Source organism: Paraglaciecola sp. (genome assembly GCF_039942875.1).
Lineage (GTDB): Bacteria > Pseudomonadota > Gammaproteobacteria > Enterobacterales > Alteromonadaceae > Paraglaciecola.
On sequence record NZ_JBDVBQ010000040.1, the window covers coordinates 1 to 57,671 of the forward strand.

Genomic DNA, 57,671 nt, shown 5'->3' on the forward strand with positions numbered 1-57,671 from the left:
TTTAAATAATTGTGTAATAAATATTCATTACCCAAGACTATGGGAGTAATTGCAATAAAAAGGGAAAGAAACATGTACCTGTTAGTACTTCATACACATATAAAATGGATACAGAAAACTATCAATCGAAGATTGTCTAAATCAAACAATTAGGAGCAACTTATGGACCCGTTAAAAATTACTATTTTACTTTCAAGCTTAGCCTTAGCGTCACTCGCTATCTGTTGGTTAGACTACCAAAAAGGTTGGCACCTAGCCGATTGGTTAAATGGCCGTTGTAGTAACCCGTTTATACAAACTACTCAGACACAAAAAACAAATACTAAGCAAAGCCTAGATGAAAAAGATGCTTTAATTTTAGAACTAACAGAACGGATTCAAGTGTTAGAAAAAATAGTCACCGAGCCCGCTTATGAGTTAAATAAAAAGCTAAATCAGCTTTGATAGATGCACTGGTAAAAATTACTTACATATCTTTAATTTCAGAAGTATAAATAATTGCTAGCATTAACTCTCAATCATAAGGAGTTTTAAACTTGAAAACATTTTTTAAATGGCTTGGTATCACTATTTTAGCGGTAGTCATCATAGCAGGCGCTTGGGCCACTCATGAATGGAAGGCAGACAAACCTTTTTCGTTTAATAACTTCTTAAATCGAACTTTAATTAAAGAAGCATTACAAAGCCCAGAAACGCTTACCTCTATTGGCGTACTTGACAGCATTGGTATTACTGGGCACAACGCCCACTTAAATGATGTGAGTGAGGCCAACTCCTTGGCCAGTTATGAGAGGCTACGTAAAGTTCAAAGTACTTTGATGCAATATAAAGACGAGGACTTATCAGAAGGTGAGCAACTTTCAAAAGAAGTCGCCCTGTTTTTATTTGATATGTTAGAAGACTCTATTACCTACCAATATCATAACTACCCCTTTAACCAGATGTCTGGGGCGCAAAGTAATTTTCCTAGTTTTATGGACGGACAACACCCCATTTCTGATGTGCAAAGTGTCGAGTATTATAATTCTCGTTTAAGTGAATCAAAGCGCTACTACACACAAATGTTAGAGGGGATGCGAATTCGGGAAGAAATGAATATTTTCCCTCCAACTTTTGTAGTTGATAGGGTACTAGAAGAAATGCAAGGCTTTATAGGAACGCCAGCTCAAGAGAACATTTTATATACCTCACTAGAACTGAAAATAGATAAAAGTGACGAGATAACCGAAGAACAGAAACAAGATCTGCTCGCTGCGACAAAATCCGAAATCGAGAATACGGTTTACCCCACATATGAAATGCTAATTGAGTATTTTCAGACAATAAAAACTAAAACAAATAACGACGATGGACTCTGGCATTTACCTCAAGGTGACCAAGTCTACAAGTTGGCCTTACGTTTTTACACCACCACCAATTTTAGCGCCGACGAAATTCACAATATTGGGCTATCAGAAGTTGAGCGCATTCAAAATGAGATATTAAACATACTCGCAACAGAAGGATTTGATACATCATCGGGCTTTACTAGTGCGATTAATGATTTAGCTGCAGATACACGCTTTTACTACTCAGATGATGATCATGGCCGAGCTAAGATTTTAGAAGACTATCAAACTATTTTAGATGAAATAAACGCTGATTTAGGAGATAGCTTTTCACTACGACCAGAAGCCGGTTTAGAAGTAAAACGCATCCCATTATTTAAAGAAAAAACCGCTCCCGGTGCTTATTACAATCCACCTGCTATGGACGGTTCTCGACCCGGAGTGTTTTATGCGAACTTGTATGATATTAAAGCCACACCAACCTATGCAATGCGCACATTGGCATACCATGAAGGGATCCCAGGCCACCACTTTCAAATTGCCATAGGTATGGAGCTTGAGAGCCTTCCCATATTTCGCACCTTACCCATTTTTACTGCTTATGTAGAGGGCTGGGCGTTATACAGCGAGTACTTAGCATGGGAGCTGGGCTTTCAAGATGATCCCTTCGATAACATAGGACGCCTACAAGCCGAGCTTTTTAGAGCCGTTAGATTAGTCGTAGATACAGGGATCCATGCAAAACGATGGACTAGAGAACAGGCCATAACTTATATGTTAGCCAACACAGGCATGGCTGAATCTGATGTAGTTTCTGAAATTGAGCGCTACATAGTCAACCCAGGGCAAGCCACCGCTTATAAAATGGGCATGATGAAAATACTAGAAGTGCGAGAAAAGGCTAAGAGTGCTTTGGGTGAGCAATTCACACTATCAGAATTTCATGACGTAGTGCTTAAAAATGGCGCGGTACCTTTAGATATACTTGAACGTTTAGTTGATACTTGGGTAGCAGATAAACTAGCGAGTAGTGAATAGTTAACCTTAACACAGAGTGGTTACTAAGGAGTAATCGTACATTGTATGGTTACTCCTTATATGACTCTGAAAGCAAATAGGCATTTTATAAGAAGTTAAAACAGCTACTCATTATTTGCCTTTTTCAAGAAAGGCACGGCTATTTTCCCCATTGCAATGGCATTGCCTAACAACACTATTGCCACCCCTATAAACGCCTCTGTGTGCCAAGTATACCCTTCAAAAATGGTCGATAAAATTAAGGCGACTATTGGATACACTAACACCACATAAGCAGCTTTGTCTGAGCCCATTTGTTTCACTAACTGCATATAGGCACCAAAGGCTAAGACTGAACCAAAAACGGTTAAATAAGCGAGTGAATAGTAATAATTTGGATTGCTAGGGATCACAATTTCTGCGCCACCAGCCAAAGCACTAACCGTTAAAAACAACACACCATAACTCATTGCCCAAAAGTTCATTTGGATAACAGGAGTGCCGTGATCCAAAATTCGCTCTGAAATCACATTACCTAAAGAGGCAAAAAAGAACGAAGCCAAGGCAAAGCTAATACCTAACACTATATATTCGTTGGCGCTTACCTTAGAAAACTCAGGTAAAAATATCAAACCAATGCCAATCAAGCCAAAAGTCGCGCCCACAATTACCTCTGAGCGGATTGGCTTTTTAAGTAACACTCGACGTAACACCACATTGATATACACCATGCCCGAGCTCATCAGGGCAACAATGGCACTAATAATATATTGCTGACTTTGATAAAGCAGACTGTAGTCTAAGGTATATAAACACAGGCCAACTCCCGCCATTTTGATATGGATATGCCTAGGTAAAGCCAAAGACAACTTTTTGAATTTACAATAAGCGAGTAAAATAAGGGCGGCAAAAAAGAATCGAATAGCGACTGATAAACTGGAGTCAACTTCTCCAAATTGAAATGTAATTGCTAGCCAAGTCGAGCCCCAAATCAAGACAACAACAGAAAATAGCACGGGATTAGACAAAAATTTATTTCTCAAAATGAAAGAGTATACTGCCTGCTAGTGTAACCAGATAATTTGATTTAAGGACCCTTCAAATGAAAAAAATATTATTGTTTTTAACCGTTACCATCATAGCTGTTGTTGCTGTGGTGTTTTACCGTGCCAATACTGTGTTTGAAAACAATCAATATCAGGTAACTGAGGCGTTACACCCCATTCAAATAGATGAATCAGCAGCATTACATAGATTTGCAGATGCCATAAAAATTAAGACCATATCCTACGACGACGCTACAAAATTAGACCCTAAAGCTTTCCTAGCATTTCACCAACACTTAGCGGACTCGTTTCCTTTGGTACACCAACAAACAACACTACAAAAGTTTAACGACTACAGCTTGGTTTATCACTTAAAAGGCCAAAACAATAAGCTAAAACCGGTATTATTCATGGGCCACATGGATGTAGTACCAGTTGATCCAAATACTGCATTTGAATGGTTACAGCCACCTTTTAGCGGCAATATTGTTGATGGCACTGTATGGGGCCGAGGAGCCATTGATGACAAGATTACAGTGCTTGCCTTAATGGAGTCATTAGAGATATTTTTGGCTAAAGGTATTACGCCTCAACGAGATATCTACTTTTCTTTTGGACATGATGAAGAAGCAGGAGGAGATGGTGCTCAAGCTATTGCTAAATACTTTGCAGCACAAAGTATTGAATTCGAGTACATATTAGATGAAGGCGGATTAGTCACCGAAGGGATAGTCGCAGGAACCAGCGATCCAATAGCCGTCATTGGTGTTGCTGAAAAAGGCTTTGTAAATTTTGATCTAACAGTTAGAAGCAAAGGGGGCCACTCTTCTCAGCCACCAGCTCATACTGCCGCAGGTATACTTGCAGCCGCTATTGTAAAAGTAGAAAACAATCCCTTTGAAGAAAACTTAGAGTTTTTAGGCTTGATGTTTGAAAACATTGGATATTCTATGCCCTTATCGCAACGTTTACCTTTAAGCAACTTGTGGTTACTAGAACCATTGGTAAAAAACGCTATTTTAAGTAACCCTACCTCAGCTGCAAGTGCCCGCACCACCACCGCAGTCACTATGTTGCAAGGCAGCACTAAATCAAACGTTTTACCAACTGTAGCCAAAGCAACAGTCAATTTTAGAATATTACCTGGTGATACTATTGAGAGTATTCGAGCTCATCTAGAAGAGGTTATTGATGATCCAAGAGTGGAACTTAGTGCTTCATTAGCGAACGAAGCATCATCAGTGTCACCCACAGAACACCTAGGGTTTAAACTGATTGAATCCACCATAAGGCGTATAGACGACAGTATTTTAGTTACCCCTTATCTAGTAGTTGGGGCAACTGACTCTAGACACTTTCAAGGTTTATCAGACAATATTTATCGTTTTATGATGGTATCGCTAAATCAAGATACCTTAAGCCAGTTTCATGGGTTGAACGAACAGATCAGTGTGCAAAACTACCTAAATGCCATACAGTTTTATTATGCATTATTAGAGCAATCAGCTATTGCTAATTAAATAGTAGACACTAGCGACTAAAAAGCTGATTCCCGCGGGCATAAAATATAGTTAAAAGTAGCATGACTAAAGTCAAAGCTATAAACACTGGCTCAAAAGCGCTACCGAGAATTTCTCGTGGCGTTTTTGCCCAAAATACCGCAAAAAATAAATGACTAGTCGCTATAAATCCAATCCAAAAATTTACATGCTGAGCCCATTTAACTTGTTTTAAACCATACCAAGCCAAGTTACCCAGCAACACAGTAGGAAGTAATAAGATAGTTGGGATTATGTAATGCTTGCCTAGAATAAACGTTTGTAATACCGCTAAAAATCCAGCAAAAGCACATAGCGCTAGCAAGTAATCTAGGCCGTGGGCAACAGAGAGTTTTTTCATTATTATTGTCCTCGGGTTGTGATGTAATATATGCGCTAACTTGGAAATCCAGCACATGGGTTTGCGTTTGTACCTTCATCATACCAAGATGCACGCTCAGCCCAAAAAATATTGTCATTAGGGTGTATGTTGGGATCTTCGTTTAACGAGCCTGCCGGTACAATTAAGGTTTTACTGGTCTTGGTGACAAAAGGCAAACCACTACCACATTCTGAACAAAACACTACAGTGAAGTCCCGGTCTGGGTCATCGTACTGTTTAGTTAATCTTTGGCCTGATATCCACTTGATAGCATCGGGCGTAGTAAATGAATTTGCAGCATGGGCTGAACCTGTAATCTTTTGGCACTGCTGACAATGACAAAAATAAAACCGAGTAAAACTATTATTAACTTCAAACGTCACCTTGCCACATAGGCAGCCGCCAGTAATTTTTTCGCTCATAAGTTTATCTCTTAATATAGATACCGACTAAACGTATATTAAACCCTCCGCTTGCATCAGACTCAAAGTTACCCGCAAGGCCCATTAGACCTTTAGCTATTGCACTTTGAATTATCGACCCTTTACACCAAACCACTTAAACGTACTGAACCCCATACCAGAAATGATATAGGTTCTTAGCGTCAATTTTGTATGAATAAAATTAGCTCTCAGGTAAGGATGCTATTTGATATTAAGCTAGAAATTCTTCACTTAATAGTTGTTGGCGCTTTTACTAGTGCGCGGCGTACCATTAATAACTAAACTAAACTAAACTTAAACAAGCACTCGAAACGCTAACTCTTTTATAACCTTGTCCACCAAACAATATGTCGTCAGAAAAGTCGACTAATATTTCATAAAAATACTCTTTACACTCTGGGTCGCTAGATCGCTTAGGCTGACTAGATACTATCCCAGAGATATACTCATTTGGTGATGATACATCTTTTACCACGACTCTCGTTCCAACTGAAAAGATTTGGCCTGGTTTTTCGCCACCAACATCACTCTCCATGATTCCTCCAGCACTCGATTTTAACTTGCGTAGGTGCACAACAAAGAAGGTGGGCAGAAAATACAGTACAAAAAACAATGTGACGTCCCAATTCAGGATTTAGGACCTAAAAGAGAAGATAATTTTACCGTTGGAATGCTAAGAAGACCTTTTATGCACAAAGTTACTCTTATTCTATTGATTAAAAAGCTTACGGTAGAGGCTCGGAGTAGTATCAAAATATTCTTTAAATAATCGATTGAAATTACTTTTGGAATTAAACCCACACTCTAACGCTACATTTAGTATCTGCTTATCAGGCTTCTCTTTAAGTAAAGAGGCTGCCGCTTCGAGGCGCTTGATATTAATGAGTGTTGGGAAAGACGTATTGAGTTCGCTACTGATTAAAGCAGACAGTTGATCAGGGCGAACATGTATCATGGATGCCACATTTTCAACATTAAGACAGGGCTCTAAAAATGCCTGTTCTTTATCAAGGTACGCTAATAATTTCATTATGGTGTTGTGTGGGTTTATATTGCTCAGACGATTTTTAGACTCTTGGCGAGTCGCCTCTTCTGATGAGGAATCTATGACTGATATTTCATTATCAATATCGCGTTGGCGAAGTGCAATTTTTTCCAGTTTTATTAATAATTCATCACGCTCATGGCGTAACGCATAATGTCTGAACATCAGACTCAATGATATCAAGATGACATCGAACAAGAATGACCATAGAAGCATAGTGGAGGTTGCACTTGTATAAGGTAACACCCCAAGAAAAGTACAAACATAAACGAGTGTCGCTAACATAGTAAATATTAGTGGCGAGCCAAGCCACAAAGCCCAATAACTATCTCGTTGAATAGCCCTGAACGTAGCAAATGTCGCTAATAGCGCTACTCCACCGGCTGCGGTTAACACTAGTACTGCACGGATTTGGTTACTGACAGGAAAAAGAGTGATTATTATACTCATAAAAACAAACATCAAATATGCATTTATAAGATGGTGAAAACGGGGCATGACAATAGCGCTGCGCACATACTTTTGTAAGAACAGCGAAAAAAATGTGCAGCATAGTAAGGCAAAGATGTAGTGACTACGATTTTTTATAGCACTATTATCAGGCCAAAATATTAGGTTACCTTCGCCAAAGTAAAATAGGTTGTAAGCAAACCCAAAACAAAGAGCGGCTGCATAGTATAAGGTAATTTTATCCGTAATTCGGTAATTCATCGCAATTTGAAAAGCGATAAAAACCAATAGAATTATGGCATAAAAAACATGCATTATTTTTATCTCTGATGAGTATTGTCCATATGTAAAACTCCCTCGTATCGCAGGTAAAAAAGAGACGATTGTTTCTGACTGCACACGAATATAAAGCTGACCAGTTTGCTGTGCTCTTAGTGTAAATTGAAACGTAGGATAGGACGAAAGCTGCCCCGAAATAGGTCGATAATCTCCTGATGATAAGTGTTGCAGACCTTTAGAACTGACAAAATAAAAATCTACATAATCAAGTCGAGTATTGTTTAAGGTTAAATACCATTCGCTGTTTTCAGTATGGTTAATTAACGTTTGTTTGAACCAATAAACTTCAGATGAAAACCCTTCATCGAATAAGGTTGAACGGCTGCTCTTCCACCCCTGTGATTGCTGAGTTATCCCATTAAAATCCAAATCAATAATTTGATATTGAATGTTAGAAAAATTATTAACTGTGTCTTTTTTCAAGACCATTGTATTTGATTGAGTTTCACTCGCATTGGTTTTTACAACCAGCAAAATTACCAGTAAAAAAAACGTCCATTGCCTTACCTTCCAACTACTCATATTGCTACCTTGGGCCAACTACGCGGGGCATATAAACACCCCTAACCACACCATAAAATGGTAAATAAACATACCAGATTTAAAGCTACCTCTTGAGGGAATAGCAAACTTTCTGGGGTGGTACATTTATTACAATAAATCGCTAGAACTAACATAATCATTCACGTTTCTAGCTCTTATCTCAAAAAATAAACATCTCGTTAGGCACAAATAACGCATCGAATATTATCTACATCAACGGATGCAAATTAGATATGAAGTGCGCTTTTAAAAAGCCGATAATTTTTAATTTATGCTACCACACTAACAAAAATTAAATAAATAATGAGCATCTCGATAAATTGATTTCTCTATTAGTAATCGAACGAGAATACAGTAAAGAGGTAAGTAATTTCGTCCTAAATCATGATATTAGACATGTTAGTTGCTTAACAACCTCAACTTCTTGACTGTATGCATGGCCGCTAGGGTTAAACCATACAGCTTGCAATCCCGCGCTGTTGGGCGCTAACACATCTCTTTCTAAAGAATCTCCCACCATAGTCACTTGATGGGTTTTAACACCTAGCTTTTTAATGATTTTAGGATAGTAGGCTTTGTCAGTTTTACCTGTGCCTAAGTTTTCACGGCAAAATATTTGGGTGATGTGGTCACTCAAGCCCGCTCTCACTAGCGCTTTGCGAATTTGAGCTTCAGAAGAGTCTTCTGCATTGGTTGCAAGGTGGCATTGAGCATGTTGACTCAGGTGTTTTAAGCAATCTAACGCGCCACTTACCACTTGTACTTGAGGCCAGTCGCACATTGGGCCGACTTGATTAGGGAGGTCCACCATAAGCGTGTCCCCCCAATCAAATAAATAGTGCTGGGTCATTTTTGCATAATGTTGATTGCGGCATTGGTTAGCGCTTGGCTGGCAGTATTAATCACAGTTTTCGCTTCTGGTGCCCAAAATGGACTATGCAAAGAAGGCAGTGATATTTCACCTTTTTGAGACTTTTCCCATGAGTCATGGGGTACGCCACCAACCCAAAAGATCACACTTTGAATAGATTTGTCAGCACGGTAGAAACGCCCAAAATCTTCGCCTCCCATTACTGGTGGCGATTTGATAACTCTGTCTTGTCCAAACTGTTTTGCAAATAAAGCCAATAAGTCCTCACTTAATTCAGCCGTATTGTAAGTGGCGGGAGTATATTCATCCTTTAATTTAACCACAGGCATGAGGTCTTCTGGGATACCTGCCGCTATGGCTTCACCCTTAGCAATACGCGCAATTCCGTCTAGTAAGGCTTGGCGAGTTTCGTCAGAATAGCTACGAATGGTGAGTAGTAACTTAGCTTCGTCAGAAATAATATTGTGTTTAGCTCCAGCATGAAAACTCCCCACAGTGACGACTGCAGCATCTTGTGGGTCTAATTCACGGCTGACTAAAGTCTGCAGTGAGCCGACAATACGACTGGCTAATACTATTGGGTCTTTGGTGGTATGTGGGTAAGCGCCGTGGCCACCTTGGCCTTTTACTATGATATCAACACTATCTACATTGGCGAGTGCAAACCCTGGTGTTAACCCTATGGTGCCTGCGGGTAAACCTGCAGAATCATGGAATGCTAGGGCATAATCAGGTTTAGGGAAACGCTCATACAAGCCATCATTTAGCATGTCTCTTGCGCCTTTTCCTCGCTCTTCAGCGGGTTGTAAAATCATTACTAAAGTACCTGACCACGCATCTTTTAATGACACTAAAGCGCTGGCTGTGCCTACCCAGCTCGTCATATGGGTATCGTGACCACATGCGTGCATTACACCGGACTCAATACCATCTTCCGTTGTAGCACGCTCTTTAGAGGCAAAAGGCAAGCCGGTTTGTTCTATTACCGGCAGTCCGTCCATATCCGCACGTATCATCACCACAGGACCTGGGCCATTTTTGTATACGGCAACCACACCTGTGCCACCCACGTTTTCTGTCACTTCAAAACCTAAAGCTTGTGCTCTTTTTGCAAGTTTTGCCGCTGTTTTTACTTCAAAGCCGCTAAGTTCAGGGTGGGCATGTAAGTCTGCATATAAATCCATAAGTTGTGGTAATTGAGACTCAATGTGTTTGCTTATTTCATCTGCATAAACCGGAGCATTGCTACTTATTAACATTAACCCAGCGGTGATTACGTGTTTTATCTTCATGTTTTGCCTTTTTAATTATTTGAAACGAGCGATGATGTTTTATTGTTTATGAAACAGCATGACAGCAGAAAACTAAGAGGGTTATTTATACAACAAAGTACAAGATGGGTGTAGTGAATCTATCAAAGAAAGGTAATACAGTAGATATCTATTCAAAAAATACAAGGTAAGCTCGTTAGCGCTGTTCCTTTGCTACTAACGAGTTACCGTAAATGACAGTTAAGCTCTTACTTCGCCATCACCCATAACAATGAACTTCTCTGTGGTGAGTGATTCAGCGCCCATAGGTCCGTAAGCGTGTAATTTACTTGTAGAAATCCCAATTTCAGCACCTAGACCTAATTGGCCGCCATCAGAGAAGCGAGATGATGCATTTGCCATAACTACAGCAGAGTTTATACGACGTATAAATTCTTGGGTTTTAGAGTAATCTTGACTGGCAATAACTTCTGTATGACCTGAGCTATATTCTTCGATGTGCTCAATACCTTGCTCAAAGTCAGATACCACTTTAACGGCAATTTCCATGGCTAAGTATTCGGCATGCCAATCATCTTCGGTGGCTAATTGTGCCCCTTCAAAGTATCCAATACTGTTTTCACATGCATGGATCACCGTATTATGCTCAGCCAATAATGCGGCAGCTTTAGGTAGAAATGTGGCAGCAATGTCTTTGTGTACAAGCAGCGTTTCTAAAGAATTACACACACCAGTACGTTGGGTTTTACCATTTTTCAGCAGATTAATTGCTTTGGCTTCGTCAGCTGCGCTATCTACATAAAGGTGACAGACTCCTTTGTAATGTTGAATCACAGGTATACGGCTATTTTCAGACACAAAGCGTATGAGTCCTTCACCGCCTCGGGGAATAATTAAATCAATAGACTCATTAAGGGTCATTAACTCGTTCATTACAGCACGGTCGGTATCAGGCACCACTACCACCGCTGCTGGATCAAGTTGTTGCTTAGCTAAAGCAAACTTAATACATTCAGCTAGCGCTAGGTTTGAGTGAACGGCTTCTTTCCCCCCCCGTAACACCACAGCGTTACCTGCTTTCAAACATAATGCAGCGGCATCAATTGTTACATTTGGGCGCGATTCATAAATCATCGCGATAACACCTAAAGGGATACGCATTTTACCCACTTGGATACCACTTGGCATACGCTCAACTTTAGAGATTGAGCCAACTGGATCAGACTGCCCAGCGATTTCAATGACCGCATCAGCAATACCTTGAATACGCACAGGATCAAGTGCAAGGCGGTCTAGCATGGCGGCATCTAAACCATTTTCTTTGCCTGCCGCTAAATCTTTAGCATTGGCGATTAAAATACTTTCGGTATTTGATATTAAAGACTCAGCGATATCAGTTAATAGCTGATCTTTTTGCTGAGCATTTAAGTTTGCTACTTGACGGGCCGCCTTTTTAGCTGCTTTAGCGGCTTCCGTTATAGAAAAACTCATGGTGTATTTCCTTTAAAATAATGTATTAATTACAGCAGTACTAAGTCATCTCTATGCACGACAACTTCACCTAGGGTGTAACCCAAAGTATCTTCAATATCACTACTGTTTAGACCTTTAATTTGCGATAGTTCGGCGGCGCTATAGAGAACTAACCCTTTAGCGATAACTTTCTTCTTATAGCTAATATTAACCGCATCACCAGATTCAAACTTTTTAGTCGTACTGACTATACCTGGTGGTAACAAAGATGCGCCATTTTCAAGCAGGGCTTCTGCTGCGCCTTGATCCACTCTTATAGTACCTTTTGGCTTCAAGGTATATTTCAGCCAGTTTCCTCTGGCACTATGGTTGCTCTCAAGTGGCGTAAATGATGTACCTGCCAACTCTCCTTTAGCTAAGGTGGTAAATACTTCTTCATCACGGCCATTAACGATTAAGGTTTGAATGCCTGAGCTTACACATTTTTTAGCGGCTTGAATCTTAGTGTACATACCACCTGTACCAGATGAGGTTCCGGCACCGCCTGCTAAATCAAAAATGCTTTGGTCGATACTGGTAACTAAAGGCATTAAACTGGCATCCGCGTTTTTCCGAGGATCAGCATTATACAAGCCATCGATGTCAGTACAGATTATTAAAGTATCTGCTTCAGAGACTAGGGCAGTATATGCTGCCAGATTATCATTATCGCCCACTTTTAATTCATTGATAGCCACCGTATCGTTTTCATTTACGATCGGTATTATGTGATTTTTTAATAATTCACGAAGAGTATTTTTGATATTAACGTAACGTGTACGATCGTGAAGATCATCGGACGTTAGTAGAATTTGCGCGCAATCACTTGCGAATAGTTTTGCCCAGTTGGACATCATTTCCATCTGCCCAATGGCAGCCATTGCTTGTTTCTCTGCAATGGACGGTCGGTGGTTATGGGCTATCTTCCCCCTACCAGCAGCAACACTGCCCGACGATACTAAAATCACTTCTTTACCTAGCTTACGGCTATCAGTTATAAACTGAGCAATATGAGCCAAATATTTTGCACTACACTGATTATCAGATGGAGCAATCAAACTGCTCCCCACTTTTACAACGGCTCTTTGCCATTCGAGTTTTTTCATCATCCCCCCTATAATTAAGTTGCATTAAGGGTACGGCAACCAGCTTAATAAACAAGCTGATGTAGTTATAAGCTATGGTCTAAAAAAAATATCAGTGCTATTTAGACGTTATTTATTTATGCAAAAACGAGCATTTTAAATATAACAACAAAACAAAAGGATCTTAAAAACGCCAGGTATATAAGCGTACTTTTTCTTATAAATGAGATATTATAACAACGTTTATTTGGCTAAAGATTATCATAAAAATTCTGGTCTCTAAGCGCTTCACAAAATATAACTATCAGGGAATCCAATGTTTAAAAAATTTATTACGGTAGCCGTGCTATCGTTTTCAGCTATTGCCTCAGCCAATGCTGCAATTAATCAAACTAAAGGTGATTTTGAAGATAAATTTCGCCAATTAGACGAATCTTTACCGACACCAAACGTTTACCGTAACGCCGCAGGTGAACCGGGCCATAAATATTGGCAGCAACAGGTTGATTATAAGATAAAGGCTAAATTAAACGAAGAAAAACGTCGTATAGAAGCAAGCCAAACTATCACTTATCACAACAACTCTCCGGATACCTTGAAGTATTTATGGATGCAGTTAGACCAAAACAAATTCCGAAATGATTCATTGTCTGCGAAAACAACAACCTTTGGTGGCATTGGCAATCGTGGTCCTGCAACCGCATCTGCTTCATCTGGTAAAGCCGCTCAGCTTAGCTTAGACGCCTTGCGTCGCCAGCAATTTACCGAAGACAATGTTTTAGGATACGACATTCAGTCAGTGACTGATAAAAGTGGTAATAAGCTTAAGTATACGATTGTAGGTACCAATATGCGTATCGACTTACCTAGCTACTTAAAGCCTGGTAAGAAAATTACCTTCAATCTAGATTATGCTTTTAACATAGTTGAAGAAGATGCGGTTTCTGCCCGTTCTGGTTATGAACATTTTCCAGATGACGAGCGCGAAGGCGGTAATGATATCTTCTTGCTCGCCCAGTGGTATCCACGTTTACACGCTTATACAGACTATGAAGCTTGGACCAATAAAGAATTTATTGGCCGTGGTGAGTTTACCTTAGAATTTGGTAACTATGATGTAGAGCTTACTGTTCCTGCGGATCATATCGTCAGTTCAACCGGTGCATTACAAAACCCTAAGAGTGTTCTGACGTCGACTCAACGTAAACGTTTAGAACAAGCTGAAGATGCAGACCGTATCGTATTTGTTGTCACTGCAGAAGAAGCGCTAGAAAACGAAAAAGAAGGCACAGATAAGTTAAAAACTTGGAAATTCAGTGCTAAAAATGTTCGTGACTTTGCATGGGCTTCATCACGTAAGTTTATGTGGGATGCGCGCGGTCACCAACAAGGTGGCGACGACCAGCCTCTAGTTATGGCTATGTCTTTTTACCCTAAAGAGGGGGGAGACTTATGGAAAAAGTATTCGACTGAAGCCATTATTCAAACCTTAGAAGTATACTCACGTTTTTCTTTTGATTATCCATACCCGGTAGCTCAGTCTGTTAATGGGCCTGTTGGTGGTATGGAGTATCCAATGATTACCTTTAATGGTCCTCGTACAGAATTACAAAAAGATGGAAGTCGTACGTATTCTCAAGCTGAGAAGCGCTTCTTGATTGGCGTTGTTATTCATGAAATTGGTCATATTTATTTTCCAATGGTGGTTAACTCTGATGAGCGTCAATGGACCTGGATGGATGAAGGGCTGAATAGCTTTTTAGACGGTGTGGCTGGTCGCGAGTGGGATCCTACTATTCCTTGGGGTGTAGAGCCACGTGACATAGTTGATTACATGAAGTCTTCCACTCAAGTGCCTATTATGACTCAATCAGATAGCGTATTACGTTTAGGCCCGAATGCTTACACTAAGCCCGCTGCGGCATTAAATATTTTGCGTGAGACTATTTTAGGTCGTGAGTTATTCGACTTTGCTTTTAAAGAATATGCACAACGTTGGAAATATAAACGTCCTACACCTTCTGATTTTTTCCGTACTATGGAAGAAGCCTCAGGCGTTGATTTAGATTGGTTCTGGCGTGGTTGGTTTTACAGCACAGACCATGTGGATATTTCATTAGATAGTATCTATAAACTACGTTTAGATACTCTTGATCCTGATATTGATTTTGATCGTCTACGTCAAGAAGAGCTTGATAAGCCAATGTCTTTAACTGACGAGCGCAACAAGGCTGAAGGCAGAGAGCTTTGGGTTGACCGTTTTTCTGACATTACTGATTTTTATGACGAAAACGACCGTTTTACGGTTACCAATAAAGAGCGTAATAAGTATCAGAAGTTTTTAAGCAAACTTAAGCCTTGGGAAAAAGCAACCTTAGAGCGTGCAGTAGCAGAAGACAAAAATTACTACGTGTTAGAGTTTTCTAACCATGGTGGCTTAGTGATGCCTATTATACTAGAGCTTACCTTTGCCGATGGAACGACAGAAGATCAATATATACCTGCTGAAATTTGGCGTCGTACTCCTAAAGCGGTAAGCAAAATGATTATTACCGATAAAGACAAAGAGCTAGTTAGTGTGACTGTTGACCCTCGCTGGGAAACTGCCGATGTGGACGTAAGCAACAATCACTACCCTCGCAAAATTATACCTTCACGTATTGAGGCCTACAAAACCAAGAAACGTACTGGCAAGGTATACCGAGATATCATGCAAGATATCAAAACTGAGGCAAAATCTTATGATAAAGATGCAGCAGAAGACGAAGACTCAAACTAAGTATGAGTAACCTTGTAAAACTATTAGTGGGAACGCTGTTATTCACAGCGTTTTCACTATGTGCTCATCAGCAGAAAACATCGATAAGCACGGTATTGTTCAACCCTCGTACTAATAATATTGAGATTATGCATCGTTTTAGAGTGCATGATGCAGAACATGCAGCTAAAGAAATTTTCGGTAAAGATGCTGATATGATTGACTCAGAAAGTACTCAACAGCAATTTAGTGATTATGTAAATGAGCGCTTTACTTTATTTGATAGCCAACAGCAACCAATAGAATTAAAGGTAGTGGGTTATGAATTAGAGGGGAATTTCTTTTGGGTGTATCAAGAAACGACACAACCAACTAAGTTAGAAAACCTCACAATACGCCATGACGCATTACGTGACTTATGGCCAGAACAAGTCAATACCATTAATGTTGAGGGCAAAGGTAAGTTGCAAACCTTAACCTTTGCAGATTCAGTTGAATTGCTGCAAGTGTCCCTTAAACAACACTAATTAAATTAGTTTCTGAAAAGGCCTTTGTAATCTTTACAAGGGCCTTTTTTATTATCTGCCATATATTTTTCTAATTATTCTGAAAGCTTGATCTAGATCATAAATTAGCATTATCCAAACCTTAAACTTTATCCAGAACTTAAGATTTCAGTTTGAGGAGAAAAATAATGTGGGACTTAATTTTAAATGATCCAGTGGCGTGGGGCTCTATTTTAGGAATAGGCGTGGTCGTATCATTATGCAGTTACTATGCGTATTTGTTTATTCATAACACTAACCAAAATCTTTGAAAGGCTAGTAGGGTTGCCCCATAGAAAACGGCAATACGCTAGCTTTTTGTGCGGACTGTGGGTTGCCTATCATTTCATCGTAAGGTGACTCATGTGACATCTGTGCCTTTAATACTTTGCAATTGGCAAATGCGTTTCGAACATCTTGACTGCTGAAAAAACGCATAGGTTTGTCACCTTTGTACACTAAGCCGGAGACGCCATTTACTTCTAATTCAACCAGATAAATACTCATTTCGTATGAATGTACGGTAAGTTTATCTACGACCGTCTGGTCAGACTCAATTGTTTTTATGCTGAATGTAGAAAGGGCCATTATGTTTGACTTTGCTGGTTTCAATTATTAAATAGTACGGACTGTTTACTCATTTGGTTCAACACTAAACTCGCTACCCATAAAGTTGGGCGTTAGCCTAGTCAGTGTATCCCCATGGCGCTTTAGGGGCCGTAATGGGCTGGGTTAAATCAAAGTCGACCCTAAACTCACGCCCTTCACGGACTAACCGATATGAAAAAGTATCAGGGTAAATATACATTTGCCACACATTGGTAATCGACTGAGGTAAACTTAGCTTGGCAAATAACTCTTTTGAATACTGGTCTGCCGGGAAAGATTGGATCTGCTCGAAGCCGGCATCTAAGGTGTGGCCACCATACATAGTGACAGGATCATAACTGCCGTCTTTATGTCTGTGATCATGCTTAAGACTCAAGCCACTGCCTGTTTTCTTGATGATCCAAGTACGAGACGCATTGTCGCCAACATAAAAAGGTATTTGTAACTCAACGTCATCACAATAACGGACAAACATAACCAACTTAGCATCAAAGGCTGCGCTGGGTTGGTTATCAACTGTGACTTTACCTTCAAATGCTTTACCGCAATGCTCGGCGATATTAGAGAAAAACGTATCCTGAGTAGGGATTGAAACGAGTGGTGCCGAGGCTGAAAAGGCTAGGGTTGAGATAAAGCTAGTGACAATAATAACAGCAAATTTGAATAACATTATGGGCTAGTACTCTGATTAAGGCATGTAATTTAGATTTAACTTTACATATTTTTCAATGCCTTACAATAAAGTTTAATTGCACTTAACTATCCGTTAGCCATATATTTTTTGTTGATAAAAGAATTTATATGAAACTATGGGGAGTAAAATGTTCTAAAACCGAGTCTATAAATTAAGAGCTTACGTTTTTTAAAGCTTATCCCATTGGTACTTGTTAATTTACTAACTACACATATCAATTGAGGTGAATTTTAAGTAGGCTAATATCTAAAGGGTTTTGGTAGGAAGATAACATTATGAACGATAAAACTAGCAAGTCATTAGTACCCCATTTTACTATTGCAGCAATTGTAGTCTTAGCCATTTTAATTATATTTTTGTGGCCGTCTGAGCCTGCTCCATATACTCCTGAAATAGAAACTGAACCTAGCGCAGCACCTGTTGAAGTTTCACCTATGGAGGTTCCAAATGTAGATACTCCTCCAGAATTCGAAGCTCCTCCAGCCATGAATGAGTTTGTCGAGCCAGAGCCAAAGCCAAAGCCAGAAATAATCCCCGAGCCTAAACCATTAGATATAAGTGATGGCACCGTTAAAACTAAACTATTAACCCTTTCTGATTACGATGCCTTTGCTCGTTTGCTCATCAATGATGCTCTATTGGAGCGATTTGTAGTTATGACCACGACACTTGCTGATGAAGATATAGCAGCTAACAATAGAGTCCTTACGCAACCCGAAAAGCCGTTTCGTACCTACAGTCAAGCAGGTAAAGATTGGATCGATCCTGCAAGCTACAAACGTTACACCCCTTATGTTGATGTATTTGAATCTTTAGAATCATCGTCCCTGTTGGCTTTATACGAAGAGTACAAACCTGCGATTAATGATATATTTGCAGAAATAGGTAATCCAAATGACAACTTTGATGACAAATTATCTGACGCTATAGATATACTGCTAGACACCCCAGAAGTACCCGTGCCAGTAGAGGTTTATACTGACAGCGTAATGTTTAAATATGCAGACAAAAGAATTGAATCTTTATCAGCGCCTCAAAAACAACTATTACGTACGGGCCCAGAAAATATGCGCCGCATCAAAGCAAAATTAAGAGAAATTCAAAGCGTCTTACAGGGCACCTAATTACTCATGGAAAACTTTGATTTAGGCTCTTTTCAAGCGCAGATAAACTCTCAACAAAATGCTATGCCGCCGTTGGAAAAATGGAACCCTGATTTTTGTGGCAACATAGACATGCAAATAAAGCATGATGGTAGTTGGCTTTATATGGGTACGCCTATAGGTCGTAAAGCCTTGGTTAAACTTTTTGCTAGTGTGTTAAAGCGTGAAAGCGACGAATATTTCTTGGTGACACCTGCAGAAAAAGTTGGAATTCAAGTTGTAGATGCCCCCTTTATTATTACTCAATGGCGTAATGAAGAGGGTGAGTTAGTACTAACTTCCAATGTGGGAGACATTTTAAAAGTTAGTGCTGAAAATCCAATAGAACTATTTAACGATAAATTTACAGGTGCCACTTTACCCTATGCCAAAGTTCGCCGAAATTTGTGGGCCCGTTTCCACCAAAATGTATTTTATCAACTAGCCGAATTAGGCCAAGAGCAAAATATCAAAGGTCAGGCTCACTTAACGCTAAATAGCGGCGATTACTGCTTTAGTTTAGGGACACTCTAAAAAGACTACTTGTGAAACATTATGTTTTAAACCTGTTATAGCTTTATTTATCTTGGTTCAACCAATGATACCTGTCACCGCAGCGACCTTGATCCAAAAGCTCATAAAGCTGGGGTTAAAATAGCCTTTGGAACAGACTCCGGCGTATCTGCCCACGGTGACAATGCACTAGAGTTTCAGTTAATGGTAGAAGCATGCATGAAACCAATTGAGGCAATCCACTCTGCCACTAACACTACTGCTGAGTTGTTACGAATAGAAGATATATTAGGGACAATTGAAGTAGAAAAGCTTGCTAACTTGCTAGCAGTTAAAGGTGACCCGCAGGCCGATATTTCACTATTACAAAATGTGAGTTTCGTTATGAGAAATAGTGATATCTACAAGCATCTGTCAGCCTTGGATTTAAATTACTTATTAAAAATTCACGCTAAAATAACCGATAATAGTCTGTTTCGATGCATCATAAATATCGTTATTTGTTGAAGGTGGGTACAAATCCAAGCCAGTAACAGACTCTACAGTCCGTAATTCACCTAGGCGAACTTTGCCAGCACCTGTTTTTATATAGATCCCTGTAGTAATAGGTAACTCAAAGACAAACGTATTATAGGCAAAACTCACGCCTTTAAGATCGACCTTTTCCAGTCTCTGATTATCAATAGACGGGTCAATAATTGACATTGAATCGTCAGTAAACAAACCAAACTGTAAACTAGTTTTTTCAGACAATTTATAATGAATACCCGCCGCATAATTTGTAATACTCGAAAATGGGCGAGTTATTGGAACTGACAAGCTCTCTAAAGTATGCACTTCCATATCAACTGCTTCGTAGTAACTTACATCTAGACTTAAACGAATAGAATCAAACTGATAGGCAGCACCTAGTCTGACATTTATGGGATATCTTTGTTTTTCTTCACTAGAGTCATGAATTCGATTAGCGGTATTGATACCGGGCACTTCTGAAGATATACCAGATACAAAAATAGTACTGCTAAAATCATGTTGCCGTTTAATAGCTATATTTTTAGTTAACTTAGCACCAAAACTAAACGCTTCAGCTTCATACAATACAGACAGGCTTGGAATAACAAAATATTTCTCATCGCTAAATCTAGCGGCACCAAAAAAACCGCCTTCTATCACATCAATACCAACATCAGTATTTGTGACAACACCTGAAGCCTGATAGGTTTCGAATTGACGGTATTCTAATGCTAAAGACAGTCCTATATTCCAGTGTTCAGATAAACTCCGAGCGCCCGCAAATGAAAGCTGGTATGCCGCATTATCAATATCAATAGTGGCAAATTGGTTTTGATTGACGGAATAAGTGTCTTCGGTGGCCGGAATATCAAAGTAAACGTCTCCATCTGAACGCTCTTTACTGTAGTCAGTTACCATTAAAGCGGCGCCTAATGTCCATGTATCTGTAGTTTGGCTCACTCCAAAAAAACCAGGAACTACCGAAAATGCCTGACGATTAAAATCTTCTTGGGCTCCATATACCCTCTTAAAGCTAGTTTCTTCCCAAGCAAAGGTATTGATTGAAGCCATATTACGAGAGCCTAATTTCACTAAGCCCGCTGGATTATAAAAAATAGTTGAGAGATCATTTGCTACCGCGGTAAATGCCCCGCCCAATCCCACTGCATTTTTACCAATAAGCAAATTATTGTAATGATATTCGTCAGCCAAACTGGATTGAACTATCGCGACTAACAACCAACAAGTGAACCCATTTTTCATTCCATTCCCCTCATACACTTGATAATGTTTTTACTTGAAAGCCTTTTTACTATTTACTGGTCTTTTACGTGTTAACAACATAAATTAACTCTCAAAAAATATACAATGTATGTAAGTTAACCCAATTAACAGCAATGGAGCCATTTAATGAAAACCAGTTTAGTTTTACTCATAACACTAGTCGTTAGTGCTAACACCTTAGCTGCTAACAGTTTTGATGCAACAGCTGAGAAGATCAAGAAAGCCTTAGCCTCAGATATTAGAACCGAAGCCGATACCGTTCGAGATAAAAACCGTAAAGCACTAAAAACACTAGAATTTTTTGGTTTGCGTGACGATATGAAAGTCATCGAGCTTATTCCTGGTGGTGGCTGGTATACCAAAATTCTAGCCCCAGTTGTTAATAAGAAAGGTCAATACTACGCAGCTATAGGGACAGGCCGCGTTGAAAAATTGCTTGATGAGCCAGGCTTTAAAAATGCAAAGATTGTAGCCAAAGATGCTAATTTTTATCGCAAAGAAGGCGAGCGGGAATTTTCTCTATCTGGTGACTCTTTAGAGGTCAAAAACCTAGATATGGTGTTAACTTTCCGTAATTATCATAACTTTGGTGAAGAGGGTCGTCGTCATATGAATGATTTAGCCTTTGAAGCGCTGAAGCCAGGTGGTATTTATGCTGTTGTAGACCACACTAGACGCCACATGGAAGCTGATAATTCACAGAACGGCCGCAGAGTAGATCCTGTTTTAGCCATTAAAGAAATACAAGAAGCTGGGTTTGAGTTCGTTGACTACAGTGATTTACACTACCGTATTGACGACGAGTTACGTTACGAAGTAGGGGTTAAAACAGTGACAGGTAATACTGACCGCTGGACCCTTAAGTTCCGTAAGCCAAAGTAAATTTTTTTAGAGTATAATTTTTAAATAAAAGGCCGCTATTTAGTGGCCTTTTTTTATGAGGTAACGGTACGGAGAGTGTTCGATTGATTGATCCAGCAGCTCATGTTCCATAAAACGGCAAAAGCTGGGGATATCCCGAGTGGTAGAATGGTCATCAGCCACTACCGCTAGGGTGTCACCTATTTGCATTTCACGAATTTTAAGACGCACCATCATCACGGGCTCTGGGCAACGCAGACCTATCGCATCTAATTGATAATCAGCTGACTCAAAAGGGCTAGGGTCACTCACAGTTGACTATATTCCGTAGTCTAAGCGGTATTGCTTGATATTCGCTAAATGCTCGGCCATCTCTGGTTTATCTGCCAAGTATTCAACCAAATCTGCCAAGCTAACAATACTGACAACTTGAGTATTAAAGTCACGTTCGACTTCTTGAATAGCTGATAATTCACCTTGGCCTTTTTCTTGTCTGTCTAGTGCTATCAATACACCAGCAAGGTCTGCTTTGTTCGCTTCAATTAGCAACATTGACTCACGAATTGCCGTACCCGCTGTAATAACGTCGTCCACCAGCATGATTTTACCTGCTAATGGGCTACCCACTAGATTGCCGCCTTCACCATGGGTTTTAGCTTCTTTACGGTTAAAACAATAAGGTTTATCTACCCCATGTTTATCCGCAAGGGCTACCGCTGTGGTGGTGGCAATAGGGATGCCTTTATAAGCGGGTCCAAACAGCACATCATATTCGATGGCAGCGTTTTGTAACGCTTGTGCGTAAAACTGCCCAAGCTTGGCTAAATCACCGCCTGTATTAAATAACCCTGCATTAAAAAAGTAAGGGCTAGTGCGACCTGATTTAAGGGTAAACTGACCAAACTTTAAAACATTACGAGCTAAAGCAAACTCAATAAAATTACGTTGATAATCTTGCATGGTCAGTCCTAGTTTAAAGCTAATTTCTGAGCGTCAAATAACTCGCGAATACCGTCTTTCGCAAGTGATAGCATTTCATTTAATTCATCTGCATCGAAAGGTTCGCCCTCTGCGGTGCCTTGTACTTCTATGAATTTACCTGTGTCGGTCATGACAACGTTCATGTCTGTTTCTGCATCTGAGTCTTCAAGGTATTCTAAATCAGCAATCGCTACCCCTTTGTAAACACCTACTGATAAAGCGGCAATCATGTGTTTAATAGGGTTAGTTTTTAAAATACCCTTGGTACGCATCCAGCTTAATGCATCTGCTAGGGCGACACATGCCCCTGTGATAGAGGCAGTACGCGTACCGCCATCTGCTTGAATAACATCACAATCTACTACTATGGTATTTTCGCCTAGCAGCTTTAAATCAACCGCTGCACGTAATGAGCGAGCAATTAAACGCTGAATTTCAAGAGTACGACCACCTTGTTTACCTCTAGCCGCTTCTCTGTCTGAGCGAGTATGTGTGGCTCTTGGTAACATGCTATATTCGGAGTTTACCCACCCCTTGCCTTTGCCTTTCATAAAGCGCGGTACACCTTCGGTGACGGTGGCGTTACACAATACTTTGGTGTTACCAAACTCAATCAACACTGAGCCCTCGGCATGACAGGTAAAATTACGGGTAATAGTAACAGGGCGAATTTGATTGGCAGTTCTTCCACTTGGACGCATGGTGCTCTCCTAAATACTCACAGACAAAATTATGGCCGCAATTATAGAGGCATACGTACAAATTATCTTGAGTTTTAAAGCATTCATAACCAATTATTTAGCGAATACTAGGCATGGACTCTCGCACCAAAGAGTAACAGGGGTATAATGCCCCCGAATTAAAACTTAGGAAGATTTCAATGATTTACAGTATGACTGCTTTTGCCCGCCGCGAACTTAAAGCCGATTGGGGGTCAGCCGTATGGGAAATACGCTCTGTTAACCAGAGGTTTCTTGAAACTTATTTTCGTCTTCCTGAGCAATTCAAAGGCATGGAACCCGTATTACGTGAGCGTTTTCGTAAACAATTACAAAGGGGTAAGGTCGAATGTGCGTTGCGTTTTTTCGCTAACGACGCAGCAGTAGGTAAATTAAATTTAAACGAAGACCTAGCCAAACAAGTCATGCAAGCGGCTAATTGGGTGCAAGCGCAGGGCGAGTCAGTCGGAGTGAACCCAGTAGATGTTCTAAAATGGCCTGGCGTGATGTCAGCAGAAGAAGCCGACATGGACAGTATTCAAGGTGATATATTGAAAGAATTTGACCTTACCTTAACCGACTTTATTGCAGCTCGTGCAACTGAAGGGGTAAACCTTAAAGCCATGATCGAACAGCGCTTAGACGGCATCAAGGTAGAAGTAGAAAAAGTCACAGCCCATATGCCTGAAGTCATAAAATGGCAACGTGAAAAAATACTCAGCCGCTTTGAAGAAGCAAAAATAGAGTTAGAATCAACCCGTGTCGAGCAAGAAATGGTAATGCTAGCGCAAAAGGTAGATGTTGCCGAAGAGCTTGACCGCCTAATATCCCACATTAGCGAAACTCACAAAATCCTTAAAAAGGGTGGGGCAGTAGGCCGCCGTTTAGACTTTATGATGCAAGAATTTAATCGGGAGTCGAATACTTTGGGTTCAAAGTCCATCAATACCGATATCACCCAATCAGCGGTAGAACTTAAAGTGTTAATCGAGCAAATGCGTGAGCAAATAGCGAATATTGAGTAATTATTTTAACCGCACAATTCACCACCCATAAAAAAGCCATCACAATTGTGATGGCTTTTTACGCTAAGCGAACTCAATCCTTAATTTATAAAGCTTTTACGCCCATGTTATATAAGGTGAATCCGTAGATATCTGCATATTGTTCTATGGTTTTACTGATGGGCGTGCCTGCTCCGTGACCCGCGTCTGTTTCTATACGAATAAGCGTCGGGCTAGTACCCGTTTGGTTGGCTTGTAGCATAGCAGCGTACTTAAATGAGTGAGCAGGTACTACGCGGTCATCATGGTCAGCTGTAGTGACCAAGGTAGCAGGGTATTCAACACCTGATTTTATCGTATGAACTGGCGAGTAAGCTTTTAGGTACTCGAACATTTCTTTACTTTGTTCTGCTGTACCGTAGTCATAAGCCCAGCCCGCACCTGCGGTAAAGGTGTGGTAGCGCAGCATATCCATAACACCAACTGCAGGTAATGCTACCGCAGCTAAATCAGGGCGTTGATTGGCCACAGCTCCCACCAATAGGCCGCCATTCGAGCCTCCACGCAGAGCAAGATGTTCGCTACTAGTATATTTGTTATCTACTAAATACTCGGCCGCCGCAATAAAATCATCGAACACATTTTGCTTTTGTAATTGAGTACCCGCCTTATGCCATGCTTTACCATATTCACCACCACCACGAATATTAGCTACTGCATAGCTACCTCCTAACTCTAACCAAGCTGCCACAGTAGAACTAAACTGAGGAGTAAGGCTAATATTAAAGCCTCCATAACCGTATAAAATAGTTGGGCTGCTACCGTCAAGCTTTGCATCTTTATGTTGGGTGATAATCATAGGCACTTTGGTGCCGTCTTTAGATGTATAAAATACTTGTTTAGATACATATTGGCTGCCATCAAATGCCGATGCTGGCTTGTTGAATAATGCCGTTTTTCCAGTTGTAATATCGTATGAATAGATAGTGGTAGGCGTAGTGTAATTGCTAAAGGTGAAATACGTTGTAGTGGCTTTTTGTTTGCCAGCAAAGCTGCCTGCTGTACCAATGTCTGGCAAGGCAATTTCACGCACTTGCTCACCCTCAAGAGTGTATTGAAACACCTTAGAAATTGCATCTACCATGTATTCAGCAAAAATATAGCCACCAGCTGTGCTAGGTGATAAAACATTTTCGGTTTCTGACACCACATCTTGCCAATTTTCTACATTGGGAGCGCTGGCTTTAACTTTTACAATTTTACTATTAGGTGCTTGGTAGTTTGTTACCAAATACAGATCTTCACCTTTATTAGTTAACAAATAAACATCTGACACTATGGATTCCTTCACCGTTATCCATGTTGCGTTCACATCGTTTAAGTGTTTTAAATAAGCGCGATTACCCGACGTTGAGTTCGCTGCAGAGATAATTAAATATTGATTATCGTCTGACACTTCGGCGCCAACATAACGATGTTTTTGATCGTCAGTATGACCAAAAATAGCCATATCATCTTTTTGGGCGGTACCCATTTTGTGATAATACACTTTGTGCTGGTCGGTTTTTTCACTTAACTCAGACCCTTCAGGTTTATCATAGCTAGAGTAATAAAAACCTTCATTCTTGTACCAAGAGACACCTGTAAATTTAAGGTCTACCAGTTTGGTATCGACCTTTTCCATAGTATTGGTGTCAATTACATAAAGCTCACGCCAATCACTACCACCAGTTGAAGTTAAGTACGCAGCTAAAGATCCGTCATTCGAAAATGACAGACCCGCTAATGATATTGTGCCGTCATCACTCAGTTTGTTTGGATCGATAAATACTTGTGGCTCACCTTCACCTTTTTGGCGATACACCACACTTTGATTCTGTAGCCCATCGTTCTTATAAAAATAGGTGTAATCACCCTCAGTAAATGGAGCAGAAATTCTTTCGTAGTTCAGTAGATTTTTAACAACGTTAGCAATTTTATCTTTGTAAGGTACTTGCTCTAAATACCCTTGTGTCGTTTTATTTTGAGCTTTTACCCAAGCTTCGGTTTCTGTACTTCTGTCATCTTCAAGCCAGCGGTACGGATCGGCAACTTGCTCACCAAAATAGGTATCAACTACATCTCCTTTACGGGTTACTGGATAAGTTAACACTGATGAAGCTTGAGACTCGACTTCTGGCATTTTTACGTCCTCTGTTTTTGGCTGACAAGCAAGCAATAGAGTAGTTGATGCAGTTATCAACACGCTATTCCAGGTCGTTTTTAGCAAGCCCTTTTCTATATTATGTTTCATGTAGTTCCCGTTTCATTTTATTATTAATAAATGCTGTAATTGTCAGGATTTAGCTTAATTTAAGCAATAGTATATCGAAGTTAAAAAGAGTGTCAGTTTTATTTACAAGCAACATTTAATTAACATCAAAATAAAACGTAATGTATTGAATTATATAAATAAAACTTTATTGGCTTACTTTTTGATTATCATTAATTTATGCAGATATTTTATATTCATATATACAAAATATCTATACTCAAAATGATAGCCTTTGGATTTTTATAGGCCGATAACATTTCACTGATAAGGTTGTACAGATGTCTTGTTTAACACGAAAAATGCAACAACAATTAACCCGTTACGTGCAAAAAAATAGCGCTGATTTTTCGTCTACCGATCCTGCATGTATTCGTGAAGATTTAGTCAATAAGGGCGTCTGCCCATCAGCTGTCACGACAGATCAACTTAGAGTGATTTTAAAATTACTACCTGAACAAATTTGTCGTTAATTACAACGCAATTGATTCATTAAAATAGCGGTTAAAATCCAATTTATAGTCGCTGGCGATTACGGCTTCTACTATTTGTACAGTGTTATTACTTGCTGCTAAGTTGAGCTCTTTGGGCTCTAAATAATGACTACCACGGACAGAGTAAAATACCTTAACAACAGGTTTAATAGCATGTTCAGGATGTTGTTTAAGCACCATAGCGACCTTTTCGTTATCTAGTTTCACTAAACTACCAACAGGATAAATACCGACACAGTGAACAAACTGTTTAACTAAGGCTAAATCAAACTTATTTGGGCTATCTTTTAGTAATATTTGTAAGGCTTTTTTAGATGGCATACCCGCTTTATAACATCTGTCTGCTGTTATAGCGTCATAGGTATCCACTATGGCAATCATGCGGCCAAACTTAGTTATTTGTTCTCCTTGCAATCCTAGTGGATAACCCAAGCCATCTAACCTCTCATGGTGCTGACTTATGGTCGTAACCATAGAATCAGGTAATCCCATTTCATCTAACACTTTTGTGCCATAAACCACATGTTTACGCATAATCTCCATTTCTGAATCAGTTAGGCGTCCTGGTTTATGCAATATCGCATCAGGAATTTTAATTTTTCCAATATCATGTAAAAAACCAGATAATGCGAGCTCTTGCACTTGGTCTTCAGTTAGCCCTAAATGAGTTCCAAAATGAGCTAACAAGATAGATACATTTAAAGAATGCTCTAAAAGGTAAGTGTCCTTTTCTCGTATTTTGGTCATGCACATTAATGCATTTGGGTTTCTATCTATGGATGAGACTAGGCTAGAAGCGAATTCTTGTGGCACAGCTACATCTACAGGAAGGTTTTTAGCCACATTGTTTAACAGGTTTTTTTGAATATTTTTACCCTGCGCATGCAACTTCATAGCCATTGCAAGTTCAGATTCAAAAGGTACGTCGGATTTAGGGTTTACAGTGACGTTTTGCTGTTCTTTTTCTTTAACATTAAGTTGTTTACTTAAATCAATTGCAACCGCTAAAATACCTTGTTTTTTTAACTGATCGATCGCTTTTTTAGAGGTTACTCTACCTCGACTAGCTATCTTGAGTTTACTTTTTTGTTTTACGATAGAGTCAATGTACATCCCTTCTGTAACTTCATTTATAAGTATAGTCTTTAGCAATTTTTTAACTCTAAAAGTGTATTTAAAGGGACGACCTCACTAAATAAGATTGCCTAAGCCAGTAAAATATTAAGCATATTTTTCAAGAGAATCAAAATTTTAATTTCCATAATAACTCCCCCAAATCAGGTTGCCATTGAAAAATGTTAAGTTTTACTCTGTTATTCAGAACAACAACATTTTCTTGTTGCAAGTATCCAATCTGTTTTTTTGATTGCACCGAACCCGATACAAAAGCAAGCTGTCCAGTAGAGCGTAACACTCTATACCAAGGTACTTGCAAATCTTTTGGCACAGCACCTAAAGCTTTGCCAACTAACCTTGCTCGACCTGGTAGGCCTGCTAAATCCGCTACTTGTCCATAAGTAGCCACTTTTCCCTTTGGAATAAGCAGGGTAGTTCGCCATATTTTTTGCTGAGGTGATAATACTTGCATTTAAACAACTGGATACTGGGTGTTAATGTTTTCTATATTTACTGCTTCTTTTTGATTATTAATATGACGGTACCGCGCCAACTCTGAAGGAGCAATAAACCCAGCCACTCTTTCTATATCATTCAGCTTTATGCCTTGATTAACCAAGAAACTGATATACGTATGACGTAATACATTTAGATCAATTTGCTCTGGAAGAAGTAAATTTGCATCATGGGCAGCATTAACTAAAAGGAGTGAAAAGTCCTGATCAGGATCAAGGTTAGACCATATATCCTCATTGCCACTCGTTACACATAAATTATTTAAAATTTCACTTAGGTATGAAGGTACGGCTAAAACTCTTGATGCCACTCCCTTTATAGTCATCTGAGAATAGTCTTTTTGAAAATCTCTGGCACTGATGACTTTTAACTCTTGTTGCTCAACACCACACATGGTTAAACCGATTAACACCTTTGCTTGTTTGTTTGCTACTGCAAACAAAGATTTGCTTTCAACAATGGTCAACAACCTTACAGCTGGTGCTTCGAGCTGCGACAATGATTGTGGGTTTGCTTGGTTAAGCTGTACAGGCTGTTGATTATTAAGATTAGCTAAATCTTGATTAACATTTTGCCCCGGTACTACAACAAAATTACTTGAGGTACCTTGTGATACGTATTGTTTGAAGATAAAACTATATAAAAACAATGCCAATATGGCGATAATCAATGATCCAATTAAACTAATAAAACTGTTTAATAAATAATTAGGTGATATAGCAAAGTCAGGGATAAAAGGAGGTTCTAACAAGCTGATTTTTGCATCAAAAGGTTTAGATACCTGTTGCGTTATTTGTTGTGTTTTTATTGTTTGAGCCTGTGCTTGCAATGCTTTTAGCTCTGTATCTAATTGTTTGAATTCTTCTAAATTTTGATTAAATGTTTGTGCCAGTTTATTTTGCTCATCTAGCTGTTTTTGCAGCTCTACAACCTTATTGCTGGCTGTTTGCACATCTCGCTGGACTTCTTGCATATATGCTTTTTGACTAAGTTTGATTTGTTCATCGAGAAAAGCTTGTAATTTTATAGCTTCTTGCTGGCGAGCCACAATAACAGTGTCTCGTTCTAGATAGGCTTGGGTATATTGCTCTGACAAGGCATCTAACCCTGCTGTTATTTCTTGTAATTTAGATCTGGTTTCATCAATGGCAAATTTATCTTCTGGACGTACTAGGGTTTCTCCATTACTAATAGACACTTCAACGCTAGACAGGAGGGCACTTTTTTCAGCCTTTTCTGCAATAGCTAAATCAAGACTAGTACTTAAATTTTTTACTTTATTTAAGACACGGTTTTCATCTCGCTCTAAAGAAGTAATGTTATTGCTCTGTGCAAAGTTTTGTACTTGATACTTTTGTTCAACAATTTTTTGCTCTAGCAATAAAAGTTGTTCATTTGCGGATTCTTGTACTTCTGTGTTGCTCACTTCTTTTTCAGAATCGATAAGTGCTAGGTATACCTCTACCCAAGTTTCTAATATAGGTTTAAGAATTTTTGGATCGGAACCGTTTGCCTTAAGTGTAATAATACGACCAGTTAAACTTGGCTCAACTTCTAAGTTAACAACCAAAGTTTGCAAACTAATGTTTAAGTATTGCCTTTCAGATAACGCCTCAGAAACTGCCGTTAAAACACTGCTGCTTTTAAGCCTGCGGGTATGTATCGTTATTTGCCTTTGTGGCAAGTCTGCGAATACTTGTTCTGTTTGCGAAGGATACGAAAAATGTAATATTGCTTGGCTTTGATAAACCGCAGCTTGACTCCAAATTACAATATTAGAAATAACCATTAATAAGCAGAATGTACCAATTAAAACCTGCCATTTACGAGTTTGAAATTTTTTACGTTCTAGATCAGACATATACTGAGAGCTGCCCGAAAAAGGCTGATTGGGTATGTAATCAAGTTTGTTATTAAATGCCATTTTAAAAATCCAGAATTCGGGTAGGCAATATCATCAAATAGGTAAGGTATAAGCTAAACATATAAATCCTTTTTTATGTTAAAAAAGTTCATTTGGTTAGGTAAGTACTAATATAATTAACAAATCTAACAAGTGTGTGCACAAACACCAAGCAGAATATCTGTTGAAGGAAATAAACCCAATCAAATATGAACATTTCTAACATAAAGAAAAGAGAGCATTGTATTCTATGTGACTATCCTCAAAAAACGTGTTTGTGTGCTTGGGTTTATCCGCTTAATAGCCCAATAAACATAGTCATTCTGCAACAGCCAAAAGAAGCAAAACATGCCAAAAACACAGTTAAGTTACTTAATTTAACGTTAAATAGAATAGATGTGTTAACAGGAGAGTCACCTGAGGATTGGACAGAATTTATTAAGTTAGTGTCGCAAAAACCAGAGAACTTCAGTGTGTGTTATCCCCATGAGCAAAGTAAGCCACTAGAATCTCTTATCAATATCGAGCAAAAGCAAGATTATTTTCCCTCAGGGCATACAGTGATCTTTATTGACGCATCTTGGCGGAAAGCTTTAAAAATATGGAAACTTAATCCGTGGCTGCATAAACTACAGAGTTGGCACTTCTCTGCACCTCCCATTAACCAATATAAAATTAGACATACCACACAAAAAAATAGCCTTTCAACCTTAGAGTCTGTGGCCTATATACTTGAATATACTCATGGTATTAACTGTGATCCTCTTTATAGTCTATTCACAAAAATGCAGCAGGTTTGCTTTCTAGAAAATACTGGGAACTAACACTGTCTTCCTTGCCTAAATGACATTTTAAAATCTTTAAAGAATGAATATTTTCCCATTTTGAAGAAATATTCTACATGTAACTGACTTTTGCCGGAAAAAGATGCAGTATATAAACTCCATACTTTAGTACTTTACTAAGGTAGTTAACTCGTTATGGGTTAAATTATAAACTGTAAATATAGAGACTGATTTCCACTTCAGTATATTGGAAACTCACTGCTGACTTTTATAGATAAAACCAGATATTAACAAAAGATAATAGAGCTCTAATAATTAAGATTAGATATGGCTCTGAACTATAAAAGTATATAAAGATGTATTATAGAAGTTTTAAATTTGTAAGCTTTTTAGCGCTATTTGCTGTTATGTTGGGGCAAAATTTATTTGCTGCGACAACTGATAATATTCCTAGCATCAAACTGAGCAATCTAAATGGTCATAATCTTACCGAGCAGATTAGTTATTTTTCTTTACTTGGTAATTCACAAGCCCTTCCAAGAAACAAAGCGACTCTCGAGGCTTTAATATCTTCATTACAACCCCACACTGATACCAATTTAAGTGGTGATAAATATGTGGCGGTATTTGAATTAAATAATGACACTCAGCAAACTGAATGGTTTATATATCCTTATGGTTCAGTGGTGCAACGTATTGAGATTTTTTGTTATGACTGTAGCAAGTTTAATGAAACGGTAAAGTCAGGTCATGGCCTTAATAATCAGCAAGATTTTCATTACGGTAGTAAAATAGAAATAAGTCCAGGACAACGTAAAACAATTGCAATATTGTTTGATAGCCCTTACTTTTTTTCACCTATAAAAATAGTTGTTAAACCTTTTGAGCAAACCGTAAAGCTATTTCATATTGAAAATGTATTGTTGCTAATCGGTTTAGGCATTTCCTTAGCATTAGGTATTTATAATCTTTTTATTTTCTCTAGCACTCATAATTATCAATACTTAACTTATGCACTTTCTACGTTAAGTTACGGTACTGCTTGGGCTATAGTATTTGCCGTACCCCACTACTTAGGTTTTGAAAACTCACTTATATTTGGACTGCCGGCATTTCTTATTGGCTCTATATTTACTTGTTTTTTCAATATTCAATTTTTACAGTTAGACAAGGTCAGTCCTAAGATAGCTTTGACCTTGAAAATAGTAGCCTTAATAGCTTTAATCTCTATTCCTTTCGCTTTTTATAATTATGAAACAGGTTTATATCTAGCAACTTTTTCTACTTCATTAACGGCATTTATAGGTATTTATACCGGTGTACGTTGTTGGATAAATGGGTATTCCCCTGCCAAGTATTACACACTAGCTTTATTGTCGGTAGCTCTGCCAAACATGGTAGTAAATCTGATAAATATTGAATTTTTACCAGGGTTAAACGTTAATATCTATCTATTAGGTTTAATAGGTAATTGTCTAGACAGTTTACTATTAGCATTTGCATTAGCGGCACAATTACGGGTGTTAACTCTTAAAAATAATGAACTCAATGCCAGCTTAGAAACTAAAGTAGCAAGACGCACTGTTGAGTTGAAAGAAGCGAATTTAAAACTAGAAAAAACAAATAGTGATTTAATCGAAGCCAATAATGCCAAAGGTCGTTTTTTGGCTACTATGAGCCACGAAATTCGTACTCCTTTAACATCTATTATTGGTTATGCAGATGGCATCTTAACGGGTGATATTGATAAAGCAGAACAAGAACGGGTAACTAAAATAATTGCCGAAAATGGTAATCACTTGCTGAATGTCATTAATGATATTCTCGATATAAGTAAAATTGATGCAAATAAGTTAGAATTTGAATCTATTCCTACTCCACTTTTTTCTGTTTTAGCACAAGTAGAATCACTAGTAGGTAAAAGGGCTAGAGATAAAGGATTAGCATTTTATTTAAACTATCAGTACCCCTTGCCAGCTCATATAAATACTGACCCTACACGTTTAAAGCAAATTTTATTTAACATCACAAATAATGCCATTAAATTTACAGAAAATGGGTACATTGGCTTATCGGTCGCTTTGGTTCAAAATAAATTACAAATTACTGTCAAGGACTCTGGAGAGGGGATATCACTCGAGCAGCAAGAAAAACTTTTTCAACCATTCACCCAAGCTGATAATTCCATTAATAGACGTTTTGGAGGTACGGGCTTAGGCTTAAGTATTTCTCAACGTTTAGCAAAAGGACTTGGGGGTGAAATCACCTTTAACAGTACGCTAGATAAAGGGTCAACTTTTACCTTAAATATAATGGTAGATGTTGTAGAAAACACTAGTTGGATAAATAGTGTTGCAGAGATATGGCGGTCTACTCCATCACGATCTATTCAACCAGCAAAGATACCGAACTTCAGTGGTAACACAGTATTACTAGCGGATGATCATCCAAATAATAGGGAGCTTATTTCTCTATTACTGAAACGAATGAAAATAAAAGTGACTAAAGTAGAGAATGGTCAACAAGCATTAGAGGTCCTATATCGTCAAAATTTTGATCTAATTTTACTTGATATCCATATGCCTATAATGGATGGAACCCTTGCGTTAAAACAGTTGCGTTCGACAGGTAACAATACCCCTGTCATTGCACTTACTGCCAATAATATGAAGCATGAAATTGACGAATACATGGCTATAGGGTTTTCAGAACACCTAGCAAAACCTATAGACAGAAGAGATTTTATTCGTAAATTGTCTTTATTTTTAACAATGCAAGGTGATTCGGAGCAAGTGTTAAGTAAAGAAGATATGTTAAATTTAGTGAGTGAATATCAGGATAATTTGCGAGAACAATTAGTTAAAATTGATAAGGCCTTAAAACAACGAGACCTTTCACTAGTCTCTGAAATTGCACATAATATAAGCGGTTCTGCAGGCTCATTTGGATTTGCTTTAATAGGTAATAAATTTGCAAATATTGAGAAGTCGGCGTTGCAAGACGATGAAATAGCCATAACCTTTGAACTCCCCAAAATAATAGCTCTAGCTCATCAGTGTACCGACTTACCCTGCGTTAACATCCCACAAGGCATAGTTAACCATAAGAATAACGTAGAATTATTTTTAAAGGCTATCTATGAATTTGCAGAGGATGCAGAACAAATATTTATTCAGTTACAAGATGCTTTAATTAATTCCGAAACAAACAGTGCTTTGGTCCACCTATATAGGTTATTACCTAGTACACACGAATGTGCATTGACTGAGGCGGAATCCGCTCTTAAATCTATGGAAGTTATGATTACTTCTGGGCATTCAAACTTAAGTGAATTTAAACCCTATTTAAATTTGATAGAAACGCAACTCAGGCAACTTAATAACGTCTTAGAGCCAAACTTAATGAATTGAAATTAAGGGGCTTTACAAAAAATTGTGTTACTTTTTGACACCCCAAATTTCTTGTAACCTTTGATCTCTGCCGCAGTTCCAACGATAAAGCTTATATCTAACAGGACTTTTCTTGTAATAATCTTGGTGGTGTATCTCATTACCTTTGATAGGATAAAATTTTGTAGTATTTAAAATAGGGGTAACAACTGTTTGTTCTGGAAATTTCGAAATAACTAATTGTTTAGACGCTTCAGCTAATCTTTTTTCATCTTCATTTGCTACAAATATAGCGCTTTTATAACTAAACCCTTTATCACAAAATTGGCCACTATCATCAAAGGGGTCAATGTTTATCCAGTAGTGATCTAATAAGTCCCGATAGCTTAATTTACTGGCGTCATAATCAATTTCTACCGCTTCATAGTGACCATAATGATTACCACGATACGTGGGATTTTCTAAGGTCCCCCCAGTAAATCCTGATATGACTTCATTAACACCGTCTAACTTTTCGAAATCTGATTCCATGCACCAGAAACATCCCCCTGCGAAAATGGCTTTTTCAGCAGAAGTTTCTAAACTAAACGCTCCAATAATAAAGAATAAGACGACTACGGTGTATTTCATTACTAACTTTCACTCTAATAAAATGGTGTACTTAATAGGTATTAAGACCTGTATAAATACAAAACATTTCATTTTTATTTTATAGATAAAAACTCAAATATGGGTGAGCATTCATTAAAAACCTAATACCTCCAACTTTTTAAATCCGCTCCTTTAGGTGCGGATTTTTCAATACGCTTTAAAATTTGCGGTACGTAAAAGGTGTTATAACGTAAACGAGATATTGCATTTGAATTTTCGTGGTCACCATTCCAACAATGTTCATGACGGTCCCCGTAATCTATAACGCCTTCGTAAGCTGGTGCTGCATTTTCTAAAAACTTTTCTGTTAGATAAACCGCATTATTAAGATAGAAATTGTCCATATCTCCTACATAAATATGAATTTTCCCTGTTAATTTTGGGCCAAGTTCAGTCCAATCTCGTTCCATAATATAACGCAAATCGTAATTTTCACGCCAATATGCAGCGACGCTTTTATTTATTTTTCCCGTTTTTTTGTTCCATATACGTTGAGGATAACCATCTTCACCATTAGGAGAATAAACAGCTTCCCAAATGTCCCATTGCTGACCAGAACGAGATTTATCTCCAAGTACTAATTCCCAATGGTTATCCATTTCCATGTACCCAGATAAATGCCCTAGATAGTTACGGTGCGATGGTCTATCAATTTTTGTAAAACTACCTTTACGGAAATAGGCATTATCATCTTCGTATAAATTAATAGTAGTAAATTGACGAAAATCTATTGGGTCGGGACAAGCAGCAAATGCACCATTGTATTCCTCTGGGTATTTAACCTGTACAGCAAGAGCTTCCCAACCTCCAGTTGAGCCACCATAAAGAAACCTTGCCCAACCTTCTCCTATGCCGCGAAATTCTCTATCTATGGCTGGTATTAACTCATAAGTTATGGCATCCCCATATGGCCCTAAATTATCTGAGTTCACAGCGTAGCTATCATCGTAGTAAGGATTACTATGGTCAATCTCAGCGATTAACATCCTAGGAGTATCTTGGGCTACCCAATATTGATATAAATCATAAGACTCTTGAGCTACGATTTTGTTATAACAATCTAAATCGAAGCGTTGGCTGTATTTACATACTAACTTGGGGTCTGGTGGCGTTTCACTAAAGCCGCCAAAATTAGATGGGAAATGGCCATGAAAAATAGAGAGAGGAAAACGGGCTTGGGGATGCTTATCAAAGTCATGAGGTACTAATACATGTGCTCGAAGAAAAATATCGGTTCCCCAAAAGTCTGATAACAATTGGCTACGTATTTTAATATGTCGAATGTACTCAGTGTCTTTCGGTTCTTGAATATTGGGGTTAACTTCACTGAGAATGATGTTAATTATATTGTTATCTGCTGGGTCGAATATGACTTTGAAGGGTTTACTTACGAGGTTTCCAGGCTCTTTTTCCAATTCTGTCCAGCGCTTGGTATTGCAGGTAGTTTTACAGTTTTACCACTTGCAAGGTTAAAGGTTTGATATTTATGTAAAACAGCCTGAACATAATATTCACCTTTAGGAATACTTTCTATGTTTTTAGCTGGAAAACCCAATACATCATTGCCTATAGTTTTTGTCTCGCCTCGTTTAAAACCTTCAACGTTAATACCAAAGATTTGCGCCCCATCAAAACTAGAGTTTACCTGATACATTGGTTCTAATTTGTTGCTAGCAGCCAAAATGAGTATTAAACGCCCATCGTATATTTTTTCGGGTGCAGATTCGGGAAGCTTCAACTCAAATGTTACTGCGTTTAAGTTCTGTGTAGAGAAGAATAGGCTAAAGGTTAGTACTAGCCTGCAAAAAATATTTTTGAAACTCATTTTGACTCCTTATTTGTAAGCAACTAAACACTCAATTAAACCCATTAAGTTACATCTTCTTGCTAGTTTATCCTTTACATTATCAATAGTTATAGAGAATTAACCTAAAACTCAATATAAGTAATATGTCCTAGTTTTTGAATTGTTCAATTCATAAAAAAACCCAGCGCATGGCTGGGTTTTTTAATTTTGTATTTTTTGACACTTACTTACGCAATTTTTGAATTAACCTTAACTGCGCAATAGCTTCTGCTAGCTCAATGGCTGCTTCTGCATAATCAAAATCAGCGCCTGGATTAGCGATATGTTCTTCTGCGCGTTTCTTCGCTTCAGTAGCTGCTTGTTCGTCTAAATCTTCAGCACGAATAGCAGTATCAGCCAATACAGTTACGGAACCCGGTTGTATTTCAAGTACACCACCATTGATGTAGATATTCTCTTCATCACCGTTTTGTACTAAACGTACCATGCCAGGTAACAATGTAGTTAATAAAGGAGCATGACCAGGATGTATACCTAGTTCACCTTCACTACCAGTAACTTGAATAGCTTCAACCTCGCCAGAAAAGATACTGGTTTCAGCGCTTACTACATCTAGTTGTACTGTTGTCGTTGCCATAATGAACCTCCAATAAAGTTCTTAAACATGCAGGCATTTTTGAGTCTATTTACCTTGAAATCTAGAAGGAGATACACAAGGTATTACTATACCTATGCACCTCCAACACGATTTCGTGATCATAGACTAAAAATTACATGTTTTTAGCTTTCTCGCTAGCTTCTTCGATAGAACCAACCATGTAGAAAGCCTGTTCAGGAAGGTCATCAAATTCACCTTCAAGAATGCCTTTAAATCCACTGATAGTGTCTTTCAAAGATACATATTTACCAGGAGAACCAGTAAATACTTCTGCTACGAAGAAAGGTTGTGACAAGAAACGCTGAATTTTACGAGCACGAGAAACAGATAACTTATCTTCTTCAGAAAGTTCGTCCATACCCAAAATTGCGATAATGTCTTTCAGTTCTTTATAACGTTGCAATACTGATTGTACGCCACGGGCAATATCATAATGCTCTTGACCAATAACTAGAGGATCAAGCTGACGTGACGTTGAGTCTAGTGGATCAACCGCTGGGTAAATACCAAGAGAGGCGATGTCACGAGACAATACAACAGTTGCATCTAAGTGAGCAAAAGTTGTTGCTGGTGATGGATCGGTCAAATCATCCGCAGGTACGTATACCGCTTGGATAGACGTGATTGAACCTGTCTTAGTTGAAGCGATACGCTCCTGTAATACACCCATTTCTTCAGCTAGGGTAGGCTGATAACCTACAGCTGACGGCATACGACCTAACAATGCAGATACTTCAGTACCAGCAAGTGTGTAACGATAGATGTTATCTACGAAGAAAAGAACGTCACGGCCTTCGTCACGGAATTTCTCTGCCATGGTTAAACCTGTTAACGCTACGCGTAAACGGTTTCCAGGAGGCTCATTCATTTGACCGTAAACTAGCGATACTTTATCAAGTACATTAGATTCGTTCATTTCGTGATAGAAATCGTTACCTTCACGAGTACGTTCACCTACACCTGCGAATACAGAGTAACCACTGTGCTCGATTGCGATGTTACGGATAAGCTCCATCATGTTTACGGTTTTACCAACACCGGCACCACCGAACAATCCAACTTTACCACCTTTAGCGAACGGACATACTAAGTCGATAACTTTGATGCCTGTTTCTAGTAGTTCAACTGAACTTGATTGATCTTCGTAAGTAGGTGCTTCACGGTGAATAGACATACGTTCTTCTTCACCAATTGGACCTGCTTCATCGATTGGGTTACCCAATACATCCATGATACGGCCTAATGTGGCTGTACCAACTGGAACCTGAATAGCTTCACCAGTATTTTCAACTGCTAAACCACGGCGCAAACCATCAGTAGTACCCAATGCGATTGTACGCACTACGCCACCACCAAGTTGCTGCTGCACTTCTAGGGTCAAACCTTGCAATTCACCTTCAGTGATTCGCAACGCGTCATATACTTTTGGAACCGAATCTTGTGGAAACTCGATGTCCACAACGGCGCCAATTATTTGGACGACCTTACCTTGACTCATGTTAATTCCTCTTAAATTCTAAAACCTTTGCCTGAATTTACTTACAAACTAGACCGCTGAAGCGCCGCTAACAATCTCACTGATTTCTTGTGTGATAGCTGCTTGACGTGCTTTGTTATATACCAATTGCAAGTCGTCAATTAAGTCGCCGGCGTTATCTGTTGCAGCTTTCATTGCAACCATTCGAGCAGCTTGCTCAGAGGCGGCATTTTCGACTACACCTTGGTATACTTGAGACTCTATAAAGCGAACCAAAAGCATATCTAAGATAGGCTTAGGATCAGGTTCATAAATATAATCCCAACGATGTTGTAATGTTTGTTCTTCAGATTTTGGCAAAGGCAACAATTGATCGATCTGTGGCTCTTGCGCCATAGTATTAACAAACTTGTTAAATACCAGATATAAACGGTCTATTTTGCCATCGTTGAATGCTTCCAACATGATACGAACCAATCCAATTATTTCTTGGACAGTGGGCGCATCACCTAGACCAGATTCAGCAGCAAGTACATTGCCGCCAAAACGGTTGAAGAATGCTACAGATTTTGCACCTAGGGCAGCAAAGTCTGTTTCAACACCTTGTTCTTGCCATTTTTGCGCTTCTTTAGCGACCAATTTGAATTCGTTAGTGTTTAAACCACCACATAATCCACGGTCTGTAGAAATCACAATATAGCCCACGCGTTTTACTTCGCGGTCTTCCAAATATGGATGACGATATTCAAGGTTAGCGTTTGCCAGGTGACCGATCACGTTACGAATATTCTCAGCGTATGGACGGCTAGAAGCCATACGGTCTTGCGCCTTTTTCATTTTAGACGCTGCAACCATTTCCATAGCGCTGGTGATCTTCTGAGTATTTTTAATACTACCGATCTTACCTTTTATCTCTTTACCGCTAGCCATAAACTCTATCTCCGATTATTCAACATACTGGCTACCTTTATCTAATAAAATTAGATTTCAGTAGCCAAATTGATTACCACGTTTGTGTTTCTTTAAACTTAGTTAAAGCTTCATTTAGTGTGGCTTCAATTGTCTTGTCGAAATTACCAGTTTTATTGATAGTGTCCATCAGCTCGCTGTATTCACTGTTCATATAAGAATGCAGAGATGCTTCAAAATCTAGAATTTTATCTAGTGCAACATCTTTCAAATATCCTTTTTCAACAGAGAATAAAGAAACACCCATGTCACCTACTGAAAGTGGTGCATATTGGTTTTGTTTCATTAATTCAACAACACGCTCACCGTGTTCAAGCTGTTCACGTGTTGCGTCATCTAAGTCAGATGCAAATTGTGAGAAAGCCGCTAATTCACGATATTGAGCTAGAGCTAGACGTATACCACCACCTAGTTTCTTAACAATTTTCGTTTGAGCTGCACCACCTACACGTGATACCGAAATACCTGCGTTTACAGCAGGACGGATACCCGCGTTGAACAAATCTGTCTCTAAGAAGATTTGACCATCGGTAATCGAGATTACGTTAGTAGGTACGAATGCAGATACGTCACCAGCTTGAGTTTCGATAATAGGTAAGGCAGTTAAAGAACCTGTTTTACCTGTTACTTCACCATTAGTATAACGCTCAACATATTTATCATTTACACGTGCAGCACGTTCAAGAAGACGCGAGTGAAGATAGAAAACATCTCCAGGATACGCTTCACGACCTGGTGGTCGACGTAACAACAATGAAATCTGACGATATGCAACAGCTTGCTTAGACAAGTCATCATATACAATCAACGCGTCTTCACCGCGGTCACGGAAATACTCACCCATGGTACAACCAGAGTAAGGAGCCAAATATTGAAGTGCAGCAGATTCAGAAGCAGAAGCGGCAACAACAATGGTGTTAGCCAATGCGCCATGTTCTTCTAACTTACGTACTACGTTTGCAATAGTAGATGCCTTTTGGCCTACCGCTACGTATACACATTTAACACCTGAATCTTTTTGATTGATGATGGCATCAATCGCTAATGCAGTTTTACCAGTTTGACGGTCACCGATAACTAATTCACGTTGACCACGACCTACTGGGATCATGGCATCTACTGATTTATAACCAGTTTGAATTGGTTGATCAACTGACTGACGTTCAATAACGCCTGGTGCAATTTTTTCAACAGGTTCAAAACCGTCTGCATCGATAGCGCCTTTACCATCGATAGGTGCACCTAGTGTGTTCACAACACGACCAAGTAGGTTACGACCTACTGGTACTTCTAAGATACGTCCAGAAGATTTTACTTTTACGCCTTCTTGTAAGTCAGCGTAAGGACCCATAACTACCGCACCTACAGAATCTCTTTCAAGGTTCAATGCGATAGCGTAACGACTACCAGGAAGCTCGATCATTTCACCTTGCATTACATCAGCAAGGCCATGGATACGGATAATACCGTCGGTTACACCAACGATAGTCCCTTCGTTTCGAGCTTCACTTACTACTTCGAACTTCTCAATACGTTGTTTGATTAGTTCTGCAATTTCAGTGGAATTCAGTTGCATGCTCTTTTCCCCGTTATGCTTGTAACGCGTCTGAAAGACGGTTTAGTTTACTTCGAAGTGAACCGTCAATTACTGTATCACCGGCTTTAATTAGTACGCCGGCAACTAGTTCAGGATCCACGCTACAATTTAGCTTAACTTTTCGTGCAAGACGTTTCTCAAGAGAAGCACCAATTGCTGTTTGTTGTGATTCATCAAGTTCGACAGCCGAAGTGATTTCAACGTCAATCTCTTTTTCAAAATCAGCTTTAAGCTGATTAAACAAAGCAGAAATATCGGGCAACGCTTGTAAACGTCTATTATCAGCCAAAACCTTTATTAAGTTCTGGCCATGTAGGTCGAGTTGTTCGCCACACACGCCAATGAATATTTCAGAAAGCTTCTCTGCCGCAACAGAGCCAGTTAAAAGTTCTTTAACCGTTTCATCTTTAGAAACTTCAGCAGCAAAAAATAACATTTCTTGCCATTGGGTAATGGTTTTGTTCTCAACCGCGTAATCGAACGCAGCTTGCGCGTAAGGGCGAGCGATAGTTGTCAATTCAGACATAGCTCAATTCTCCCTTACAATTCAGCGACAAGTTTTGCAACTATGTCACTTTGTGCTGCAGCATCAATTTCTCTTTCAAGGATTTTTTCAGCACCAGTTATCGCCAGAGCAGCTACTTGTTTACGTAACTCTTCTTTAGTGCGATTTCTTTCTGCTTCAACCTCTGAATAACCCTGAGCAATGATTTTCTCACGTTCAGAATGACCACGTTGCGTTTCCTCATCAACAATCTGAGTACCACGCTTTTTAGCCTGATCGATAATTTCAGCTGCTTGCGCTTTAGCTTCTTTAAGCTGAACGTCTGCATCTGCTTGAGCAAGTTCGAGAGCTTTCTCGCCTTCCTCAGAAGCTGCAAGACCATCAGCAATTTTCTTTTGGCGTTCTTCAATAGCACCAATGATTGGAGGCCATACATATTTCATGCAGAACACAACAAACACTAAGAAAGCTATTAATTCGCCTATTAGAGTGGCATTTGGTAACACGGCCGCTCCTCCTCTTTAATAGTTGTTAAAAGGTATGGTTAACTATTACTGAGCACCAAGAACAAACAACATATAAAGAGCGATTGCTACACCGATCATTGCAATCGCATCGATAAGACCCGCTACAATGAACATTTTAGTTTGTAATTGATTTGAAAGTTCAGGCTGACGAGCAGCTGATTCCAAAAATTTACCACCTAAAATACCGAAGCCAATAGCTGGCCCCAATGCGCATAGACCAATCAAAATACCAACTGCGATATATAGATTACCTAAGATTTCCATAGATTTTCACCTTGTGTTTAAAGTTAAAGTTAAAATAAAAAAACGTGTAAAACTTGTTTTGTAGGCGTCCTTGCCTCACCCAAAAGGGCCAGCTAATGCTGTCTAAATTCTTTCAAAAAATTAATGTTTTTCGCTCGCCATACTCAAGTAAACGATTGTTAACATCATGAATATGAAAGCTTGCAATGGGATAACCAATAAATGGAATGCTGCCCATAAAAAATGAATAGGTAATTGCCAAAGACCAATAGTACCTGCAATAAGAATGAATATGAGCTCACCCGCATACAAGTTACCGAAAAGACGTAAAGCAAGAGACAGAGGTTTAGCAATAAGTGCTACCACTTCCAATATAAAGTTAAACCAATATAACCAAGGAGTATTAAAAGGATGGGCATAAAGTTCTTTCAGAAAACCGCCGACACCTTTGATTTTTATTGAATAGAAAATCATTAAAGCAAATACACCCAAAGATAAAGCAAAGGTCATACTTGTATCAGTAGTAGGTACTGACTTTATATAAACATCATGGGGATCAACACCCATCATAATACCGATATTTTGAGCAATATAAGGAATGAGGTCGACAGGAATTAAATCCATCAAATTCATCAATAAGACCCAAACAAAGATAGTTAAAGCTAAAGGAGCGATAACCGGACTCTTGCCCTGATAGGTTCCTTTAACAGTGTTATCTACAAACTCGACAACTAGTTCAACGCAAGCTTGCCATTTACCTGGTACGCCTGTTGTCGCTTTTTTTGCTGCTGAGCGAAAACTAACTAAAAACACTAAACCCAAAACCACCGACCATGCCAACGTGTCAATGTGAAAAGTCCAAAACCCTTCACCGACAGAAGCATTAGTTAAGTGATGTTGAATGTAAGCGCTGACGCTTTGTTCGTCACCTGATGCTGCCATTTTTCCATCCACAATTTAAAGTTAAAAACTGGTACTAAATCACGTTTTTATTTCTATCTAACAACGCGATTCAAAAAAATTATAATCGGCCATTGGGCCATCAAAGTTACTACATAAGTAACTATTAAAGGCAAAGGTTGTAGACTTTGCCATTGATATACAAACAAGAACAATAAAATTGTAAACAAAAATTTCAGTTTACTTCCCTTGTTAAAACTCCGCACTACTAGCTTAATTTTACTAGCACCGGCATATCTGAATGCTAAGAAAGCAAATATAGCACTTGGTATAATACATATTAAACCACCATAAAGTGCTGATAAGCCTTCATTTTTTCCTAAAAAAAAGGAATATAGTAAGGTACATATAATGGCGATTATACTTTGTAATAAAAGTATGTTTTTAGCCAATTTTTGACCTTCTCGGACCAAACTAGTTACCAATTGATCCCTCTACGTATATAAACCTATCGAAAAGCGCCAAAATTATACTTAACTTACGCTGATTTACAACAATAAAGTCTAGTTTGGTGCATAAAAGCACTATTATGGAGAGCACTATAAAGCATTAAATTTTATAGAGATTATATAACTCACGTATTTGATTAAGGCTATTATTATATTTACTCAATTACTAAATTGGTTTACCAAAATAAAATTTATCTAAATACATTATTTTATATGACTCAAAATACCATCAAGCTGATCAAGACTGGAAAAGTTGATGACTAACTTACCTTTGCCCTTGGCGTTGTGAGCAATATTGACAGGGGCACCTAAGTTTTCTGATAAGGTAGTTTGTAACTTCTCAACGTCAGGATCGGGCTTAATTGGTGCTTTTGGTTTTACTGGGGTTAATAATTTTCTAACTAGAGTTTCAGTATCTCTAACCGTAAGTCCTTTTCCAGATACGGTCTGCGCTGCTTCATTTTGTACATCGCCTTCTAGTGATAATAATGCTCTAGCATGGCCCATTTCTATATCACCATGCTCGAGTAACAATTTAACATCGTCATTTAAATTATTAAGACGCATTAAATTCGTTACGGTAGTACGTGATTTACCAACAGCGGTTGCGACCTCTTGATGACTTAGTTCAAACTCAACCATTAGGCGGTCTAATGCTTGTGCTTCTTCCATAGCATTTAAATCTTCACGTTGAATATTTTCAATTAATGCAATGGCAACAGCAGATTCATCTGGAACGTTTTTGACTAAGCAGGGAATTTCATCTAATTGTGCAATTTGAGAAGCACGCCAGCGTCGTTCACCAGCAATTATTTCAAACTTATTTTCTGCAACCTCTCGAACGACTATAGGTTGAATAACCCCTTGGGATCGAATTGACGATGCTAAATCTTCTAAAGCTTCAGAAGACATGTCTTTACGAGGTTGGTATTTACCAGGCTGTAAAAACTCAACTGGGATTTTACGTAATTCACCTTTTTGCTCTGCTTTATCTAATTCAGAACTTGTAGCACTTTGACTAGTAGCTAATAAGGCATCTAACCCTCTACCCAATCCTCGTTTTTTTGCCGACATGTTGTCCTCTAATTTTTTATTTTTAAGTAGTTTTCTTTTTGCTACGACGTAAAATTTCACCGGCTAGAGCTAAATACGCTTTTGCGCCCGTCGAAGACTTATCATAATACATAGCTGGCGCACCAAAACTTGGCGCCTCAGCAAGTCTTACATTTCTTGGGATAACCGTTCTGTATACTTGATCGCCAAAGTGTCTTTTTAGCTGCTCCGACACATCATTTGCTAATCTATTTCTAGGATCATACATGGTCCTCAGTACACCTTCTATTTTTAACGCTGGATTTACAACTGACGCTAACTTTTTGATGGTGTCCATTAAGGCGGTAAGCCCCTCAAGCGCATAATACTCACACTGCATAGGCACTAAAACAGAATCTGCTGCTGCCATAGCATTTACAGTTAACTGATTTAACGATGGAGGGCAGTCTATAAAAATAAAGTCATAATAATTTTTTACAGGTGCTAATGCATTTCTAAGTCTTACTTCTCTTGCAAATACTTCCATTAGTTTAATTTCAGCAGCTGTAATGTCACTATTTCCTGCTATGAGATCATATTTTCCTGAAGTTTCTTTAATTAAAACTTCATCAATGGGTTTTTCTTCAATTAATAATTCATAACTGGTGTTTTCAACACTATATTTATCTACACCACTGCCCATGGTGGCATTGCCCTGAGGATCTAAGTCGATCAACAAGACCCTACGTTTAGTCGCAGCCATAGATGCAGCAACATTAACCGCTGTAGTTGTTTTTCCAACGCCACCTTTTTGATTAGCGATCGCAATGATTTTGCCCAAAATAGCCATCCATTTATGTTGGCAGACTAGATAGACATAAAAACTATGCCTAATTAAATAGCGTCTAATCTGATGGTTGTTTTATTATTTTGACTATATGACGTTCACCGTCAAGGCCTGGAACGTCTAACTTTATTGTTTCTTGCAAGGTAAAACCTATAGGTAACTCTTCAAGCTCATCCAGAGGAAGTTGACCTTTTAAAGCAAGATAAACTCCGTGGGAATCTACCAGATGCTGACACCAGTGCAACATATCTTTTAATGATGCAAAAGCTCTGCTTAATACTCCATCAATTTTGAAAGTTGGAACGTAGTCTTCAACTCTAGATTGCACAGGCTCAATATTTTTAATATTTAGTTCATGTGCTACTTGCTTCATAAAGCGTACACGCTTTCCTAAACTATCTAATAAAACAAAATGTTTATCTGGGCACATGATTGCCAAAGGGATGCCAGGTAAACCTGGGCCAGTTCCCACATCGATATAGTGCATTTTGTCCAAGTATGGAGCCACAACTATAGAATCTACTATATGTTTGATCACCATTTTTTCAGGCTCTCGAATAGAAGTTAAATTGAAAGCCTTGTTCCATCTATTAACCATTAAAATGTAGTTAATCAGTAGTTTTTGTTGCTGTTCGCTAACCTCTAAAGAGGTGTTATTAATGCTTTTTTTTAAAATGGTGAGTAATTCTTCACCTAAAATATGTTGTTCTTTCATCAGGCTATAATTTTCTTATCGTTGCTGCTAGAGCCCACTAATAATCCGTGCTTCTTCAAATAAACAAGTAATAGTGAAACGGCAGCAGGTGTAATACCTGAAATCCTACCCGCTTTACCAATAGTTTCGGGTCGCGCGTCACTAAGCTTGGCAACAACTTCATTACTTAATCCCGAAATTTGACTAAAATCAAAATCTTTTGGAATAAGCGTATTCTCGTTACGTACGGTTTTGGCAATTTCATCTTTTTGACGTTCGATATACCCGGCATATTTAATTTGTATCTCGACCTGTTCTGCTGCTTGTTCGTTATCTAAACCAGGGCCAAAGGTATCTAAACCTATTAACGTTTTATAAGTCATTTCTGGACGTCTGATTAAGTCTTCTAAAGAATTTTCCTTAGTAACTGGATTTTTTAAAATTTTATTCAACTCGCCAACAGATTCGTGTTTTGGATGAACCCAGGTTGCCTTTAAGCGTTGCTTTTCAAGTTCAATTGCTTCTAATTTTTCATTAAAAGCTTTCCAGCGATATTCGTCCACTAACCCAATTTTATGGCCTTTGGCAGTCAATCTAATATCCGCGTTGTCTTCTCTCAGTAATAAGCGATATTCGGCTCTACTGGTAAACATACGATAAGGCTCTTTAGTCCCCATTGTGGCTAGATCATCGATCAATACGCCAATATACGCTTCATCACGGCGTAAAATAAATTCTTCTTTTTGTTGTACCTGACAAGCAGCATTCGCCCCTGCTATTAAACCTTGAGCGCCTGCTTCTTCATAGCCTGTTGTGCCATTTATTTGTCCGGCAAAAAACAGTCCACTGATAAATTTTGTTTCTAATGTTTGTTTTAGATCCCTTGGATCAAAAAAGTCATATTCGATCGCATAACCAGGGCGCACAATATGTGCATTTTCAAAACCAACAATTGAACGAACTAAGTTCATTTGAACATCGAATGGAAGACTAGTTGAAATACCATTTGGATAAACTTCGATGCTATTTAGCCCTTCTGGTTCTACAAATATTTGGTGTGAATTTTTATCTGCAAAACGGTGAATTTTATCTTCAATTGAAGGACAATAACGTGGACCAATACCTTCAATTACCCCAGTATACATAGGGGATCTATCTAATCCGCCACGAATAATATCATGAGTTTTTTCATTGGTATGAGTAATGTAACAAGGTACTTGGCGAGGATGGTCACTAACTTTACCTAAAAATGATACAACTGGAATTGGTGTATCACCATGTTGAACCTGCATTGCATCAAAGTTTAATGTTCTGGCATCTAACCTAGCAGGCGTTCCAGTTTTTAATCGATCAACTCTAAAAGGTAAGTCTCGTAAACGATCCGCCAAAGCGATCGAAGGAGGATCGCCTGCACGGCCTCCTTTATAATTTTCCATGCCTATATGTATTGTACCGCCTAAAAACGTTCCTACGGTGATTACAACCGCTTTAGCATGGAATTTAAGACCCATTTGAGTGACTACACCCACAACGCGATCTTGTTCTACAATAAGATCATCACAAGATTGTTGAAATAACGTTAGATTTTCTTGGTTTTCAATAATATTTCTAATTTCATTTTTATAAAGAGTACGATCTGCTTGTGCTCGGGTTGCTCTGACCGCTGGGCCTTTACTTGAATTTAGGGTTCTAAACTGAATACCTGCTTTGTCGATCGCTTTGGCCATTACTCCACCTAAAGCATCGATCTCTTTTACTAAATGTCCTTTACCAATACCACCAATAGCTGGGTTACATGACATTTGACCCAAAGTTTCAATGTTGTGTGTGAGTAATAAGGTTGATGCTCCCATACGTGCAGAAGCTAATGCCGCTTCTGTTCCTGCATGGCCACCACCTACTACGACTACATCAAAATTTTGTTGATAAAACATGGTATTCCTCTAACGCTGTTGATCATTTTGTACCCTTTAAAACGGGGCGCACATTCTATATAGATTTTGACGTAAGTAAAATGCTTAAAATTTATTCAGATCTTAAATTACGATCTCATTAGTATTTATAAGATCTATTAGATCTTTACTTATTATTACTATTATTAAGGATCTAATTTTCTGTTAATAAGTGCTTTTTTACTTTTAAAATCAATCATTTGAATAACGATCAACCATGTTAATAAAGCGATAGTAAGTTGGTATAATATGGGTATAAACAGCTGTTTTATCCACAAGCGCATTTTCTAAATATTTTACTAAGTGGATATAATTTATTTCTACAGGGGTTATACATAAAACTATCCACAATGTTGAATATGTTTTGATCTAACTGTGTGTAACTTGTGATCTAATTATAGCATTATTTTAGTTAGATCTTGATCGCTAAGGAAAAATTGATATTTTTGGATCCTTAGATCGTTATTTTTGTTTCTTATGTATATTTTTTGTAGATGCTAAACATAAATTTTAATATTTATTATAAAAAAAATATATTTGGTTAGATTTAAGACTTTTTTAGTGAAAATTTTATACTTGAATGTAAAACGGCGTTAATAATAACGTCGTTTTTATCTATATTTATAATGTTTATCTAACCTGATTAGGTTGATATCCAGTTGTTGATTGTGCTCGCTGTGGCTCTGCTTGTGTAGGGACTATTTCTTTACGACGACTTGGTCCAGAAAATTTCACCTTGTAGGTGTCATATTCTTTTATTGATTCAAAACAATAGGGCCCTAGAGCTGTTTCTAATTCAGCAAGGTTATGATTAGTAATTAATATACAGTTTTTATTATTGGCTAAACGTTGCCTAAGTAAATTTCCAAGCCAGCTTTGGGCATTCTTTTTAAGTATGCTTTCGTTAACACACACTTCATCGAGTATGAGTAGGTCTACATCTAATAATTCTTGGTTTATCTCCCTAAATTTTTGTCCAACATCATCTTTTGCATTGTAATCGTATGAGAAAAAACGCAGCTCTAATATGCTGGATAGTTGGCGATATAATACTGATATTTCAAATTTTTCTATAAGTTCATGTGCTATAGCACCTGCCGTGTGAGATTTTCCGCGACCGTAGTCTCCGTAAAAAATCATCATATGAGAGCCACTTCTACGCCAGTTTTGATCTTCATGAGCAGCAATAAAAGATTTAGCGATGCTTACTGCTTCTATAACGTCATTACTGTCTTCTATTAAGTTTGCAAAGGTCCATTTTGAGTTGAGATCTGAACGCCCTTGTATAGCTTGTATACGTTGTTTTTTACCCTGTTGTTGGATTAACCTAACATCTCTATTCGCTAATGTTTCATATTCGCTTTTTAGACTTTTATAATCAGTATAACTATCTGGGACATGTTGCCGTCCTAGCGCTTTACCTAATTGTTTAATTTTGTCTTGAATACTGTCCACGAATTCTATAGTCCTAGATTATAAAGTTAAGTTTACTGAGTTTTTTTACTATATTTTGCCACTAAATTTTTAGCATTGTCGTCTGCAACTATACCAGCTTTGGTTTTAACCATTTGCTGTCCTACTTTTTGTGTTTCTTTAAAATTATTAGCCATTCGCATTTTCTTCAAATTGAATATAAATTTTTGTGTCCATTGATATTCGCTAAATTGTACTTCAGGTCTGCCAAGCCAGTAAGCTATAAAGTCACCTAACTCATTATCAGTATATTGGTAATCAATAAGACCTATTAGTTTGGCTAAATCGGCTACTAAGTTTTCGTTAGGCTGCCAGTCTAGATGCATATCAGTCCAATTTAAATGTAGTTTGGTATAGTCATCAACTTTCATTGTGGTTAAAGGTAACACTAAGGTTTTACCATTAAAACTGCGGTTAATCTCTACTTCTTGTTCAAATTTTACGAGTCCAATATGAAGTAATTCTTTTATTAAACTATTAATTTGTCTGCCAAGAGTGAATTTTTGTTCTTTTTCATTAAGAAGTGAAATTAGGTATTTATAATTTAGAGGCGCGCTTACTCCTGATTTTTTATTTACAGTAGGTTTTATACCTAACATATATAAAGTCCGAGCATCATTACTGAGAGATTGTAGTAGGGCAGTTTGTTCAGCCTGATTGAATTGCATCTGCTTTTTTACTCACTAACCTAAATTTGAATTTTTTAAATAAGTTTCTAGATATTCAACTGCAATATTTTCAGGAATAGGGTGATTTAGAACATCAATATGCATGGCGGGTATTAGTTGTTTTGCACCTGTGTTGGTCATTAACATTTCTAATTTGTTAGCACCATAACAAAAGGTGTCATAGCTACTATCGCCTAAACCAATAACGATAAAATTTGTATTCAAAAATTGTTTTGCTAACAACTCTTTAGAAAAAGGTTCAATATTTTCTGGTAAATCACCAGCTCCATGGGTTGATGAACAAATAATCCAAGTCGCGTTTTCATCTAATTCAGATAGCTTAGGAGTAAGGTGAATTGTACTTGTATGTTGGTTTTCAGTTAGGACTTCTTGTACTGCGTCAGCTACATATTCGGTTGCACCTAACACACTGCCTACTACTATTTCGAACTTTGCCATTCAAGTATTACGTATTTTGTGAGTATTCTTATATTGTACCTTGAGGATAATAGATCAACACAGATAAATTTTTAACTTGATTAAATTGGTTTTATTTTCCTATGCAAAAAGATGAAAATATTTTGCTGAGTAAGTCATCTGATGTAAATTCGCCTGTGATGTCATTCAAGTGGTGTTGAGTTAATCGCAATTCTTCGGCTAGTAGTTCGCCGGCTAAGTTTTCCTCTAATTGTTCTTTTCCTAGATATAAATGTTCAGCTGCTCTATCAATGGCATCTAGATGACGACGACGTGCTATAAATTGTCCTTCAGACTCTAGACTAAATCCCATGCAGTTTTTTAAGTGTTCTGTTAAATCATTGATACCAATGTTTTCACTAGCAGATAATGATATAACTGGATATTCACCCATATCATTTATACCGATAGATTCATTTGATAAATCTGCTTTGTTTCGTATTACGCTTAAACCAATATTCTTAGGTAATTGCTCATAAAACTCTGGCCATATTTCTTTGGGGTGGGTTTCCTTGGATTCCGTACTATCTAACATAAATAGAATGCGGTCAGCTTGATGTATTTCTTGCCAAGCTCTTTCTATTCCTATTTTCTCAACTTTGTCTGGGCTATCTCGTAAACCAGCGGTGTCAATTATATGTAACGGCATACCATCAATATGGATATGCTCTTTTAATACGTCGCGAGTGGTACCTGCAATATCGGTGACAATTGCGGTGTCTTTTCCTGCGAGTGCGTTAAGTAGACTAGATTTTCCGGCATTGGGTTTACCTGCAATAACCACACGCATACCTTCTCGTAATAGTGCGCCTTGTTTAGTTTGCTGCCGCAATGCTTCAAATGAGAGGATAATGTCATTCAAATCAGATTGGACCTTACCATCGCTTAAAAAATCAATTTCTTCATCAGGGAAATCAATAGCTGCTTCTACATACATTCTAAGGTGTATTACATGCTCTACTAACTTGTTTACCTGGGTTGAAAATTCACCTTGTAGTGAGCGTAATGCACCCTTAGCCGCTTGTTCTGAACTAGCGTCAATGAGGTCAGCAATAGCTTCTGCTTGTGTTAAGTCTAACTTATCATTTAAGAACGCTCGTTCACTAAATTCACCTGGTCTAGCTATACGTATTTTCGGTATTTTTAGGATAGTGTTAAGTAACATATCTAATACAACCTGGCCACCGTGTCCTTGAAGCTCCAAAACATCTTCACCAGTAAAGGAGTTAGGACTTTTAAAAAAAATGGAAATACCTTGGTCGATAAGATTATTTTGAAGATCAGAGAAGGGCAAATATTCCGCTTTACGGACTTCTGGAAGTTTTCCTAAAACAGCTTCAGCAACATTACTAGCTAAGTCTCCTGATACTCGGATAATTCCAACACCGCCACGGCCTGGCGCTGTTGCTTGTGCAACTATTGTATCTTGCTGTGTTGGTAATCCGGTTGCTGTCATGCCTTTCTAATCTCTAAAGTTCGTAAACTGCAATGGTAAATCTAACTCAGCTTCTTTAGCTAGGCGCATAGCACTTTGTAAATCATCGCGCTTTTTACCTGTAACTCTGACCTTATCTTCTTGTATTTGAGCTTGAACTTTTAGTTTGGATTCTTTTAGTAATTTAATTATTTTCTTTGCATTAGGTTGTTCTATGCCTTGAATAAACTTAACTGCCTTCTTGTAAGTTTTGCCGGTAACGTCAATATCTTGTGGATCAAGGGCGGCGTTACTTACTCCTCTTTTGGCGCAGGCACTACGCAATATATCCATCATTTGTTTAATTTGAAAATCACCCTCGGCTTTTAATGTTACCACTTCATTAGTATATTCAAATGATGCCTCTACACCTCTAAAGTCAAATCGTGTACTGAGTTCTCTACTTGCATTATCGACTGCGTTTTTAACTTCTACTAAATCAATTTCTGACACTATATCTAATGAAGGCATGTTTGCTCCTTATGTAACAAATTAGTGATTAAATTATATGGAAAAAAAAGCCCGTTTTATATGCAATATTCGCTATAAAACGGGCTTTGATATGTTGGTTACTAATTACTTAGTTTGAAGACCACGTTTCTCCATGGAAGCATAAATAAATTTAGCCTGTATTAGGGTAATAACATTACTTACTAACCAGTAAAGTACTAAACCAGCTGGGAATATAAAGAAGAATAAACTCATGGCTACCGGCATAAATTGCATTATTTTCTGCTGCATAGGATCTGTCATAGTCATAGGTTGTAGTTTTTGTAATAAATACATACTTGCACCCGTTAATATGGGCAGAACAAAATACGGGTCTTTAGCACTTAAGTCAGTAATCCAAAATATGAAATCAGCATGTCTCAGCTCTACACTTTCAAGTAATACCCAGTATAAAGCTAAGAATATAGGCATTTGTAGTAATAATGGAAAACAGCCACCCATAGGATTAACTTTATCCTTCTTATATAGCTCCATCATACCTTTTTGTAGTTTTTGCTTATCGTCGCCACATCGCTCTTTTAAAGCATCCATTTTAGGCTTTAGCGCGCGCATTTTTGCCATAGATTCATATTGTTTTTTGGTTAAAGGATACATTGCCCCTTTAACGACTATGGTGATCAAAATAATGGCGTAACCCCAATTACCTACTATGTTGTGTATCCATTGTAGGAAATAGAATAAGTATTTTGAAATCATCCATAGAAAACCATAATCAACTGTTAGATCTAATCCTCGAGCAAGTTGTTCTAAGGTATCTTGATCTTTAGGGCCTAAATATAAAATACTATTTATTTGTTTAGTTTCACCTGCTTGTATAGTGACAGACTCACCTGTAAATCCGATGACACCATTTGTATTTTGTTTAACGGTACTAAATAGTTTATTGGTTTGGTCTTGAGGCGGAACCCATGCTGAAACAAAGTAATGTTCAATCATTGCAGCCCAACCAGCTTTGGTGGTTTCCCTAAGGTTTTTGTCGGTCATATCATCAAAGGTGTATTTCTCATAAATATCTTCTTCTACAGAGTAAGCGCCGCCGCGATACACAGGCATAAACATGCTGCCATCTTGTTCAAGCATACTTTGTTTTAATTGACCAAATTGTTGCATTTGTTTTGCAGTACTAGTGTTGTTTTCAACAACATAGCTAACATCGATTTTGTGACTACCTTTTGAGAATATAAAGTTTTTAGTAACTTTCATTCCGTCTGGTGTAACTAGAGTAAGAGGGACGGTTAAAGTCTCACCTTGCAGAGTATATTCATCTTGTGTTGTTAAATAAGTAGGTCGACCTTTTGCGTCAACACCGTCTTGCCCAATTAAACCACTTTGGGCAATAAATAATTTATCTCCATTTGGTCTGAGTAAGCTGTATAGCTCCTCAGAGTCTTGCTCTACCGGATATTTAACAAGATTAGCAGAAACAACATCGCCACCTTTGGTATCTATATTAAGTATTAACGTGTCTGTTACAACTGAAATTAACTTTCCTGTAGGTTGGTTGCTTGTTTGGATAGTTTGACCATCTGCAGATGCTACAGGGATATCTTCTGTTCCAGAAGGATTTGCTATAAAGGCTTCTTGAGAAGTGTTACCAGAAGGTTGTATTGGTTGTGGACCGTAATCTACCTGCCATTGCTGCCATAATAGAAAACCGACCATAGCTAGGCCAATAAACAAAAAACTACGTTGAGATTCCATAAAGTACTCTAATTAACTGCTAAATTTCGTGGGCGATTTATTTAAGTGTTTATTCATATATTAAATCACGGCGATATTACTATTTTATTTCTTACCTGCTCTTTATAAGGGCAGTTGTATAAAAATCACTCTTTATTTGATTTTTTTTCTGGTACTGGATCATATCCCCCTTCATGAAGGGGATGACATTTTAGTATGCGTTTGATACTTAACCAACTTCCAATAAAAAAACCATGTTCTTTTATTGCCCCAATTGCATAATAAGAACAACTAGGGTGAAATCGACATGTTGGTCCCAACATTGGAGAAATTACTTTTTGATAAAGTTTAATTAATCCGATTGGGATTTTTCGCAACGCTTCGCTAATTTTTTCCATAATTTATTAAGTAAGGAAAACAGCTCCTGATTTGATAATTTATCTAAGCCACTTTTACCGACTACAACTATATCAATATTTGGAAACGAATGACGTTGTAAACGAAAGCTCTCTCGTATTATACGTTTAAGTCTATTTCTGTCGTGGGCATATTTAACTCTTTTTTTAGATAAAGTAATGCCTAAACGAGGATTATCTGATTCGTTAAATCTAGCTAGTAGGGTAATTTGGGGAGAAACTGCAGGAATTGCTTTATTGAAAACATATTCAAAGTGGGTGGGAGTAAGTAGTCTTAGCTCCCGAGAAAAGTTATTTTCACCCACCTTGGATAATTAAGCTGATAAACGAGCACGGCCTTTAGCACGACGATTAGCTATGACCTTACGGCCATTCTTAGTCGCCATACGGGCACGAAAACCGTGTGAACGCTTACGCTTTAAGTTGCTTGGTTGAAATGTTCTTTTCATGACCTAGTCCCGTTACATAAGGTTAAACAAAATGAACACTGTAATAACCAAATGTTTGGTTCGACTGTGCTCAAAAATGACGCTGAATAATAGAGATCACTTGTGCCTTTGTCAATTAATTAGTGGCAGTTCATTGTAATTTTATTCCGCTATTGGTGTTTATCTCTGTAACCGTTAAATAAACCTATTATTTTTGATAAGTTTAATAATTTTTATAATTTATCCACAAAAAATTCCCTGAGACACAGATTTACTCGTTCTTGATAGTTAAAAAAGGCCTATTAAAAGCAATAATTGTTATGAATAAATTCAGGTTTATTAATTATTTATATCCCTTAAAGTAAATAAATATAAGGATTTAGGAACTTAAATGAATTTATTTTAAAATGGTTATTGCCTTGAGGTGGTGTTTAGCGAGATAATTCACAGCTAGTTTAAAAATGTGCATTTTTAACTTATATTTAATTGTAATTTATTATTTTCAAATTTTTAATATTTTACGTATTTCTTCTTTATAGCCTATGTTGTGTATGGCCGGAGTAGTTTTTTTTAATGTCTATATGGAATCAGTGCCTCGACAGGTTACAGCAAGATTTACCTATTCAGCAGTTCAGCATGTGGATAAGACCTCTTCAAGCAGATTATGATGAAGAATATCTAACATTATTTGCTCCTAATCGCTTTGTTTTAGATTGGGTGAGAGATAAATATTTTGTTCAAATTACTCAGTTATTATCAGAATTTTGCAATAATAAGCCACCTCAATTAAGGTTTGAAGTGAAGCTTGCTGATGTTGGAGTAAGTGCACCATCCAAAATGACAACTAGAGTTTCAACCGTATCTACTGCTACACCTTTAGTGCAAAGTTCAGCAGCAAGTGGAGTCGCTGCTTTAGCTAACCATAATTCAAGTTCCCAAGTTATTGATACGGTACCAGCTCATAAAAGTAATATTAACCTTACATATAAATTTAATAATTTTGTTGAGGGTAAATCAAATCAACTAGCAAGAGCTGCTTCTCAGCAAGTAGCGGATAATCCAGGTGGTGCCTATAACCCACTATTTATATATGGTGGGACTGGATTAGGTAAAACACATCTGTTACATGCTGTCGGTAATGGAATTATAGATAATAAAAAAGACGCTACC

Annotated in this window: 57 protein-coding genes and 1 pseudogene (1 of these 58 running past the window's edge); 14 read left to right on the plus strand and 44 right to left on the minus strand. The window is 38.2% G+C overall.

The window, feature by feature from the left end; all coding sequences use genetic code 11:
* Nucleotides 1–162 precede the first annotated feature (162 nt).
* Together ABJE44_RS13015 and ABJE44_RS13020 are read left to right on the plus strand one after the other, a co-directional pair.
* Nucleotides 163–444 (plus strand): hypothetical protein, encoded by a 282-nt coding sequence (locus ABJE44_RS13015; protein ID WP_348109632.1) that lies wholly within the window; start codon nucleotides 163–165, stop codon nucleotides 442–444.
* Between the two features lie 92 nt (nucleotides 445–536).
* Entirely contained in the window at nucleotides 537–2,366 is a 1,830-nt protein-coding gene (locus ABJE44_RS13020; RefSeq protein ID WP_348109634.1) for a DUF885 domain-containing protein, read from the plus strand.
* A gap of 104 nt (nucleotides 2,367–2,470) precedes the next feature.
* Here the strand turns inward: ABJE44_RS13020 and ABJE44_RS13025 are convergent, their stop codons facing one another.
* A complete protein-coding gene (locus ABJE44_RS13025) occupies nucleotides 2,471–3,373 on the minus strand; it encodes an EamA family transporter (protein WP_348109636.1) in 903 nt (300 codons plus the stop codon).
* A gap of 74 nt (nucleotides 3,374–3,447) precedes the next feature.
* Between ABJE44_RS13025 and ABJE44_RS13030 the strand changes: the two genes are divergently transcribed.
* Nucleotides 3,448–4,911, plus strand: a complete 1,464-nt coding sequence (locus tag ABJE44_RS13030; protein WP_348109638.1) for a M20 family peptidase — start codon at nucleotides 3,448–3,450, stop codon at nucleotides 4,909–4,911.
* 10 nt (nucleotides 4,912–4,921) lie between these two features.
* On the opposite strand, the gene ABJE44_RS13035 is transcribed toward ABJE44_RS13030, so the two are convergent.
* The 8 genes from ABJE44_RS13035 to proB form a co-directional block, all read right to left on the minus strand.
* The gene (locus tag ABJE44_RS13035) at nucleotides 4,922–5,290 is read right to left on the minus strand and encodes a hypothetical protein (protein WP_348109640.1); all 369 of its coding nucleotides are present in this window, start codon (nucleotides 5,288–5,290) and stop codon (nucleotides 4,922–4,924) included.
* Between the two features lie 35 nt (nucleotides 5,291–5,325).
* Nucleotides 5,326–5,733 carry a GFA family protein gene (locus ABJE44_RS13040; RefSeq protein ID WP_348109642.1) on the minus strand — a complete coding sequence of 136 codons (408 nt, stop codon included), beginning with the start codon at nucleotides 5,731–5,733 and terminating at the stop codon, nucleotides 5,326–5,328.
* Between the two features lie 304 nt (nucleotides 5,734–6,037).
* Nucleotides 6,038–6,289 carry a hypothetical protein gene (locus ABJE44_RS13045; RefSeq protein WP_348109644.1) on the minus strand — a complete coding sequence of 84 codons (252 nt, stop codon included), beginning with the start codon at nucleotides 6,287–6,289 and terminating at the stop codon, nucleotides 6,038–6,040.
* Nucleotides 6,290–6,463: 174 nt separating this feature from the next.
* Complete coding sequence (locus ABJE44_RS13050) at nucleotides 6,464–8,110, minus strand: 7TM-DISM domain-containing protein (protein ID WP_348109646.1); 1,647 nt, start codon at nucleotides 8,108–8,110, stop codon at nucleotides 6,464–6,466.
* A 403-nt stretch (nucleotides 8,111–8,513) separates the two neighbouring features.
* Complete coding sequence (locus ABJE44_RS13055) at nucleotides 8,514–8,942, minus strand: HAD family hydrolase (protein ID WP_348109649.1); 429 nt, start codon at nucleotides 8,940–8,942, stop codon at nucleotides 8,514–8,516.
* A 35-nt stretch (nucleotides 8,943–8,977) separates the two neighbouring features.
* Nucleotides 8,978–10,261, minus strand: coding sequence for an amidohydrolase (locus tag ABJE44_RS13060; protein ID WP_348109776.1), 1,284 nt, complete (start codon nucleotides 10,259–10,261; stop codon nucleotides 8,978–8,980).
* Nucleotides 10,262–10,513: 252 nt separating this feature from the next.
* Nucleotides 10,514–11,764, minus strand: coding sequence for a glutamate-5-semialdehyde dehydrogenase (locus tag ABJE44_RS13065; RefSeq protein ID WP_348109651.1), 1,251 nt, complete (start codon nucleotides 11,762–11,764; stop codon nucleotides 10,514–10,516).
* 29 nt (nucleotides 11,765–11,793) lie between these two features.
* Nucleotides 11,794–12,891, minus strand: coding sequence for a glutamate 5-kinase (proB, locus tag ABJE44_RS13070; protein ID WP_348109653.1), 1,098 nt, complete (start codon nucleotides 12,889–12,891; stop codon nucleotides 11,794–11,796).
* Nucleotides 12,892–13,186: 295 nt separating this feature from the next.
* On the opposite strand from proB, the gene ABJE44_RS13075 reads away from it, so the two are divergent.
* Nucleotides 13,187–15,649, plus strand: a complete 2,463-nt coding sequence (locus ABJE44_RS13075; protein WP_348109655.1) for a M1 family metallopeptidase — start codon at nucleotides 13,187–13,189, stop codon at nucleotides 15,647–15,649.
* Nucleotides 15,650–15,651: 2 nt separating this feature from the next.
* Entirely contained in the window at nucleotides 15,652–16,155 is a 504-nt protein-coding gene (locus ABJE44_RS13080; protein WP_348109657.1) for a DUF6702 family protein, read from the plus strand.
* 294 nt (nucleotides 16,156–16,449) lie between these two features.
* Here ABJE44_RS13080 and ABJE44_RS13085 read toward each other — a convergent pair whose 3' ends face one another.
* Together ABJE44_RS13085 and ABJE44_RS13090 are read right to left on the minus strand one after the other, a co-directional pair.
* The gene (locus tag ABJE44_RS13085) at nucleotides 16,450–16,761 is read right to left on the minus strand and encodes a DUF6482 family protein (protein WP_348109659.1); all 312 of its coding nucleotides are present in this window, start codon (nucleotides 16,759–16,761) and stop codon (nucleotides 16,450–16,452) included.
* A 97-nt stretch (nucleotides 16,762–16,858) separates the two neighbouring features.
* Nucleotides 16,859–17,452 carry a hypothetical protein gene (locus ABJE44_RS13090; protein WP_348109661.1) on the minus strand — a complete coding sequence of 198 codons (594 nt, stop codon included), beginning with the start codon at nucleotides 17,450–17,452 and terminating at the stop codon, nucleotides 16,859–16,861.
* A gap of 299 nt (nucleotides 17,453–17,751) precedes the next feature.
* On the opposite strand from ABJE44_RS13090, the gene ABJE44_RS13095 reads away from it, so the two are divergent.
* The 3 genes and pseudogenes from ABJE44_RS13095 to ABJE44_RS13105 form a co-directional block, all read left to right on the plus strand.
* Nucleotides 17,752–18,600, plus strand: a complete 849-nt coding sequence (locus tag ABJE44_RS13095) for a DUF3014 domain-containing protein (protein ID WP_348109663.1) — start codon at nucleotides 17,752–17,754, stop codon at nucleotides 18,598–18,600.
* Nucleotides 18,601–18,606: 6 nt separating this feature from the next.
* Nucleotides 18,607–19,152 (plus strand): DUF1285 domain-containing protein, encoded by a 546-nt coding sequence (locus ABJE44_RS13100; RefSeq protein ID WP_348109665.1) that lies wholly within the window; start codon nucleotides 18,607–18,609, stop codon nucleotides 19,150–19,152.
* Between the two features lie 99 nt (nucleotides 19,153–19,251).
* Nucleotides 19,252–19,545, plus strand: a pseudogene (locus tag ABJE44_RS13105) (amidohydrolase family protein); the annotation flags it as partial.
* 24 nt (nucleotides 19,546–19,569) lie between these two features.
* On the opposite strand, the gene ABJE44_RS13110 reads toward ABJE44_RS13105, so the two are convergent.
* Nucleotides 19,570–20,907 (minus strand): hypothetical protein, encoded by a 1,338-nt coding sequence (locus ABJE44_RS13110; RefSeq protein WP_348109667.1) that lies wholly within the window; start codon nucleotides 20,905–20,907, stop codon nucleotides 19,570–19,572.
* Between the two features lie 147 nt (nucleotides 20,908–21,054).
* On the opposite strand from ABJE44_RS13110, the gene ABJE44_RS13115 reads away from it, so the two are divergent.
* Nucleotides 21,055–21,810: a methyltransferase gene (locus ABJE44_RS13115; RefSeq protein WP_348109669.1), complete on the plus strand. Its 756-nt coding sequence runs from the start codon at nucleotides 21,055–21,057 to the stop codon at nucleotides 21,808–21,810.
* 39 nt (nucleotides 21,811–21,849) lie between these two features.
* Here ABJE44_RS13115 and tusA read toward each other — a convergent pair whose 3' ends face one another.
* From tusA to rph, 3 genes are read right to left on the minus strand one after another with little or no spacing between them, the layout of a single operon-like run.
* The gene (tusA, locus tag ABJE44_RS13120; protein ID WP_348109671.1) at nucleotides 21,850–22,101 is read right to left on the minus strand and encodes a sulfurtransferase TusA; all 252 of its coding nucleotides are present in this window, start codon (nucleotides 22,099–22,101) and stop codon (nucleotides 21,850–21,852) included.
* Between the two features lie 6 nt (nucleotides 22,102–22,107).
* A complete protein-coding gene (gene pyrE / locus ABJE44_RS13125; protein ID WP_348109673.1) occupies nucleotides 22,108–22,749 on the minus strand; it encodes an orotate phosphoribosyltransferase in 642 nt (213 codons plus the stop codon).
* Nucleotides 22,750–22,757: 8 nt separating this feature from the next.
* Nucleotides 22,758–23,471, minus strand: coding sequence for a ribonuclease PH (rph, locus tag ABJE44_RS13130; protein ID WP_348109675.1), 714 nt, complete (start codon nucleotides 23,469–23,471; stop codon nucleotides 22,758–22,760).
* 179 nt (nucleotides 23,472–23,650) lie between these two features.
* Here rph and ABJE44_RS13135 point away from each other — a divergent pair, with 179 nt between their 5' ends.
* The gene (locus ABJE44_RS13135) at nucleotides 23,651–24,514 is read left to right on the plus strand and encodes a YicC/YloC family endoribonuclease (protein ID WP_348109677.1); all 864 of its coding nucleotides are present in this window, start codon (nucleotides 23,651–23,653) and stop codon (nucleotides 24,512–24,514) included.
* A gap of 85 nt (nucleotides 24,515–24,599) precedes the next feature.
* On the opposite strand, the gene ABJE44_RS13140 is transcribed toward ABJE44_RS13135, so the two are convergent.
* On the minus strand, nucleotides 24,600–26,675 hold the full coding sequence (locus ABJE44_RS13140) for a prolyl oligopeptidase family serine peptidase (RefSeq protein ID WP_348109778.1): 2,076 nt from the start codon (nucleotides 26,673–26,675) through the stop codon (nucleotides 24,600–24,602).
* A 410-nt stretch (nucleotides 26,676–27,085) separates the two neighbouring features.
* On the opposite strand from ABJE44_RS13140, the gene ABJE44_RS13145 reads away from it, so the two are divergent.
* Nucleotides 27,086–27,277, plus strand: coding sequence for a hypothetical protein (locus tag ABJE44_RS13145; RefSeq protein WP_348109679.1), 192 nt, complete (start codon nucleotides 27,086–27,088; stop codon nucleotides 27,275–27,277).
* Here ABJE44_RS13145 and ABJE44_RS13150 read toward each other — a convergent pair whose 3' ends face one another.
* The 3 genes from ABJE44_RS13150 to ABJE44_RS13160 all read right to left on the minus strand — a co-directional run bounded on the left by ABJE44_RS13150 (nucleotide 27,278) and on the right by ABJE44_RS13160 (nucleotide 30,854).
* The gene (locus tag ABJE44_RS13150) at nucleotides 27,278–28,450 is read right to left on the minus strand and encodes an HD-GYP domain-containing protein (protein WP_348109681.1); all 1,173 of its coding nucleotides are present in this window, start codon (nucleotides 28,448–28,450) and stop codon (nucleotides 27,278–27,280) included. It abuts the gene before it with no gap.
* Between the two features lie 91 nt (nucleotides 28,451–28,541).
* Nucleotides 28,542–28,886 (minus strand): MGMT family protein, encoded by a 345-nt coding sequence (locus ABJE44_RS13155; RefSeq protein WP_348109683.1) that lies wholly within the window; start codon nucleotides 28,884–28,886, stop codon nucleotides 28,542–28,544.
* Nucleotides 28,887–30,854, minus strand: a complete 1,968-nt coding sequence (locus ABJE44_RS13160) for a hypothetical protein (protein WP_348109685.1) — start codon at nucleotides 30,852–30,854, stop codon at nucleotides 28,887–28,889.
* A gap of 188 nt (nucleotides 30,855–31,042) precedes the next feature.
* Here ABJE44_RS13160 and ABJE44_RS13165 point away from each other — a divergent pair, with 188 nt between their 5' ends.
* Complete coding sequence (locus tag ABJE44_RS13165; protein ID WP_348109687.1) at nucleotides 31,043–31,657, plus strand: tRNA-uridine aminocarboxypropyltransferase; 615 nt, start codon at nucleotides 31,043–31,045, stop codon at nucleotides 31,655–31,657.
* Between the two features lie 317 nt (nucleotides 31,658–31,974).
* Entirely contained in the window at nucleotides 31,975–35,028 is a 3,054-nt protein-coding gene (locus tag ABJE44_RS13170) for a response regulator (protein ID WP_348109689.1), read from the plus strand.
* 27 nt (nucleotides 35,029–35,055) lie between these two features.
* Here the strand turns inward: ABJE44_RS13170 and msrA are convergent, their stop codons facing one another.
* The 25 genes from msrA to rpmH all read right to left on the minus strand — a co-directional run bounded on the left by msrA (nucleotide 35,056) and on the right by rpmH (nucleotide 56,522).
* On the minus strand, nucleotides 35,056–35,637 hold the full coding sequence (msrA, locus tag ABJE44_RS13175) for a peptide-methionine (S)-S-oxide reductase MsrA (protein WP_348109691.1): 582 nt from the start codon (nucleotides 35,635–35,637) through the stop codon (nucleotides 35,056–35,058).
* Nucleotides 35,638–35,759: 122 nt separating this feature from the next.
* The gene (locus tag ABJE44_RS13180) at nucleotides 35,760–37,073 is read right to left on the minus strand and encodes an alpha/beta hydrolase-fold protein (protein ID WP_348109692.1); all 1,314 of its coding nucleotides are present in this window, start codon (nucleotides 37,071–37,073) and stop codon (nucleotides 35,760–35,762) included.
* Nucleotides 37,046–37,483 carry a hypothetical protein gene (locus ABJE44_RS13185; RefSeq protein ID WP_348109694.1) on the minus strand — a complete coding sequence of 146 codons (438 nt, stop codon included), beginning with the start codon at nucleotides 37,481–37,483 and terminating at the stop codon, nucleotides 37,046–37,048. Before ABJE44_RS13185 ends, ABJE44_RS13180 begins: the two co-directional genes overlap by 28 nt.
* A 205-nt stretch (nucleotides 37,484–37,688) precedes the next feature.
* The gene (locus ABJE44_RS13190; RefSeq protein WP_133468766.1) at nucleotides 37,689–38,102 is read right to left on the minus strand and encodes a F0F1 ATP synthase subunit epsilon; all 414 of its coding nucleotides are present in this window, start codon (nucleotides 38,100–38,102) and stop codon (nucleotides 37,689–37,691) included.
* A 133-nt stretch (nucleotides 38,103–38,235) separates the two neighbouring features.
* Entirely contained in the window at nucleotides 38,236–39,621 is a 1,386-nt protein-coding gene (atpD, locus tag ABJE44_RS13195; RefSeq protein WP_133468765.1) for a F0F1 ATP synthase subunit beta, read from the minus strand.
* A gap of 48 nt (nucleotides 39,622–39,669) precedes the next feature.
* Entirely contained in the window at nucleotides 39,670–40,530 is an 861-nt protein-coding gene (atpG, locus tag ABJE44_RS13200; RefSeq protein WP_348109697.1) for a F0F1 ATP synthase subunit gamma, read from the minus strand.
* A gap of 73 nt (nucleotides 40,531–40,603) precedes the next feature.
* Complete coding sequence (gene atpA, locus ABJE44_RS13205) at nucleotides 40,604–42,145, minus strand: F0F1 ATP synthase subunit alpha (protein WP_133468763.1); 1,542 nt, start codon at nucleotides 42,143–42,145, stop codon at nucleotides 40,604–40,606.
* Between the two features lie 13 nt (nucleotides 42,146–42,158).
* Nucleotides 42,159–42,692 carry a F0F1 ATP synthase subunit delta gene (gene atpH, locus ABJE44_RS13210; RefSeq protein ID WP_348109700.1) on the minus strand — a complete coding sequence of 178 codons (534 nt, stop codon included), beginning with the start codon at nucleotides 42,690–42,692 and terminating at the stop codon, nucleotides 42,159–42,161.
* A gap of 14 nt (nucleotides 42,693–42,706) precedes the next feature.
* A complete protein-coding gene (gene atpF, locus ABJE44_RS13215) occupies nucleotides 42,707–43,177 on the minus strand; it encodes a F0F1 ATP synthase subunit B (protein WP_133468761.1) in 471 nt (156 codons plus the stop codon).
* Nucleotides 43,178–43,222: 45 nt separating this feature from the next.
* Complete coding sequence (gene atpE, locus ABJE44_RS13220) at nucleotides 43,223–43,462, minus strand: F0F1 ATP synthase subunit C (protein ID WP_133468760.1); 240 nt, start codon at nucleotides 43,460–43,462, stop codon at nucleotides 43,223–43,225.
* Between the two features lie 120 nt (nucleotides 43,463–43,582).
* Nucleotides 43,583–44,383, minus strand: a complete 801-nt coding sequence (atpB, locus tag ABJE44_RS13225; protein WP_348109703.1) for a F0F1 ATP synthase subunit A — start codon at nucleotides 44,381–44,383, stop codon at nucleotides 43,583–43,585.
* Between the two features lie 53 nt (nucleotides 44,384–44,436).
* Nucleotides 44,437–44,826, minus strand: coding sequence for an ATP synthase subunit I (locus tag ABJE44_RS13230; protein ID WP_348109705.1), 390 nt, complete (start codon nucleotides 44,824–44,826; stop codon nucleotides 44,437–44,439).
* Nucleotides 44,827–45,054: 228 nt separating this feature from the next.
* Entirely contained in the window at nucleotides 45,055–45,924 is an 870-nt protein-coding gene (locus tag ABJE44_RS13235; protein WP_348109707.1) for a ParB/RepB/Spo0J family partition protein, read from the minus strand.
* A gap of 22 nt (nucleotides 45,925–45,946) precedes the next feature.
* Nucleotides 45,947–46,723 carry a ParA family protein gene (locus ABJE44_RS13240; RefSeq protein WP_348109709.1) on the minus strand — a complete coding sequence of 259 codons (777 nt, stop codon included), beginning with the start codon at nucleotides 46,721–46,723 and terminating at the stop codon, nucleotides 45,947–45,949.
* A 64-nt stretch (nucleotides 46,724–46,787) separates the two neighbouring features.
* Nucleotides 46,788–47,444, minus strand: a complete 657-nt coding sequence (gene rsmG / locus ABJE44_RS13245; protein WP_348109710.1) for a 16S rRNA (guanine(527)-N(7))-methyltransferase RsmG — start codon at nucleotides 47,442–47,444, stop codon at nucleotides 46,788–46,790.
* A complete protein-coding gene (gene mnmG, locus ABJE44_RS13250; RefSeq protein ID WP_348109711.1) occupies nucleotides 47,444–49,357 on the minus strand; it encodes a tRNA uridine-5-carboxymethylaminomethyl(34) synthesis enzyme MnmG in 1,914 nt (637 codons plus the stop codon). Before mnmG ends, rsmG begins: the two co-directional genes overlap by 1 nt.
* 648 nt (nucleotides 49,358–50,005) lie before the next feature.
* Nucleotides 50,006–50,830 (minus strand): ATP-binding protein, encoded by an 825-nt coding sequence (locus tag ABJE44_RS13255; RefSeq protein WP_348109712.1) that lies wholly within the window; start codon nucleotides 50,828–50,830, stop codon nucleotides 50,006–50,008.
* A gap of 32 nt (nucleotides 50,831–50,862) precedes the next feature.
* Nucleotides 50,863–51,516, minus strand: coding sequence for a DnaT-like ssDNA-binding domain-containing protein (locus tag ABJE44_RS13260; protein ID WP_348109713.1), 654 nt, complete (start codon nucleotides 51,514–51,516; stop codon nucleotides 50,863–50,865).
* Nucleotides 51,517–51,531: 15 nt separating this feature from the next.
* Nucleotides 51,532–51,975, minus strand: coding sequence for an FMN-binding protein MioC (mioC, locus tag ABJE44_RS13265; RefSeq protein ID WP_348109714.1), 444 nt, complete (start codon nucleotides 51,973–51,975; stop codon nucleotides 51,532–51,534).
* A 91-nt stretch (nucleotides 51,976–52,066) separates the two neighbouring features.
* On the minus strand, nucleotides 52,067–53,449 hold the full coding sequence (gene mnmE, locus ABJE44_RS13270; protein ID WP_348109716.1) for a tRNA uridine-5-carboxymethylaminomethyl(34) synthesis GTPase MnmE: 1,383 nt from the start codon (nucleotides 53,447–53,449) through the stop codon (nucleotides 52,067–52,069).
* A 6-nt stretch (nucleotides 53,450–53,455) separates the two neighbouring features.
* A complete protein-coding gene (locus ABJE44_RS13275; RefSeq protein ID WP_289032028.1) occupies nucleotides 53,456–53,938 on the minus strand; it encodes a YajQ family cyclic di-GMP-binding protein in 483 nt (160 codons plus the stop codon).
* A gap of 105 nt (nucleotides 53,939–54,043) precedes the next feature.
* Nucleotides 54,044–55,678, minus strand: a complete 1,635-nt coding sequence (yidC, locus tag ABJE44_RS13280; protein WP_348109718.1) for a membrane protein insertase YidC — start codon at nucleotides 55,676–55,678, stop codon at nucleotides 54,044–54,046.
* Between the two features lie 125 nt (nucleotides 55,679–55,803).
* The gene (yidD, locus tag ABJE44_RS13285) at nucleotides 55,804–56,055 is read right to left on the minus strand and encodes a membrane protein insertion efficiency factor YidD (protein WP_348109720.1); all 252 of its coding nucleotides are present in this window, start codon (nucleotides 56,053–56,055) and stop codon (nucleotides 55,804–55,806) included.
* Nucleotides 56,010–56,378 carry a ribonuclease P protein component gene (gene rnpA / locus ABJE44_RS13290; protein ID WP_348109722.1) on the minus strand — a complete coding sequence of 123 codons (369 nt, stop codon included), beginning with the start codon at nucleotides 56,376–56,378 and terminating at the stop codon, nucleotides 56,010–56,012. The genes yidD and rnpA overlap by 46 nt, the downstream gene beginning before the upstream one ends.
* A 9-nt stretch (nucleotides 56,379–56,387) precedes the next feature.
* Nucleotides 56,388–56,522, minus strand: a complete 135-nt coding sequence (rpmH, locus tag ABJE44_RS13295) for a 50S ribosomal protein L34 (protein WP_007615483.1) — start codon at nucleotides 56,520–56,522, stop codon at nucleotides 56,388–56,390.
* Nucleotides 56,523–57,074: 552 nt separating this feature from the next.
* Between rpmH and dnaA the strand changes: the two genes are divergently transcribed.
* A protein-coding gene (gene dnaA / locus ABJE44_RS13300) for a chromosomal replication initiator protein DnaA (protein ID WP_348109725.1) crosses the window boundary here: on the plus strand, nucleotides 57,075–57,671 show its beginning. 813 nt of this gene lie beyond the right edge of the window; 597 of the gene's 1,410 nt are visible here — the first part of the coding sequence; the start codon lies at nucleotides 57,075–57,077; the stop codon falls past the right edge of the window.

What these genes read in the sequence shown, in the direction of transcription:
- atpE (WP_133468760.1), bottom strand. Translation starts at nt 43,462, where the DNA reads ATGGAAATCTTAGGTAATCTATATATCGCAGTTGGTATTTTGATTGGT.
- atpH (WP_348109700.1), bottom strand. Translation starts at nt 42,692, where the DNA reads ATGTCTGAATTGACAACTATCGCTCGCCCTTACGCGCAAGCTGCGTTC.
- ABJE44_RS13145 (WP_348109679.1), top strand. Translation starts at nt 27,086, where the DNA reads ATGTCTTGTTTAACACGAAAAATGCAACAACAATTAACCCGTTACGTG.
- ABJE44_RS13275 (WP_289032028.1), bottom strand. Translation starts at nt 53,938, where the DNA reads ATGCCTTCATTAGATATAGTGTCAGAAATTGATTTAGTAGAAGTTAAA.
- ABJE44_RS13080 (WP_348109657.1), top strand. Translation starts at nt 15,652, where the DNA reads ATGAGTAACCTTGTAAAACTATTAGTGGGAACGCTGTTATTCACAGCG.
- ABJE44_RS13100 (WP_348109665.1), top strand. Translation starts at nt 18,607, where the DNA reads ATGGAAAACTTTGATTTAGGCTCTTTTCAAGCGCAGATAAACTCTCAA.
- ABJE44_RS13165 (WP_348109687.1), top strand. Translation starts at nt 31,043, where the DNA reads ATGAACATTTCTAACATAAAGAAAAGAGAGCATTGTATTCTATGTGAC.
- ABJE44_RS13055 (WP_348109649.1), bottom strand. Translation starts at nt 8,942, where the DNA reads ATGGTGGACCTCCCTAATCAAGTCGGCCCAATGTGCGACTGGCCTCAA.
- ABJE44_RS13115 (WP_348109669.1), top strand. Translation starts at nt 21,055, where the DNA reads ATGAAAACCAGTTTAGTTTTACTCATAACACTAGTCGTTAGTGCTAAC.
- ABJE44_RS13085 (WP_348109659.1), bottom strand. Translation starts at nt 16,761, where the DNA reads ATGGCCCTTTCTACATTCAGCATAAAAACAATTGAGTCTGACCAGACG.
- proB (WP_348109653.1), bottom strand. Translation starts at nt 12,891, where the DNA reads ATGAAAAAACTCGAATGGCAAAGAGCCGTTGTAAAAGTGGGGAGCAGT.
- ABJE44_RS13050 (WP_348109646.1), bottom strand. Translation starts at nt 8,110, where the DNA reads ATGAGTAGTTGGAAGGTAAGGCAATGGACGTTTTTTTTACTGGTAATT.
- mnmE (WP_348109716.1), bottom strand. Translation starts at nt 53,449, where the DNA reads ATGACAGCAACCGGATTACCAACACAGCAAGATACAATAGTTGCACAA.
- ABJE44_RS13155 (WP_348109683.1), bottom strand. Translation starts at nt 28,886, where the DNA reads ATGCAAGTATTATCACCTCAGCAAAAAATATGGCGAACTACCCTGCTT.
- rsmG (WP_348109710.1), bottom strand. Translation starts at nt 47,444, where the DNA reads ATGAAAGAACAACATATTTTAGGTGAAGAATTACTCACCATTTTAAAA.
- ABJE44_RS13235 (WP_348109707.1), bottom strand. Translation starts at nt 45,924, where the DNA reads ATGTCGGCAAAAAAACGAGGATTGGGTAGAGGGTTAGATGCCTTATTA.
- atpG (WP_348109697.1), bottom strand. Translation starts at nt 40,530, where the DNA reads ATGGCTAGCGGTAAAGAGATAAAAGGTAAGATCGGTAGTATTAAAAAT.
- pyrE (WP_348109673.1), bottom strand. Translation starts at nt 22,749, where the DNA reads ATGCAAGATTATCAACGTAATTTTATTGAGTTTGCTTTAGCTCGTAAT.
- atpD (WP_133468765.1), bottom strand. Translation starts at nt 39,621, where the DNA reads ATGAGTCAAGGTAAGGTCGTCCAAATAATTGGCGCCGTTGTGGACATC.
- ABJE44_RS13185 (WP_348109694.1), bottom strand. Translation starts at nt 37,483, where the DNA reads ATGAGTTTCAAAAATATTTTTTGCAGGCTAGTACTAACCTTTAGCCTA.
- ABJE44_RS13040 (WP_348109642.1), bottom strand. Translation starts at nt 5,733, where the DNA reads ATGAGCGAAAAAATTACTGGCGGCTGCCTATGTGGCAAGGTGACGTTT.
- yidD (WP_348109720.1), bottom strand. Translation starts at nt 56,055, where the DNA reads ATGGAAAAAATTAGCGAAGCGTTGCGAAAAATCCCAATCGGATTAATT.
- atpA (WP_133468763.1), bottom strand. Translation starts at nt 42,145, where the DNA reads ATGCAACTGAATTCCACTGAAATTGCAGAACTAATCAAACAACGTATT.
- ABJE44_RS13035 (WP_348109640.1), bottom strand. Translation starts at nt 5,290, where the DNA reads ATGAAAAAACTCTCTGTTGCCCACGGCCTAGATTACTTGCTAGCGCTA.
- ABJE44_RS13075 (WP_348109655.1), top strand. Translation starts at nt 13,187, where the DNA reads ATGTTTAAAAAATTTATTACGGTAGCCGTGCTATCGTTTTCAGCTATT.
- msrA (WP_348109691.1), bottom strand. Translation starts at nt 35,637, where the DNA reads ATGAAATACACCGTAGTCGTCTTATTCTTTATTATTGGAGCGTTTAGT.
- ABJE44_RS13045 (WP_348109644.1), bottom strand. Translation starts at nt 6,289, where the DNA reads ATGGAGAGTGATGTTGGTGGCGAAAAACCAGGCCAAATCTTTTCAGTT.
- mioC (WP_348109714.1), bottom strand. Translation starts at nt 51,975, where the DNA reads ATGGCAAAGTTCGAAATAGTAGTAGGCAGTGTGTTAGGTGCAACCGAA.
- yidC (WP_348109718.1), bottom strand. Translation starts at nt 55,678, where the DNA reads ATGGAATCTCAACGTAGTTTTTTGTTTATTGGCCTAGCTATGGTCGGT.
- rpmH (WP_007615483.1), bottom strand. Translation starts at nt 56,522, where the DNA reads ATGAAAAGAACATTTCAACCAAGCAACTTAAAGCGTAAGCGTTCACAC.
- ABJE44_RS13140 (WP_348109778.1), bottom strand. Translation starts at nt 26,675, where the DNA reads ATGCCAGAAGTCGAGTCTCAAGCTTCATCAGTGTTAACTTATCCAGTA.
- mnmG (WP_348109711.1), bottom strand. Translation starts at nt 49,357, where the DNA reads ATGTTTTATCAACAAAATTTTGATGTAGTCGTAGTAGGTGGTGGCCAT.
- ABJE44_RS13170 (WP_348109689.1), top strand. Translation starts at nt 31,975, where the DNA reads ATGTATTATAGAAGTTTTAAATTTGTAAGCTTTTTAGCGCTATTTGCT.
- ABJE44_RS13060 (WP_348109776.1), bottom strand. Translation starts at nt 10,261, where the DNA reads ATGTTAATAAGTAGCAATGCTCCGGTTTATGCAGATGAAATAAGCAAA.
- ABJE44_RS13260 (WP_348109713.1), bottom strand. Translation starts at nt 51,516, where the DNA reads ATGCAATTCAATCAGGCTGAACAAACTGCCCTACTACAATCTCTCAGT.
- ABJE44_RS13090 (WP_348109661.1), bottom strand. Translation starts at nt 17,452, where the DNA reads ATGTTATTCAAATTTGCTGTTATTATTGTCACTAGCTTTATCTCAACC.
- ABJE44_RS13110 (WP_348109667.1), bottom strand. Translation starts at nt 20,907, where the DNA reads ATGAAAAATGGGTTCACTTGTTGGTTGTTAGTCGCGATAGTTCAATCC.
- ABJE44_RS13065 (WP_348109651.1), bottom strand. Translation starts at nt 11,764, where the DNA reads ATGAGTTTTTCTATAACGGAAGCCGCTAAAGCAGCTAAAAAGGCGGCC.
- ABJE44_RS13015 (WP_348109632.1), top strand. Translation starts at nt 163, where the DNA reads ATGGACCCGTTAAAAATTACTATTTTACTTTCAAGCTTAGCCTTAGCG.
- ABJE44_RS13095 (WP_348109663.1), top strand. Translation starts at nt 17,752, where the DNA reads ATGAACGATAAAACTAGCAAGTCATTAGTACCCCATTTTACTATTGCA.
- ABJE44_RS13160 (WP_348109685.1), bottom strand. Translation starts at nt 30,854, where the DNA reads ATGGCATTTAATAACAAACTTGATTACATACCCAATCAGCCTTTTTCG.
- ABJE44_RS13030 (WP_348109638.1), top strand. Translation starts at nt 3,448, where the DNA reads ATGAAAAAAATATTATTGTTTTTAACCGTTACCATCATAGCTGTTGTT.
- rph (WP_348109675.1), bottom strand. Translation starts at nt 23,471, where the DNA reads ATGCGTCCAAGTGGAAGAACTGCCAATCAAATTCGCCCTGTTACTATT.
- ABJE44_RS13190 (WP_133468766.1), bottom strand. Translation starts at nt 38,102, where the DNA reads ATGGCAACGACAACAGTACAACTAGATGTAGTAAGCGCTGAAACCAGT.
- ABJE44_RS13135 (WP_348109677.1), top strand. Translation starts at nt 23,651, where the DNA reads ATGATTTACAGTATGACTGCTTTTGCCCGCCGCGAACTTAAAGCCGAT.
- atpB (WP_348109703.1), bottom strand. Translation starts at nt 44,383, where the DNA reads ATGGCAGCATCAGGTGACGAACAAAGCGTCAGCGCTTACATTCAACAT.